Genomic DNA, 57,551 nt, shown 5'->3' with positions numbered 1-57,551 from the left:
CGCTTCATCGTCAGCCACACCGACGAGCAGAACGCGGACACCACGTCCCCGACGCCGTACGCCACGACCTCGACGGAGTCGGTCAAGATCGGCCGGATCTCGTCCGTCGTCGTCAGCCGCGTCGTCGCGAACCCCGAGTCGTACACCCCCGGCACGCTGCCCCGCGAGGTGGTCCTGACCATCGGCTGGGGCGCCGTCTCCCGCATCGACCTGGAACCGGCCGCCTGCGGTGACGCCAACTGCGAGGCCGATCACGGCTACACGGGCAACTCGACGGCCGACGACCTGAGCCTGCGCGTCAGCGAAGCCGGGGACGGCCCGGAGACCGTCCGTCAGGCCCTCGCCTTCGCACAGTCCCTCTCCGAGGCGACCGCGGACACCACCCGCTGATGGCCCTGCCCACCTGGGACCACCCGGAACCGCTCGCCATCGGCTCCGCGCCCGTCCCCGAGTACGGCGCCGGCTCGCTGGCCGATCTGCTGCCCACGCTCGCCGCCGGCATGTCCGTGCCCGGCGCGAGGGCCGCCATACCGGAGCTGACGGCAGCCGACCGGAACTGCGTGTTCCTGATCGACGGTCTCGGCTGGGAGCAGCTCAGGGCCCACCCGGACGAGGCGCCCTTCATGACGTCGCTCCTGGCGTCCTCGCGGGGCGGCACAGGCCGTCCCATCACCGCGGGCTACCCGGCCACCACCGCGACCTCCCTCGCCTCCGTCGGCACCGGCCTGCCCCCGGGCGCGCACGGCCTGCCCGGCTACACCGCGCGCAACCCCGCCACCGGCGAGCTGATGAACCAGCTCCGCTGGAACCCGTGGACCGATCCGCGTGCCTGGCAGCCCTACCCCACGATCTTCCAGCTGGCCGACGCGGCGGGTGTGCACACCGCCCAGGTCTCCTCGCCCACCTTCCAGAACACACCGCTGACCAAGATCGCGCTGAGCGGCGGGACGTTCCACGGCCGGCTGACCGGCGAGGAGCGCATGGACTTCGCGGCCGAGCAACTGGCCGCCGGGGACCGCTCCTTGGTCTACACGTACTACGCGGAGGTGGACGGCAAGGGCCACCGCTTCGGCGTCGACTCGGACCCCTGGCGCGGCCAGCTGATGTACGTCGACCGGCTGGTCCAGCGCCTCGCGGAGCAGCTGCCGCCGCGCTCGTCGCTGTACGTCACAGCCGACCACGGCATGATCGACATCCCGTTCGACGAGCAGCACCGCATCGACTTCGACGAGGACTGGGAGCTGCGCGCCGGGGTCGCCCTGCTGGGCGGCGAAGGCCGTGCCCGCCATGTGTACGCGGTCCCGGGAGCCGAGGCGGACGTGCTCGCCTGCTGGCGCGAGGTCCTCGGCGAGCAGTTCTGGATCGCCTCCCGGGACGAGGCGATCGCGGCGGGCTGGTTCGGCCCGCAGGTCGACGAGCGGGTGTACGCCCGACTGGGTGACGTCGTCGCGGCCGCCCAGGACGACGTCCTGATCATCGCGTCCGAGCGGGAGCCGAAGGAGTCGGCGATGGTCGGCAACCACGGTTCGATGACCCCCGTCGAGCAGCTGGTGCCGCTCCTCCAAGTACGCTCCTGACGCCCTCCTTCCTTTCCCCTGCCTCCGTTGCCGAAAGGTACTCAACTCCCCATGCCCGAGCTGGTGTTCTTCTCCGGAACGATGGACTGCGGGAAGTCCACGCTGGCTCTCCAGATCGAGCACAACCGCTCGGCGCGGGGTCTGCAGGGCATGATCTTCACGCGCGACGACCGCGCGGGCGAGGGCAAGCTCTCCTCGCGCCTCGGCCTGGTCACCGACGCGGTCGAGGTGGCCGACGACCAGGACCTGTACGCCTATCTGGTCGACCACCTCTCCCAGGGCGGCCGGGCGGACTACGTGATCGCGGACGAGGCCCAGTTCCTGGCCCCCCGGCAGATCGACCAGCTGGCCCGCGTGGTCGACGACCTGGGCGTCGACGTCTTCGCCTTCGGGATCACCACCGACTTCCGCTCCAAGCTCTTCCCGGGCTCCCAGCGTCTCGTCGAACTGGCCGACCGGGTCGAGGTCCTCCAGGTGGAGGCCCTGTGCTGGTGCGGCGCCCGCGCCACGCACAACGCCCGCACCGTGGGCGGCGAGATGGTCGTCGAGGGCGCCCAGGTCGTCGTCGGCGACGTCAACCAGCCCGACGACATCGGCTACGAGGTCCTCTGCCGCCGGCACCACCGTCGCCGTATGACAGCCGCCACGGCCCACGCGAGCGCCCTGTCACCCGACGTCCTGCCGATCGCCTCGGCCTGAGACCTGTTCCCGGGGCCCTTTCCCGAAGCCTGCTCCCCGGCCCCGACGCCCTGGCGTCCGGCCCGTCGGCCCGTCGGCCCGTCGGGCACGGTGGCTCGCCGCCTCACGTGACGGCATGGATCAGGGAGAACGTGGCGCCCTCCGGATCCGCCACGGTCGCCACACGGCCGTACGGGGAGTCCTGGGCCGATCCGATGAGATGCCCGCCGAGTTCCGTGACGCGGCGGACGGTGTCGTCCACGTCGGCGGCCTCGAAGTACGTCAGCCAGTGCGGACCGCGGTCGCGGGGCAGAGTGTTCCCGACCCCGTGGATGCCCGCCACCGGGTGGCCGTCGATGTGCAGGGTCACGTAGTCGAAGCCGGGCGAGACGGTCGGCTCCAGTTCGTAGCCGAAGACCCCCTGGTAGAACTTGACGACACTCTCGGTGTCGCGCGTCACGAGCTCGTTCCACACCGGGGTGCCCGGCACGCCGGTGATCTCCGTGCCGGGGTGGGCCACCACCTGCCAGATGCCGAAGACGGCGCCCGACGTGTCGGAGGCGATCGCCAGACGGCCGGCCTCGGCGGCGTCGAGCGGTCCCACGCCCACGGTTCCACCGCTGAGCCGTACCGTCTCGGCGGTCTGGTCCACGTCCGCCGACGCGAAGTACGGCGTCCAGGCGATGGGCAGGTGCCGGTCGGGCGGCAACTGGCCGATCCCGGCCACCTCGTGGCCGTCGAGCAGCGCTCGCGCGTAGGGGCCGAGCTGCTGGGGGCCGGGCTGGAACTCCCAGCCGAACAGCGCTCCGTAGAAGTCCTGGGTCGCGGCCATCTCATGCACCATCAGGCTCACCCAGCAAGGTGTGCCGGGCATGTGCCGAGCGTGCGTGGTGTCGTTCGGGCCGGCCGATTCCCGTGCCTCGGTCATCGTCACTCTCTTCTCGGCCCCTCGCGGTGGCCGGTCACCTTCCGCCTGCGAACACGCGTACTCAGTCGCGTGCGTGCACGCCCCGTGCCGATGTTCGCACCACCGGTCGTGCCGCGCGTCCCGGCCGCGCCGCCGTCCGGCGGCCCGCGGCGAGAGGATGCCCGATCTGCCGTTTCTCATCCGTTTCGGAGTGATTGCCGCGTGGTGTCCATCGGTTGTACAGCATGTGCCCGATCCCACACGCCTCGTGATCGGACCTGTCCGGCGGAGCACAGTAGCCGGACATGGACGGCGCGGCCACCCCGTGCGCAAGGATGGTGGCCATGAACGCCACCATCACCGCACCCGAGCTCGCGAGCGACCTGGCGGGTCCGAACCCACCGGTGCTCCTCGACGTCCGCTGGCAGTTGGGCGGCCCCAACCTGCGCTCCGAGTACGAGAACGCGCACATCCCGGGTGCCGTTTTCGTCGATCTGGATTCCGAACTCGCTGGTCCGGCCGGTGCGGCGGGCCGCCATCCGCTTCCCGGCCCCGAGGTCTTCGGCGCGGCGATGCGGGCCGCCGGCGTGGCCGAGAACCGTGACGTGGTCGTGTACGACGGAGGGCAGGGCTGGGCCGCCGCGCGTGCCTGGTGGCTGCTCGGCTATTCGGGTCATCCGTCGGTACGCGTGCTTGACGGCGGGTTCGCCGCCTGGAGCGGGCCGGTGTCCTCCGAGGTCCCCTCGCCGGTGCCCGGAACGTTCGTACCGGCGCCCGGCGCCCGGCCGTTGCTCGACGCGGACGGGGCGGCCGCGCTCGCCCGCACGGGGCTGCTGCTCGATGCCCGCGCGGGTGAGCGGTACCGGGGCGAGGTCGAGCCGATCGATCCGGTCGGGGGGCACATCCCGGGCGCCGTCTCCGCGCCGACCGCCGAGAACGTCACGGAGGACGGACACTTCCTGCCGCCGGCCGAACTCGCCGACCGCTTCAAGTCCCTCGGCGTGACGCCCACGTCCGAGGTCGGCGTCTACTGCGGCTCCGGTGTCTCAGGAGCCCATGAGGTGCTGGCCCTCGCCGTGGCCGGCATTCCCGCGGCTCTGTACGCGGGTTCGTGGTCGGAGTGGTCCCAGGACGGCGACCGCCCCGTCGCGGTGGGCCCCGACCCGCAGTGACGGGGCGGGGCGCAGGGTCCGCCGTACCGGGCGTGACCGTCGGCCCCGCCGCCGGGTGTACGACGACGGGGCCCGCACCGGATCGGCGCGGGCCCCGTCGTCGTACACCTGACTAGTCCTGCTTCTTCCGCCGTGTGCCGAAGACGATCTCGTCCCAGCTCGGGACCGCCGCTCTGCGGCCCGGGCGGACGCCGTCGGCCTCGGCCTGGCGGTCGGTCGCGCCGACGAGCCGGTCGCGATGGCTGCCGACCGAGCGGGGCATGAGCACGTCCGCGTACGCGGAACCGGCACCCGCCGAGGCAGCGGGAGCCGGGGGCTCCTCCGCCTCGGGGTCGTCGACGGGCTCCTCGGCGGGCCGCTCGGTGGTGGCGGGCCGCTCAGGGACGACCATGTCGCCCCGGAAGCTTGGCACCGCCTCCAGGAGGCTGGTCAGCGAGTCCCGGTCCTCGGCCTCCTCGACCGGTTCCGGGGGCGGCGGGGGCAGGCTCGGCCGCTCCATCTGCCGGTCCAGGGCACGGTCCAGCGGACGGTCGCGGGGCAGCCGGGCGATCCGCGGCACGAACGGGAAGCTCGGCTCGGGTGCCGCGAGGTCCTCGGACTCGCCGATCAGTGAACGCGCCTCGTCGTCGACAGCCTGGACGAGCCGCCGGGGCGGGTCGTAGGTCCAGCTCGCGGCGTGCGGTTCACCCGCGACCCGGTAGACGAGCAGAACTTCCCAGGTGCCGTCGTCGCGGCGCCACGAGTCCCACTGGACGGTGTCCTTCTCGGCGCCCCGGATCAGCAGCCGTTCCTGGACGGCCTCGCCGAGCTGGGGTCCGGCGTTCTCTCCGGGGCGGCGGACGGGAGTCTTCCTGGCGCGCTCGGCCATGAAGGCGCGCTCGGCCAGCACGGGTCCCTCGAAGCGACGTACGCGATCGACGGGGATTCCGGCGAGCTGTGCGACTTCCTCCGCGGAAGCTCCGGCGCGTATACGCGCCTGGATGTCTCGGGGGCGGAGATGGCTCTCCACCTCGATCTCGATCTGGCCGAGGCGGGGACGGTCGCCGCGTACGGCGGCGCGCAGACGCTCGTCAATCGGAAGCGTGTACTCCGTACTGTCCGCAGCCTTCAGCACCAGCCGTGTGCCGTCGTTAGAGACGGCCACGACACGCAGTTCGGGCATGGGGACCTCCCGGGTGGTGCCTGCCGACGTCACGTGCGTCGCTGCTTCCGCTAGTCGAGTGTGGCCTGCCCGGGTGCAGCCTGCCACAACCTTGCCGAGTTGCCCGGCGTGTCGGGCACAGGCCCGGGGTCGCCGTTATGGCACGGTTACCTATTCGCAACGCTAAGTGACGAACTCCATCACCCTGTGCAACGAGCCCCCTCCCGGCGGTCCTGCAAGGCCCCGGACACCCTGGCGGGAGTCCGGACCCAGGGCTCGCAACAGTACTCCATTCGGGCCACATGCGTGGATCGGCACGCCGCCCAACTTCGAGCGGGGGGTGGTAGTTGGCCGTCCCTGACGCCTTTCCCGTGATCATGGAACGTGGCGCACTTCACGTAATCGGCAGAAACGGAACTAATCGTTTCGCCTGTGCGTCCCTTTCTCGTGCGATCGGTCGATCAAGTACGGGAAAGGCAGGCAAGGTCCGGGAATGCGTGAGAAGCCTGAAGTCGGCGGCGAGGAGCCGGGTGCCGACGTGGAGCCGAGGAAGAAGCGGGTGGACCTGAGCGTCCCTCAAGTCGCGGGCAGCGCGGTGGCCGCGGTGGTCGCCGCGAAACTCGCCTCGTACTTCGGCGTCTACGGGACGATTTTGGGCGCCGGACTGGTCAGCGCCATCGCCACCTGCGGAGGAACGCTCTTCCAGCACTTCTTCAGGCGTACCGGCGAACAGATACGTGACGTGACGGTGCAGCCGAAACCGAAGCCCCGGCAGATGCCCGGCACCTCCGGCGAGTTCACCGAGGGGACCGTCTACCGCGCGCGGGTCAGGAGCTGGAAGCGGCCGCTGGTCGCGACCGCCCTCGTCTTCGGCGTCACGATGGCCGGAATCACCACGTTCGAAACCGTCTCAGGGCGCAGTTTCAGCGGCGACGGCACGAGCACGACGGTCGGCGACGCCTTCAAGGGGCACAGCGCCGGCTCGGGAAGTCCGGAGCCCGGCACGGCACCCTCGACCGGGTCGTCGCCGTCCACGGCCCCGGCCGCTCCGGAGGAGTCGTCCCCGTCCACCGGCAGTGACGGCTCGGGGGACCTGGGCGGCGGGAGCGGCGGGGGCGCGACGTCAGAGCCGAAGCCCGGCGACGGCGCGTCCTCGGGACCGGATGCCGGGGGCGACGCCCCGACTCCCGCGCCCAGCGCGACCGCTACGACCCCAGAACCCTCCGCAAGTAGTCGTTCGCAAAGCGCCGATCCGGATCGAGCCGATCCCGCAGCGCCGTGAACTCGCCGAAGCGCGGATAGACCTTGGAGAAGTACTCGGCGTCGCGCGTGTGCACCTTGCCCCAGTGCGGCCGCCCCTCGTGCGCGGTGAGGATCCGCTCCGCCGCGGTGAAGTACGCCTGATAGGGGGTCCCCTTGAACATGTGGACGGCGATGTACGCGCTCTCCCGTCCGGATGCCGTGGACAGGGTGATGTCGTCGGCGGGCGCGGTCCGCACCTCCACGGGGAAGCTGACCCGCAGGGACGAACGGTCGACCATCGACTTGAGTTCGCGCAGCGTCTCGACGAGTGCCTCGCGTGGCACGGCGTACTCCATCTCCACGAAACGCACGCGGCGCGGAGAGGTGAAGACCTCGTACGGGATGTCGGTGTAGGTCCGCGCGGACAGAGCGCGGCTGGAGAGCCTCGCGATCGACGGGATGGCGGCGGGCACGGCTCGACCGAGCAGATTGGCCACCTGGAAGACGCCGTTGGAGAGGAACTCGTCCTCGATCCAGCCGCGGATCGGCCCCACCGGCTTCTCGGGGCCCGCGCTGCGGTTGTTGCGCTTGGTGTTGCAGTTGCCCGTGTGCGGGAACCAGTAGAACTCGAAGTGCTCGTTCTCGGTGAAGAGTTCCTCGAAGTCGGCGGTGACCCTGTCGAAGGTCATCGGCTCCTCGCGGGCCGTGAGCAGGAAGACGGGCTCCACGGAGAAGGTGATCGCGGTGACGATCCCGAGGGCGCCTATCCCTATTCGGGCCGCCGCGAAGACCTCCGGGTTCTCGTGTTCGGAACAGGACAGCACCGAGCCGTCCGCCGTCACCAGTTCGAGTCCCTTGATCTGCGCGGCGATCGAGGCCGAGTCGCGTCCGGTGCCGTGCGTTCCGGTGCTGGTCGCCCCCGAAACGGTCTGCTCCATGATGTCGCCCATGTTCGTGAGCGACAGCCCCTCGCGTGCGAGGGCCATGTTGAGTCTCTTGAGCGGGGTGCCCGCCTCGACCGTGACCGTCATGGCCGTACGGTCGATCTTGCGGATGCCGGTCAACAGTTGAGGGCGGATCAATACGCCGTCCGTCGCGGCGGCCGCCGTGAAGGAGTGCCCGGTGCCGACGGCCTTCACCGTCAGGCCGTCCTCGGCCGCCTTCCGCACGGCGGCGGAGAGTTCGTCGACCGAGGCAGGGCTGACCTCCCGTACGGGACGGGCGGTGACGTTCCCCGCCCAGTTACGCCACGTGCCGCTCTTCCCGCTCACTGTGGTGCTCATGAGACCCTCCCCGCTGCGGAACCGGCCTGCTGAGCCGGCGATACCCGAGGAAACCGACCGCGACCGCGACGGCCCCGGACACCGCCGGAACCCCGTACCCGGCCTTGGCGCCGGCGGAGTCGATCACCCAGCCGGCCACGGAGGAGCCGAGCGCGACCCCGACCGCGAGTCCGGTGCTCACCCAGGTCATGCCTTCGGTCAGTTTCGCGCGAGGTACGTGCTGTTCGATGAGGGACATCGTCGTGATCATCGTCGGAGCGATGGAGAGGCCCGCAACGAACAGCGCCACGGCCAGGAACGGCAAGTTTCCGACCAGTAGGAGGGGGATCATACTCACGGCCATCGCGCATATGCCCAGCAGCCACCTGCGTTCGGGCGCCCCCTTGAAGTGCAGCAGTCCGAAGACGGCTCCCGCGAGACAGGAGCCCGCCGCGTAGAGCGCCAGGACGACGCTCGCGGCGCCCTTGTGGCCCTGCTCCTCGGCGAAGGCCACGGTGACCACGTCGACGGCTCCGAAGATCGTCCCGGTCGCCACGAACGTGGCCACCAGGACCTGGAGCCCGGCCGAGCGGAGCGCCGAACCGCCGGCGTGCTGCCCGCGCGGATGCGGCTCGGGCTCGGTGGCGCGCTGGGAGGTCAGCCAGAAGACTCCGGCCGCCAGGAAGCAGGCGGCGAGCAGCGGTCCGGCCTCCGGGAACCACACCGTGGACAGGCCGATGGAGATGATCGGCCCGAAGATGAAGCAGATCTCGTCCACCACGGACTCCAGGGAGTACGCGGTGTGCAGTTGCGGGGTGCCTCCGTAGAGGGCCGCCCAGCGGGCCCGGATCATCGCGCCGACGCTCGGGACGCAGCCGATGCCGGCCGCGCACACGAACAGCACCCAGTCCGGCCACTCGAAGTGCGCGGCGACCAGCAGCCCGGCGGCCGCCGCGAGCGCGAAGAGTGTCACCGGGCGCAGGACCCGCCGCTGTCCGTGCCGGTCCACCATGCGTGAGACCTGAGGACCCATCGCCGCGGCCGCCAGCGCGATGGTCGCCGACAAGGCGCCCGCGAGGCCGTACCGCCCGGTCAGCTGGGAGATCATCGTGACCACGCCGATGCCCATCATGGACAGCGGCATCCTGCCGAGCAGGCCCGCGGCGGAGAAGCCCTTGGAGCCGGGGGCGGCGAACAGGGCGCGGTACGGGCTGGGCACGGGGGTCTCCGTCGGCTCGGCTCGGCCCCTCCCGGTCACCACGGGCGGCCCGAACTTCGGTAAGGCGTGAAGCTGGCCGATACAGCTTACGGGTTAGGTGACCCTAAACGCACGCCTCCGTGCCCCTCTCCGCCCGGCCCGCGCACGCCCTCACGCCGGCCCGGGCGCATGTCCCGACAGCAGCCCGGCCGTGGGCCCCCGCGGTCCCCGCCTCCTTCGCCGCCCGCCGTTTCTCGCATGTCAGTGGTGGGTGGCAGGATCGGACGCATGCCAGAAGCGCTCGATGCCACCCCCTACGACGCCTTGCTCCTGCTCTCGTTCGGCGGTCCCGAAGGCCGGGACGAAGTGGTCCCGTTCCTGGAGAACGTGACGCGGGGCAGGGGTATCCCCAAGGAACGGCTCAAGGAAGTGGGGCAGCACTACTTCCTGTTCGACGGGATCAGCCCCATCAACGACCAGAACCGCGCCCTGCTCGACGCGCTGCGCAAGGACTTCGCGGAGCACGGGCTGGATCTGCCGGTCTACTGGGGCAACCGGAACTGGGCGCCGTACCTGACGGACACGCTGCGCGAGATGGTCGCCGACGGGCGGCGCCGGATCCTGGTGCTGGCCACCAGCGCGTACGCCTCGTACTCGGGCTGCCGGCAGTACCGCGAGGACCTGGCCGGGGCGCTGGCCGTGCTGGAGAGGGAGGGCCTGGAAAGGCCGAGGATCGACAAGCTGCGGCACTACTTCAACCATCCCGGGTTCGTGGAGCCGATGGTCGAGGGCGTCCTGCGGTCGCTGGCCGAGCTGCCCGAGGAGGTCCGGACCGGCGCGCATCTGACGTTCACCACGCACTCGATCCCGGTCGCCGCGGCGGACACCTCCGGCCCGGTCGAGGGGCACGGTGACGGCGGTGCGTACGTCCGGCAGCATCTGGACGTGGCCCGGCTGATCGCGGAGGCGGTGCGGGAGGAGACCGGGACCGCCCACCCGTGGAAGCTCGTCTACCAGTCGCGCTCCGGGGCCCCGCACATCCCGTGGCTGGAGCCGGACATCTGCGACCACCTGGAGGAGCTGCACGGGGCCGGGGTGGCGGCGGCGGTGATGGTGCCGATCGGGTTCGTCTCGGACCACATGGAGGTCCTGTACGACCTGGACACCGAGGCGACCGCGAAGGCGGCGGAGCTGGGGCTGCCGGTGCGCCGTTCGGCCACGGTGGGCTCCGACCCCCGCTTCGCCGCGGCGGTCCGTGACCTGGTGCTGGAGCGCGCCGCGGCCGAGAGCGGCCGACGAGTGACACCGTGTGCCCTGGGCGCGCTGGGCGCGAGTCATGACCTGTGCCCGGTGGGCTGCTGTCCGGCCCGCACGCCCAAGCCCGCCGCCGCGGGCACCGACAGCCCCTACGCATGAGGAGCCCCGTGCCCGAGCCCCTGCACACCGAACTGCTCCAGCTCGCACACGAGGCCGCCCGCCGCGCGGGCGCGCTGCTGCGCGACGGCCGCCCGGTGGACCTCGCGGTCGCCGCCACCAAGTCCAGCCCGATCGACATCGTCACCGAGATGGACATCGCCGCCGAGAAGCTGATCACCACGCTGATCGCCGAGCACCGCCCCCGCGACGGCTTCCTCGGCGAGGAGGGCTCCGCCAGCGAGGGCACCAGTGGCATCCGCTGGGTCGTCGACCCGCTCGACGGCACGGTCAACTACCTGTACGGGCTGCCGACCTGGGCGGTGTCCATCGCGGCCGAGCAGGACGGCGAGACCGTCGTGGGCGTCGTGGCGGCACCGATGCGCGGTGAGACGTACCACGCGGTGCGCGGCCGGGGTGCCCGCGCCACCGGCGCCTGGGTCGGCGAACGCCGGCTGGCCTGCCGCCCGTCGCCGCCGCTCGACCAGGCCCTCGTCTCGACCGGTTTCAACTACGTGACCGAGGTCAAGACCCATCAGGCCGACGTGGCCCAGCGGCTGATCCCGCTGGTGCGCGACATCCGGCGTTCCGGCTCGGCCGCGGTCGACCTGTGCGACGTCGCGGCCGGCCGCCTCGACGGCTACTACGAGCGGGGCCTGCATCCCTGGGACCTCGCGGCGGGGGACCTGATCGCCCGTGAAGCGGGCGCGGTGACCGGTGGACGCCCCGGAGAGCGCCCCACAGGCGAACTCGTGGTGGCAGCCTCCCCGGGCGTCTTCGAGCCCCTCCAGCGGCTCCTGGACGATCTCGGGGCCTGGCACGACTGACGTCGCCGGCCGAAGGACGGCAGCGGCCTGTCGAAGAGGGAAACGGAGCGGGACCCCGGTACTGGATCGATACCGGGGCCCCGCTCTCGTACGTACTGATCAGACGCGCGTCGCGCCGACCTCCACACCGTGCTCGGCGGCGAGGCGGTGCAGGTCGTCCAGCTCGGCCTGCTCGACCTCCGCGAGGAAGTCGTCGCCTGTTTCGCGAGCCCGCGTCAGGTCGGACTCGGTCGCCCTTATGCGCTGCAGAAGTCCTGCGGTGAATGCGTCCATGCTGCGCCCCCTCGTCCTGGGTCGTGGGTCGGGTGGCACGGGGGTGTGCCGATCGGAAGGGGCGATCACGTCTCTGTCGGGTGCCCAGCGCTGCCCAGGCTGGGCGGCGACGGTGCCGGACACCCACGCCCGCTCTGCGGAAGCGGTTGGACGTACCACAAGGTGGCTTGCCACATGCAGAGCGTGATCGCGGGGTGTAAAGCCGTCCTCCCCCCGCTCTCTTCCGTGGAAACCTCAACCCGGCGAGAAAATCTGGCATTCCCGGTCCCCCGGACGGGCTTACCTGGTGCCTCCCCCGCCTTACAGCCGGTTTATGGCCGAAAAGGGCAGGATGGAGCTCTCATCCGTGACAGACCTGCCCGCGTGGTGCCCTGAAGCGCGCCCCGCCGGTGGACAGAGGAAGGACTAGCGACGTGCGCGTACTCGTCGTCGAGGACGAGCAACTGCTCGCCGATGCGGTGGCCACCGGACTGCGCCGGGAGGCCATGGCCGTCGACGTCGTGTACGACGGCGCCGCCGCACTCGAGCGCATCGGGGTCAACGACTACGACGTGGTCGTCCTCGACCGCGACCTCCCGCTCGTGCACGGCGACGACGTCTGCCGCAAGATCGTCGAGCTCGGCCTGCCCACACGCGTGCTGATGCTGACCGCGTCGGGCGACGTCAGCGACCGTGTCGAGGGCCTGGAGATCGGTGCCGACGACTACCTCCCCAAGCCGTTCGCGTTCAGCGAGCTGACCGCACGCGTGCGTGCCCTCGGACGCCGTACGAGCGTGCCGCTGCCGCCGGTCCTGGAGCGTGCCGGGATCAAGCTCGACCCCAACCGCCGCGAGGTCTTCCGCGACGGCAAGGAGGTCCAGCTGGCCCCCAAGGAGTTCGCCGTCCTGGAGGTGCTGCTGCGCAGCGAGGGCGCCGTCGTCTCCGCCGAGCAGCTCCTGGAGAAGGCCTGGGACGAGAACACGGACCCGTTCACCAACGTCGTGCGCGTGACCGTCATGACACTGCGCCGCAAGCTCGGCGAGCCCGCCGTGATCGTCACCGTGCCCGGCTCCGGCTACAGGATCTGATCCCGTCGTGGCCACCACCCCCGCGCCGCCCACGGCGCCTCCGAAGCCCACCTGGGACCCGCAGCCGGAACCCCCGTTCCCGTGGCTGCGCCCGACCATCCGCATACGCCTCACGCTGCTCTACGGCGGCATGTTCCTGATCGCCGGCATCCTGCTGCTGTCGATCATCTACCTGCTCGCGGCGCAGGCGCTGAACGTCGGCAGCGAACTGCCGTTCAAGATCACCGAGGGCAAGGTCACGAGCACCGTGTGCAACCTGCCCGAAAGTGCCTCGCGCGACGTCTTCAACAGCGCCATGAACGACTGCGTCAACGAGCAGCGGCAACACGCTCTGGACGACCTGCTCAGCCGCTCTCTGCTGGCCCTGCTCGGCCTCGCGATCATCGCCTTCGCGTTCGGCTTCGCCATGGCGGGACGCGTCCTTTCGCCGCTCGGCCACATCACCCGCACCGCGCGCGCAGTGGCCGGCTCCGACCTGTCCCGGCGGATCGAACTGGACGGCCCGGACGACGAGCTGAAGGAGCTCGCGGACACCTTCGACGACATGCTGGAGCGACTGCAGCGGGCCTTCACCGCCCAGCAGCGGTTCGTCGGGAACGCCTCGCACGAACTGCGGACGCCGCTCGCGATCAATCGCACGCTCCTGGAGGTGCACCTCTCGGGACCGGGGGTGCCGACGGAGCTGCAGCAGCTGGGCAAGACGCTGCTGGCCACGAACGAGCGCAGTGAGCAGCTCGTCGAGGGACTGCTGCTGCTCGCCCGCAGCGACAACCAGATCGTCGAGCGCAAACCCGTGGACCTCGCCGAGGTGGCCTCGCAGGCCATCGACCAGGTGCACGCCGAGGCGGAGGCCAAGGGCGTGAAGATCCGCGGGCAGCGGGCTCCGGTGGTCGTCCAGGGCAACGGCGTCCTCCTGGAGCGGATCGCCCTGAACCTCGTCCAGAACGCCGTCCGGTACAACGTGCCGAAGGACGGCTGGGTCGAGGTCACGACCGAGGTGCAGCACGGCCGGGCGGTCCTGGCGGTGTCGAACACGGGACCGGTGGTTCCCGCGTACGAGGTCGACAATCTTTTCGAGCCCTTCCGGCGGCTGCGTACTGAGCGCACGGGCAGTGACAAGGGCGTGGGCCTCGGCCTGTCGATCGCCCGGTCGGTGGCCCGCGCGCACGGGGGTCATATCGTCGCTCAGCCCCGAGAAGGGGGTGGGCTCGTGATGCGCGTCACCCTTCCCATCTGAGACCATGTCGCGGACACGCGACGATGTTCGCTTTGCGCGGAATTTTCTGGTCACCCACTCGAGTGACCCGTGTGTGATCGATCACAAGGGCGATTTTCCGTCTATCCACTCTCCGTGATCATGCAAGCTGTCGGAAAGCCGGGAAAATCCGGGTTTTCAGGGGTCTTGATCACGGGAAGTACACGGTGGGACGCCTTTGAAGTGCGGCCTCAGGACCGTGTACGGTCCGCATCGCCATCCAAGCCGATCACTCTTGAGGAGTCCGGTTGGGTGTCGATTGAGTAACAGACCTTGATGTGAGGCAAAATCTCCGCCTCGGGTCGGGCACAAGTCCGGCCTCTCACGCGTTACGTGCGCTGGAGACACCCGCAGACACCCAGAGGGGGAGAGCGACAATGGCAACGGATTACGACACCCCACGCAAGACCGACGACGACGTCGACTCGGACAGCCTTGAAGAACTGAAGGCTCGCCGGAACGACAAGTCGACGTCGTCCGTCGACGTAGATGAGTTCGAGGCCGCAGAAGGCCTGGAGCTGCCCGGTGCGGACCTCTCGAACGAAGAGCTGGCCGTCCGGGTGCTGCCCAAGCAGCAGGACGAGTTCACTTGCATGAGCTGCTTCCTGGTGCACCACCGCAGCCAGCTGGCCCGCGAGAAGAACGGTCAGCCGATCTGCCGCGACTGCGACTGAGGCAGGGTCGGCCGTGACTGGCTCGGCCTTTCCTTGGAAGCGCCGCCTGCCCTCCGGGGAGGCGGACGAAGGGCCCTACGAGGGCCCTGAAGGCGTGCGTGACGACGAGCGGGGCTCTTCCGAACAGGGATCAGCCTCGCTCGACCGAGCGGGCGTCACAGACGGCCTGACGGCCTCCACGGACACTCCCGCGCCCGCCCCGAGGCGTCGCGCGGCGGTTGTCCGGGACGGGGTCAGGAAGGGCGTCCACAGCGGCGGCGTCCGGGCCAGGGCGGGCCTGGCGTACGTCACCGACCGCATCATCGACATTGCCCCGCGGGTTCCCGTCCGGGACCTCGCCACACTCCGCAAGCAGTTCCCGGGCCTCGACCCCGAGCAGCTCGCGGACAAACTCGTCGCGGGCGCCGCAGCCGCGACGTCCACCGTCGGCGCAGGGATCGGCGCCGCCGCGATGCTGCCGGTGCCGCCCGCCATGCCCACGGAGCTGGCGGCCGAGATCACCGCCGTCGCGGCGATCGAGCTCAAGCTGATCGCCGAACTCCACGAGGTCTACGGCCTGCGCCCGCCGGGCAACCTCAAGCAGCGCAGCACCGCCTATCTGCACTCCTGGTCGGGCGAGCGCGGCATCGACGTGGCCAAGCCCGTGACGATCAACGCCGCGCTCGGCGGCCAGATGAAGCGCGAGCTGCGCCAGCAGATCATGAAGCGAACGGTCCGGGACCTGCCCAACCTGATGCCCTTCATGGTCGGCGCGGCGGTCGGGGCGGTGATGAACCGCCGCGACACCAAACGCGTCGCTGGGCACATCCGCAAGGACCTGCGCAAGATGCAGGTGCCGTGGGACGCGCTCCCGGAGCTCCCGGCGCTCGAGAAGCCGACGGATCCGGTGCGGATCGGGGAGATTCCCAGAGACCTGGGGCACTGAGGCCGTTCGCGCGGCCGGCGCCCGCACCCGGCTGTCCGCACCCGGCTGTCCGGACTCGGCTGCCCGAACTTGCCTGTCCGCGCTCGCGGACCGATGTCTTCGTCGCGCCCGGGTCCCGGCACCACAGGGCTCGGCGAGAACGCCGGAAGGCCCGCCGCGGTGCCTCGGAACGCCCGGGTGCAGGGCCCGCCATCCCGTCCGGCAGGCGAGGCGCCGACGCCCCCGGTCACGGCCCGACGTCCCGCCGTGATGTCGCGCTCGGGTGAGCGGCTTTCACCGAGAGCCCCACGGCCGACCGGGGACGGCCCCTCGGGCCTCGCGTGTGCGCTTTCAGCGTGCCGGCCGGCTGTCCGGGTCAGCTGTCCGAGGGCTGGGCCGAAGCCCGTGCCGCCTCCAGGGCGGCCACCAGGCGCTCCGGCTCCCGCGTCGACAGATACAGGTAGGGCGTCGGGTCCGCCGGGTCCGTCACCTGGACGCGCAGCGCCGTGGGAACGTACGAGCGCAGGAGCATGAAGGCACGGGTGTCGGCCTTGTGCGTGCGCCAGGCGCGCGCCTCCTCCTGGTCCAGGATCTCCGTGTCTCCGAGGGCCGTGACCGGGATCCGGGCGTCGCCCGCGATCAGCGAGTCACCGACCACGCGGATGCGGATCGAGCCGTACGCGCTCGCCGCGACCGCCGCGACCGCGGTGCCGCCGACCAGTGCCCCCAGCGTCGGCAGCGTGCCGAACGGGAGGAAGACCAGAGCCATCGCGAGCCCGACCAGGAAGCTGATCAGCCACCACGACCGGGGTGCGGTGAGGCGTTCTTCGTACGGGGAGGCGGAGAGCTGCATGAAGCCAAGCTTGGCACGGTGCGAAGACTTGGTGGACTCGCGGGTAAGGTCTGCGCCTGTGAGTGGTACTTCCGCAGCTCTGACGCCTCCCGCCGTCGCCGTCGCGCCGGTGCGGCACCCTGACGCGCCCGCCCCCGGAGAGCTCCTCGGAGCGCACTACGAACAGTGTTTCGGGTGCGGTGGGGGGCAGCCCCACGGACTCCATCTGGAGGCCCGCGCGGGTGAGGGCGTCCGGGTCACGGCGGAGTTCACCGTGCGGCCCGTCCATCAGGGTGCCCCCGGTCTCGCGCACGGCGGTGTCCTCGCCACCGCGCTCGACGAGACCCTCGGCTCGCTGAACTGGCTGCTGCGGACGATCGCCGTGACGGGGCGCCTGGAGACCGACTTCCGCCGCCCTGTGCCCGTCGACACCGTGCTGTATCTGGAGGCCGAGGTCACCGCGGTGGCCGGCCGGAAGATCTACTGCACCGCCACCGGGCGGATCGGCGGCCCCGACGGGCCCGTCGCCGTCCACGCCGACGCCCTCTTCGTCGAGGTGAAGGTCGACCACTTCATCGACAACGGCCGCCCGGAAGAGATCCGGGCAGCCATGAGCGACCCGGACCAGATCCGGCGAGCCCGTGCCTTCGAGGTGAACCCGTGACCCGCAATCCCGGGGCCCGTGAGCCCCGTCAAGACGTCGACGTGCTGATCAGGCGCGTCGATCCGGACGTCCCGCTTCCCGAGTACGCGCACCCCGGTGACGCGGGAGCCGATCTGCGCACCACCGAGAGCCGCGAGCTGAAGCCCGGTGAACGGGCCGTGCTGCCGACGGGAGTGTCCATCGCACTGCCCGAGGGGTACGCGGCCTTCGTGCACCCGCGTTCCGGCCTCGCCGCCCGCTGCGGCGTCGCTCTGGTGAATGCCCCGGGGACGGTTGATGCCGGGTACCGTGGGGAGATCAAGGTGATCGTGGTGAATCTCGACCCGCACGAGTCGGTGCGGTTCGAGCGCTTCGACCGGATTGCTCAACTGGTCGTCCAGCAAGTCGAGAAGGTTCGCTTCCACGAGGTCGCGGAGCTTCCCGATTCGGCGCGGGCCGCAGGGGGCTTCGGGTCCACCGGCGGTCATGCCGCCGTGGACAGCACAACGGGTGGGAATCGATACGCTTCGGTCGTATCCGACCGGGAAGGACAGTGACGTGTTCGGACGTCGCAAGAAGGGCAGTGCCGCCGAGGACGCGGCGGGCGAGGCCGAGCAGGTCGTCGACGGCGTCGACACTGAGGCGGACGAGGAGCGCGAGCGCGTGAGGCTCGAACCCGAGCCGCGCCCCGATGGGCCCTGGGACGGCGCCGAGGTCCGTGACCCCGCCGAGGGCCGCGTGGACCTGGGCGGTCTTTTCGTGCCCGGAGTCGACGGCATGGAGCTGCGGGTCGAGGTCGCGGGCGACGCGATCGTCGCGGCGACCGTCGTCCTCAACGACAGCGCCGTGCAGCTCCAGGCCTTCGCCGCTCCCAAGCGCGAGGGCATCTGGGGCGAGGTGCGCGAGGAGATCGCCTCCGGGATCACCCAGCAGGGCGGTGTCATCGACGAGGTCGAGGGCCCGCTGGGCTGGGAACTGCGGGCGCAGGTACCGGTACAGCTGCCGGACGGCACGGGCGGTTTCCAGGTCGTGCGGTTCGTCGGCGTGGACGGTCCCCGCTGGTTCCTGCGCGGAGTGATCTCCGGGCAGGGCGCGGTGCAGCCGCAGGCCGCGGGTCTGCTGGAGCAGATCTTCAGGGACACGGTCGTCGTCCGTGGTGAGGGCCCGATGGCCCCGCGCGACCCGATCGTCCTGAAGCTGCCGAACGACGCGCAGATGGTCCCCGAAAGTGTTCAGCAGGAAGAGCAGGGTGGCTCCCGCTTCTCCGGCGGCATGGGACAGCTGCAGCGCGGACCGGAGATCACCGAGGTCCGCTAGTCAGGCATCGGCCGGTCGGACATCAGGTGGGCCGCACCCCCAGGGGTGCGGCCCTTTCCTGTGTCTGCCCGCGTCTCCTCCAGCGTGCGGTCCGCGTTCTCCGGCGGGCAGGTCCGTGCGGGCGGCACATCCCGGCCAGGTTCTTGTACGTGAACAGCAGCTGAGCAGCGGGTCTTTCTTCAGACCTTGACGGAAGTCTGGTCCATACCTATGGTCACCGGCCAGCGCACGTGTTCAGCATCCCACGCGTAGTTCACATACAAGAACGGATGGCTCTGCATGTCCGACACCCCCACTCGGCATCGCCGCAGACGGCGCCCGGCCCTCCTCGTCACCGTCGCCGCCGCGACCGCAGCGCTCGTGGGCACACTCCTGTCCTGGCCCGGCGCGCACCCGGCCGACGCGGCGCCCGCCACCTTCGTCCACCCCGGAGTCACGGTCTCCAAGGGCCAGTTGGACTTCGCCCGCACCAAGGTCCTGGCCGGCGCCCAGCCCTGGAAGGGCGCCTACGACCAGATGACGGCGAGCAAGTACGCCTCGCTCACGCGCACCCCCACACCCCGCGCGACCGTCGAGTGCGGCTCGTACTCCAACCCCAACTACGGCTGCACGGACGAGCGCGAGGACGCGATGGCCGCGTACACCGACGCACTCGCCTGGTACATCACGCGCGACGAGCGGTACGCGAAGAAGTCGATCGAGCTGATGGACGCCTGGTCGGCGGTGATCAAGGACCACACCAACAGCAACGCGCCCCTGCAGACCGGCTGGGCGGGCTCCTCCTGGCCCAAGGCCGCCGAGATCATCAAGTACACGTACACCGGCACGTGGGCGAACTCCGGCCGCTTCGCGACCATGTTGCGCGACGTGTACCTCCCCGAGATCATCAACGGCTCCAATTCCAACGGGAACTGGGAGCTGTCGATGATGGAGGCCGCGGTCGGCATCTCCGTCTTCCTGGAGGACAGGACGTCGTACGACAAGGCCATGGCGAAGTTCCGGACGCGTACGGCGGCGTACGTCTACCTCTCCACCGACGGCTCCGTGCCGAAGACGGTACCGAGCCAGAACCTCGACACCACCGCGAAGATCGTCAGCTACTGGCAGGGGCAGTCCACCTTCGTCACCGGGCTCACCCAGGAGACCTGCCGCGACTTCACCCACACCGGATACGGCATCTCGGCCATCTCGCACATCGCCGAGACCAGTCGCATCCAGGGGCAGGACCTGTACGGCACCGATGTCGGCGAGCGGCTGCGCCAGGCGCTCGGCTTCCAGTCGAAGTACCAGCTGGGCACGGCGGCGCCGAGCTGGCTGTGCGGCGGCTCGCTGAACCTCGGGCTCGGGCCGGTCACCGAGGTCGGCCACAACGCCCTGCACAATCGCCTGGGCATCGCGATGACCAACGCCCAGACGCTCACCCTGCAGAACCGCCCGGCGGGCAGCAACAACCTGTTCGTGGCGTGGGAGACGCTGACGCACGGCGACAATCCCGCGTGAACCGAAACAGGGGTCCCGTCCGATGAACCATTGAGAGACCGGGCGTCCGGTCGCGATACCGACGCCCGGTCCACGGGGGATCACGGGGGGAACAGAACATGAGCCAGGTCGTCACCGGCACCGGCACCATGGTGCGCGTCGAGAAGTCCATCGTCCGTACGGCACCGGAGCCTCCGCCGTGCACGCGCCGCGCGGGGCCGGGTGAGGGGGCGCGGGGCCGTGCGACGTCGCAGGCGGCATCAGGGTTGCGTCAAAGACGTCCCCCGAGCGGCTCCTCGTCCCTTTCGCCGGGATTCCTGGCCGTAAGGTCGACGCTGCGTACACAGCGGTGACAGGAAGACAATAGGGCTCATGGGACGCGGCAAGCTTCGGATCTACCTCGGTGCGGCACCGGGCGTCGGCAAGACGTACGCGATGCTCTCCGAGGCGCACCGGCGCGTCGAACGCGGGACGGACTGCGTGGTGGCGTTCGTCGAGCACCATCACCGGCCGCGCACCGAGGTGATGCTGCACGGTCTGGAGCAGGTGCCCCGCAGGGAGCTGGAGTACCGGGGCGGCCTCTTCACCGAGATGGACGTCGAGGCCGTGCTGGAGCGCGCCCCGGCCGTAGCCCTGGTGGACGAACTGGCGCACACCAATGTGCCCGGCTCCCGCAACGACAAGCGCTGGCAGGACGTGGAGGAGCTGCTCGCCGCCGGGATCGACGTCGTCTCCACCGTCAATATCCAGCACCTGGAATCACTCGGTCATGTCGTCGAGTCGATAACGGGCGTACGGCAGCGCGAGACCGTGCCGGACGAGGTGGTGCGGCGGGCGGACCAGATCGAGCTGGTCGACATGTCGCCGCCCGCGCTGCGCCGCCGGATGGCGCACGGCAACATCTACAAGTCCGACAAGGTCGACGCGGCCCTGTCCAACTACTTCCGGCCGGGCAATCTCACGGCCCTGCGCGAGCTCGCCCTGCTGTGGGTCGCCGACCGGGTCGACGAATACCTGACCGAGTACCGCAGCGAGCACCGGGTCTCCAAGATCTGGGGCTCCAGGGAGCGGATCGTCGTCGGACTGACGGGAGGCCCGGAGGGGCGGACGCTGATCCGGCGGGCCGCGCGGCTCGCCGAGAAGGGCGCGGGCGGCGAGGTCATGGCCGTCTACATCGCCCGCAGTGACGGGCTCACCTCCGCCTCACCGAAGGAACTGGCCGTCCAGCGCACCCTGGCCGAGGACCTCGGCGGGACCTTCCACCATGTGGTCGGGGACGACATACCCGCCTCCCTCCTGGACTTCGCACGCGGCGTCAACGCCACCCAGATCGTGCTCGGCTCCTCGCGCCGCAAGACCTGGCAGTACATCTTCGGGCCGGGTGTCGGCGCCACGGTCACCCGGGAATCCGGCCCCGACCTGGACGTCCACATCGTCACCCACGAAGAGGTCGCCAAGGGCCGTGGCCTGCCGGTGGCGCGCGGGGCACGGCTCGGGCGTTCCCGGATCATCTGGGGCTGGCTCGTCGGAGTGGGCGGCCCGGTCGTGCTGGCGCTGCTGCTGAACACCATCGATCTCGGCCTCGCCAACGACATGCTGCTGTTCCTGGCGGTGACGGTCGCGGCGGCCCTGCTCGGCGGACTCCTGCCGGCCCTCGCCTCGGCGGCCTTCGGCTCCCTGCTGCTGAACTACTTCTACACACCACCCCTGCACCGGCTGACGATCGCCGATCCGAAGAACATCGTCGCCATCGTGATCTTCGTGGGCGTCGCCGTCTCCGTGGCGTCGGTGGTGGACCTCGCGGCCCGCCGTACCCACCAGGCGGCGCGGCTGCGGGCCGAATCGGAGATCCTCTCCTTCCTGGCGGGCAGCGTGCTGCGCGGCGAGACCAGCCTGGAGGCCCTGCTGGAGCGGGTCCGCGAGACCTTCGCGATGGAGTCCGTCGCGCTGCTGGAGCGGGTGAACGACGTCGAGCCGTGGACCTGCGCGGGCAGCGTCGGACCGGCCCCCTCGGCCCGCCCCGAGGACGCCGACGTCGACATGCCCGTCGGAGACCACATGGCGCTCGCCCTGTCCGGGCGCGTGCTGCCCGCCTCCGACCGCAGGGTGCTGGCCGCCTTCGCCGCGCAGGCCGCGGTGGTCGTGGACCGCCGGCGCCTCCAGCACGAGGCGGACCAGGCCAAGGAACTGGCCGAGGGCAACCGCATACGCACCGCCCTGCTGGCCGCCGTCAGTCACGACCTGCGTACCCCGCTCGCCGGGATCAAGGCGTCCGTGTCGTCCCTGCGCTCCGACGACGTGGCCTGGTCCGAGGAAGACCAGGCCGAGCTCCTGGAAGGCATCGAGGCCGGCGCCGACCGCCTCGACCACCTGGTGGGCAACCTGCTGGACATGTCCCGGCTCCAGACCGGCACCGTCGCCCCGCTGATCCGCGAGATCGACCTTGACGAGGTCGTCCCGATGGCCCTCGGCGGCGTCCCCGAGGACAGCGTGGACCTGGAGATCCCGGAGAGCCTGCCGATGGTCGCCGTCGACGCCGGGCTCCTGGAGCGCGCCGTCGCCAACCTCGTCGAGAACGCCGTCAAGTACAGCCCCCTCGACGAACGGGTCCTGGTCGCCGCGAGCGCCATCGCCGAACGCGTGGAGGTACGTGTCGTGGACCGCGGCCCCGGCGTCCCGGACGTCGCCAAGGACCGTATATTCGCGCCCTTCCAGCGCTACGGGGACGCCCCGCGCGGCACCGGCGTGGGCCTCGGCCTCGCGGTCGCCCGCGGCTTCGCCGAGGCGATGGGCGGCACCCTCAACGCCGAGGACACCCCCGGCGGCGGACTCACCATGGTGCTCACGGTGCGGGCGGTGGACCGCCGGTCCGACCCGGCCGCCCGACCAGCAGTGGCAGAAAGGCAGGCCTCATGACCCGGGTCCTCGTGGTCGACGACGAGCCGCAGATCACCCGAGCCCTCGTGATCAACCTGAAGGCGCGCAAGTACGAGGTGGACGCGGCCCCCGACGGGGCCACCGCGCTCCAGCTCGCCGCGGCCCGCCACCCCGACGTCGTCGTGCTCGACCTCGGCCTGCCCGACATGGACGGCGTCGAGGTGATCAAGGGGCTGCGCGGCTGGACCCGGGTGCCGATCCTGGTGCTGTCCGCCCGGCACTCCTCCGACGAGAAGGTCGAGGCGCTCGACGCGGGCGCCGACGACTACGTCACCAAGCCCTTCGGCATGGACGAACTGCTCGCACGGCTGCGCGCCGCGGTCCGCCGCGCGGAGCCCACCGGGGGCGGCGAGGACGACGTGATCGTGGAAACCGCGGGGTTCACCGTCGATCTGGCGGCGAAGAAGGTGCACCGGGACGGGCGGGACGTCCGCCTCACCCCCACGGAGTGGCATCTGCTGGAGGTCCTGGTCCGCAACACGGGCCGTCTGGTCAGCCAGAAGCAGCTGCTCCAGGAGGTGTGGGGGCCGTCGTACGGGACGGAGACGAACTACCTGCGGGTCTACATGGCTCAGCTGCGCCGCAAGCTGGAGGCGGACCCCTCGCACCCGAAGCACTTCATCACCGAGCCGGGGATGGGCTACCGGTTCGAACGGTGACGCGCGTCATCCGTCCGGGCCGCGGCGCCCGCGCGGTACGGGCGGTCCGGGCGACGCGTGGGGGAGTGGTCCGGGTGACGCGTGCAGAGGGGGCCGAGTGATGCGTGCGGAGGGGGCCGAGTGATGCGTGCGGAGGGAGCAGAGTGACGGCGCGTACACGGGGTTCGAGGGGTGGTGCGACCGCCGGATCGCGGGGGAGCCGTCCCCGGTTCGGGTTGCGGTGCCGCGGGTACGTAGGTGTCAGAGCACCCCGGTACGCTTTCGGTATGAGTGCTGTTCCTCGTTCCGAAAAGCCGGCGGGCCGGTTCCGGCGCATGATGGACCGGCTCTCCTCGTCCCAGGAGGACCTGGAGTCCGAGGAGCTGCGGGAGGACGCCGACACCGCGGGCTGTACCCGTATCGGTGACTGCCACGACCGACAGATCGTCACGGTTACTGGTACCTTGCGCACGGTCACTCTGCGGCCGCGGGCCGGTGTCCCGGCCCTGGAGGCCGAGCTGTTCGACGGCTCGGCCGCCCTGGATGTGGTCTGGCTCGGCCGCCGCTCCATCGTCGGCATCGAGCCCGGGCGCAAGCTGATCGCATCGGGCCGCATCTCGATGAGCCGGGGCCGTAGGGTGTTGTTCAATCCGAAATACGAACTGAGACCGCTCGGACGGGAGTAGCCGGTGACGTCGCTCGACAAGCCGACCGAAGACGCCCAGCAGGATTCGAGGGCGGTGACCGAGGCCGCACTCTTTGAGGCCTTCGGCGGCGTGCGCGGCATGGTCGAGACCGTGATGCCCGGCCTGCTCTTCGTCACCATCTTCACGATCAACAAGGACCTGCACTGGGCGGCGATCGCCGCCCTCGCCGTCTCCCTGCTGCTCGTCGTGGTCCGCCTGGTGCGGCGCGACACCGTGAAGCACGCCTTCAGCGGTGTCTTCGGCGTCGCCTTCGGCGTGGTCTTCGCGATGATGACGGGCAACGCGAAGGACTTCTACCTGCCGGGCATGCTCTACACGCTCGGCCTCGCCGTCGCCTACATCGTCACGACTCTCGCGGGCGTCCCGCTGATCGGCCTGATCCTCGGTCCGGTCTTCAAGGAGAACCTCTCCTGGCGCACCCGCAACCCCGGGCGGAAGAAGGCGTACGCCAAGGCCAGTTGGGCCTGGGGCCTGATCCTTCTCGCCAAGTGCGCGGTGCTCTTCCCGCTGTACTGGTGGGCCGACACCACCCAGTTCGGCTGGGTCCTGATCGCTCTCAAGATCCCGCCGTTCCTGCTCGCCGTCTGGCTCACCTGGGTCTTCCTGGCCAAGGCGCCGCCGCCCATCGACGTGTTCGCCGAGATGGAGGCCGAGGAGCAGGCGGAGAAGGAGCGCAAGGCCGCCCTCGCGAACGAGCGCGGCGAGACCCCGGCCCCGGCCAGGCACCGCCGCGAGGCGTAAGGGCTTCGGCCGGACGGCACGAAGGGGCGCGGGCTCCGCTCCGCGCCCGACGTGATCCGCCCCGCGGACGAGGCCGCTTTCCGCGGACGGCGGCGCGGCCCGCGCAGGGCGCCGTGACCGGCGTACGACGCCGTGACCCGCCTACGACGAAGGGGGCGCCCGGAGAATTCTCCGGGCGCCCCCTTCGCCGTACCGCCGATGGGACCGGCTAGCTCGTCGTGTCCTCGCGGCGCACCGACAGCAGGTCCTCCAGCTGCTCCTCACGGGCCTGGGCGGCCACGAAGAGGAGCTCGTCGCCCGCCTCCAGGGAATCCTCCCGGGAGGGCGTGAGGACGCGGGTGCCGCGGATGATCGTCACCAGCGAGGTGTCCTCCGGCCACTCGACGTCGCCGACGGTCGTGCCGGCCAGGGCGGACTCCGGCGGCAGGGTCAGCTCGACGAGGTTGGCGTCGCCGTGGCTGAAGCGGAGCAGCCGCACCAGGTCGCCGACGCTGACGGCCTCCTCGACGAGGGCCGACATCAGACGCGGGGTGGAGACGGCGACGTCCACGCCCCAGGACTCGTTGAAGAGCCACTCGTTCTTGGGGTTGTTGACGCGGGCGACGACCCGCGGGACCCCGTACTCGGTCTTCGCGAGCAGGGAGACGACGAGGTTGACCTTGTCGTCTCCCGTGGCCGCGATGACCACGTTGCAGCGCTGCAGCGCGGCCTCGTCCAGGGAGGTGATCTCGCAGGCGTCGGCGAGCAGCCACTCCGCCTGCGGGACGCGCTCGACCGAGATGGCGGTCGGCGCCTTGTCGATCAGCAGGATCTCGTGGCCGTTCTCCAGCAGTTCGCCCGCGATCGAGCGGCCCACGGCACCGGCACCGGCAATGGCGACCCTCATCAGTGACCGGCCTCCTCTTCAGGTCCCTTGGCGAACGACGCCTCGACCTTGTCCACCTCGTCGGTGCGCATCATCACGTGCACCAGGTCGCCCTCCTGCAGCACCGTCTGGGAGGTGGGCAGAACCGCCTCACCCAGCCGGGTGAGGAAGGCCACGCGCACGCCCGTCTCGTCCTGGAGGCGGCTGATCTTGTGGCCCACCCAGGCGGCGGAGGCGTGCACCTCGGCGAGCTGCACACCGCCCGTGGGGTCGCGCCACAGCGGCTCGGCGCCCGAGGGCAACAGCCGGCGGAGCATCTGGTCGGCCGTCCAGCGGACGGTGGCGACGGTCGGAATACCCAGGCGCTGGTAGACCTCGGCGCGGCGCGGGTCGTAGATGCGCGCCGCGACGTTCTCGACGCCGAACATCTCGCGGGCCACCCGGGCGGCGATGATGTTCGAGTTGTCACCGCTGGAGACCGCCGCGAACGCGCCCGCCTCCTCGATGCCCGCCTCGCGCAGGGTGTCCTGGTCGAAGCCGACTCCGGTGACACGACGGCCGCCGAACCCGGAGCCCAGCCGACGGAAGGCGGTGGGGTCCCGGTCGATCACAGCGACCGTGTGCCCCTGTTGCTCCAAGTTCTGGGCTAGAGCGGAACCCACTCTTCCGCAGCCCATGATGACGATGTGCACGACCGTCCTTCCGCATATGAATGGTTATGGCTCAGGCTAAACAGGGTCTCAGACCGCCGCCCAAGCTACACACGCGCGGTCACCCAGGGGCACCCCTGTGCACGTTCGCCTGCGGTTTTTCGTGGAACGTCCGGGGAGCGGCGATGAACGGAGGGTTCAACGCCGTGTGATGCTGCGGACACTCGCAAGCGTCAGGATTCCGAGGCCGACAAGTCCGACGGTGGCGCCGATGAGCTCCGCGGACAGGTGCATGGGTCCTCCAGGGCGGTCGGGGGCGGGGGTTTTGTCATATAGACACGTGGACCTCCGGGACCACGGAATCCGCAGCCGGAGCCCGTCCCGTTTTCACCCGGAGAGCAGATGACGGCCCTAAGCGGGACGGCGGGTGGGCGATTGCCAGTTCGAACCCCTACGATTCCCTGTTGTGTCCAAACTGACCGACGTGCCCAAGCGGATTCTGATCGGGCGCGCACTGCGCAGTGACCGGTTGGGCGAAACGCTCCTGCCGAAGCGCATCGCCCTCCCCGTCTTCGCATCCGACCCGCTCTCCTCCGTGGCGTACGCGCCCGGAGAAGTTCTGCTGGTCCTTTCCATCGCGGGTGTGTCGGCCTACCACTTCAGCCCCTGGATCGCGCTCGCGGTCGTCGTGCTGATGTTCACGGTGGTCGCTTCCTACCGCCAGAACGTGCACGCGTACCCGAGTGGTGGCGGCGACTACGAGGTGGCCAACACCAATCTCGGTCCGCGGGCCGGCCTCACCGTCGCCAGCGCGCTGCTCGTCGACTACGTCCTCACCGTCGCCGTCTCCATCGCCTCCGGCATCGAGAACCTCGGCTCGGCGGTTCCCTTCGTGGTGGAGCACAAGGTGGCCTGCGCCGTCGCCGTCATCGTGCTGCTCACGCTGATGAACCTGCGCGGGGTCAAGGAGTCCGGAAAGCTCTTCGCGATCCCGACCTACGTCTTCGTCACGGGCGTCTTCATCATGATCGCCTGGGGTGCCTTCCGCGGACTCGTGCTCGGCGACACCATGCTGGCGCCCACCGCCGGCTACCACATCAAGGCCGAGCACCAGGGGCTCGCGGGCTTCGCCCTCGTCTTCCTGCTGCTGCGCGCCTTCTCGTCCGGCTGTGCGGCGCTCACCGGCGTCGAGGCGATCTCCAACGGAGTCCCCGCCTTCCGCAAGCCGAAGTCGAAGAACGCCGCGACCACGCTCGCGGCGATGGGCCTGCTCGCCGTCACCATGTTCTGCGGCATCATCGCCCTGGCCATGACCACCAAGGTGCGCATGGCGGAGAACCCCGCCACGGACCTGATCCACAACGGCATGGCGGTCGGTTCCGACTACGTCCAGAACCCCGTGATCTCCCAGGTCGCCGAGGCCGTGTTCGGCAAGGACAGCTTCCTGTTCATCGTGCTGGCCGCCGCCACCGCGCTCGTCCTGTTCCTGGCCGCGAACACCGCGTACAACGGCTTCCCGCTGCTCGGTTCGATCCTCGCCCAGGACCGCTACCTGCCGCGCCAGCTGCACACCCGCGGCGACCGCCTGGCCTTCTCGAACGGCATCGTGCTCCTGGCCGGCGCGGCGAGCATGCTCGTCATCATCTACGGGGCCGACTCGACACGCCTGATCCAGCTCTACATCGTCGGCGTCTTCGTCTCCTTCACGCTCAGCCAGATCGGCATGGTCCGCCACTGGAACCGCCACCTGGCCACCGAGACCGACCAGGCCAAGCGGCGCCACATGGTCCGCTCCCGGGCGATCAACGCCTTCGGCGCCTTCTTCACCGGACTGGTCCTGGTCGTCGTCCTCGTCACCAAGTTCACGCACGGCGCCTGGGTCGCCCTGCTCGGCATGGTGATCTTCTACGCGACCATGACCGCGATCCGTAAGCACTACGACCGGGTCTCCGAGGAACTGGCCGCCCCCGAGGGACCGTCCGACGACAGTGTCCGCCCCTCCCGCGTCCACTCCGTCGTGCTGGTCTCCAAGATCCACCGCCCGGCGCTGCGAGCCCTCGCCTACGCCAAGCTGCTGCGCTCCGACACCCTCGAGGCGCTCAGCGTCAACGTCGACCCCGCCGAGACCAAGACCCTGCGCGACGAATGGGAGCGGCGCGGCATCGACGTACCGCTGAAGGTCCTCGACTCGCCCTACCGCGAGATCACCCGTCCGGTCATCGAGTACGTGAAGGGCCTGCGCAAGGAGTCGCCGCGCGACGCGGTGTCCGTGATCATCCCCGAGTATGTGGTCGGTCACTGGTACGAGCACCTGTTGCACAACCAGAGCGCCCTGCGACTCAAGGGCCGGCTGCTCTTCACGCCCGGCGTCATGGTGACCTCCGTGCCCTACCAGCTGGAGTCCTCCGAGGCCGCGAAGCTGCGTGCCCGCAAGCGGCAGGACTGGAACGCGCCGGGTGCGGTGCGCCGCGGACCGGCCCACGAGCGGCCGAAGGACCCCGGCTCCAAGAATTGACGGGAGAGGGAAGCCCACCGGAAGCACGTAGACTGGTGGGCTGTTGTCCGGCCGTTTCCCCCTTCTCATCTGGAGTCACCCCACCATGCAGGCAGAACCGAAGAAGTCGCTGGTGGGGGACGAGTACGAGGTCGAGATCGGCCCCGTGGCGCACGGCGGGCACTGCATCGCCCGGACGGACGAGGGCCAGGTCCTCTTCGTCCGGCACGCGCTGCCCGGTGAGCGCGTCGTCGCCCGGGTGACCGAGGGCGAGGAAGGGGCGCGGTTCCTGCGCGCCGACGCCGTGCGGATCATCGACGCGTCCAAGGACCGTGTCGAGGCGCCCTGTCCGTACGCGGGCCCCGGCCGCTGCGGCGGCTGCGACTGGCAGCACGCCAAGCCCGGCGCGCAGCGCCGCCTCAAGGGCGAGGTCATCGCCGAGCAGCTGCAGCGCCTCGCGGGCCTCACACCCGAGGAGGCGGGCTGGGACGGCACGGTGATGCCCGCCGAGGGCGACAAGCTGCCCGCGGGCGAGGTCCCGGCCTGGCGCACGCGCGTGCAGTACGCGGTCGACCCGGACGGCAACGCCGGACTGCGCCGCCACCGCTCGCACGAGGTCGAGCCCGTCGAGCGCTGCATGATCGCCGCCGAGGGCATCACCGAACTCGGCATCGAGGAGCGCGACTGGTCCGGCATGGCGGCCGTCGAGGCGATCGCCGCGACGGGCTCCCAGGACCGCATGGTGATCCTCGAACCCCACCCCGGCGCCCGCCTCCCCCTCGTCGAACTCGACAAGCCGGTCTCCGTGATGCGCGTCGAGGAGAAGGACGGCGGCATCCACCGCGTCCACGGCCGCGCGTTCGTGCGCGAGCGCGCCGACGGCCGCACCTACCGGGTCGGCAGCGGCGGCTTCTGGCAGGTCCACCCGAAGGCCGCCGACACCCTCGTCAAGGCGGTCATGCAGGGCCTGCTGCCGCGCAAGGGCGACATGGCCCTCGACCTGTACTGCGGTGTCGGCCTCTTCGCGGGAGCCCTCGCGGACCGGCTCGGCGACCAGGGCGCGGTCCTCGGCATCGAGTCCGGCAAGCGCGCGGTGGAGGACGCCCGGCACAACCTCGCCGCGTTCGACCGCGTCCGCATCGAACAGGGCAAGGTCGAGACGGACCTGCCGCGCACCGGCATCACCGAGGTCGACCTCATCGTCCTGGACCCGCCCCGCGCGGGCGCAGGCAAGAAGACGGTCGAACACCTCGCGTCGCTGGGCGCCCGAAAGATCGCGTACGTGGCCTGCGACCCGGCGGCGCTGGCCCGGGACATCGCGTACTTCCGCGACGGCGGCTACAAGGTGCGGACGCTCCGCGCGTTCGATCTTTTCCCGATGACGCACCACGTGGAGTGCGTGGCGATTCTGGAGCCGGTGAAGAAGGAAGGCTGACCTGCGGCCTCCCGGGAAGGGGCCTGGGATGTGCGCCGGGCCCGAGTCGAGGACCGCAGGAGGGTGTCATCCACGACGCGTCACGATCGCGGGTTCGGTGACGCTCCGTGGTTCCGGCACGGAACCGTCATCCGCGGACTTTCCGACAGCGGCCTGCCGCAACGCATTGTTGGCTAGGGTGACGAGCGGAGACTGATTCCGCCGCCCTTGACCAGGGTGACGGACAGGCCGGCGAGTTCGGGGCCGCACAGGCCGATGGCTTCCGCGCGGGCCGAGTCGGACACGACGGGGGGCTCGTTGGTGGGGAGTTGGGGCGGGCAGAAGCCGAAGGCCACGTCGACCAGCGTTCCGGAACAGCATCCACCGATCACGGCGGAGCACAGCGGGACGACCGGACGCGGTGGGCGTGTGACCGGCCGGCGGGCGCCCGCGGTGCTGCCTGCGTCGCTGCGCGTGTGGCTCGGGCCGGTTGCGGTCCTCGCCGGGCTGGTGGTCGTCGTGCTCGGGGTCCTGTACGCCGGCCAGAGCGAGCCCGGCACGGTGGACAGGTGGATCGTCCAGCCGACGGCGGACAGCGTGCGGCCGCCGTGGCGGCACATCGCTCTGGCCGTCGACTTCCTGGGGGAGCCCGGGGGAGCGGCGACACTGGTCGTGGTCGCCGTGACGAGCTGCCTGCTGCTCCGGCGCCCTCGCGCGGCGGCGCTCGTCGTCGCCGGTGTCGGCACGGCCGTGGGGACGGCGACGCTGCTCAAGCACCTGGTGGGACGCACCATCCACGGTGACGGCAACCTTTCCTACCCGAGCGGGCACACCGCCTTCGCCACCGCGCTCGCCCTCGTGGTGGCCCTGCCCGCGACCGGCCGGCTCGGCCTCGGCAGGACGGCCGGCACGCTGCTCGTGCTCGCCGCGGCGCTGGTCGCCGGCACCGCCATGGGGTGGGCGCAGGTCGCCCTGGGCGCGCACTACCCGACCGACGTCCTCGGCGGCTGGTGCACCGCGCTGGCCGTGACACCCGCGACCGCGTGGCTGGTCAACCGGACGGCTGACCGCCTGGTCGACCGGACCGCCGACGCCGGTCGGTGGGAGCGTCGCTGACGTCCCGTCACGCCAAGCGGCGGAAGACGGGCTTCACAGGCCGTCCGGCCAGCCAGGGGGTGGGGTCGGCGGCGTCCAGTGCCTTCCGGTACACGGCGCACGCCTGGGCCACCACGTCGACGGTGTGATCGATGTCGGCGTCGTCGAGCGCGCTGCTCACCACGAAGGACGGGGCCAGCACCCCGCCCGCGAGGAGCCGGCGCAGGAACAGGGTGCGGTACTGCTGCGACGGCTGCAGGTTCTCGTCGAGGGTGGCGAAGACCAGGTTGCTGGCCCGGCCCCGGACGACGACGTGGTCGCCGACGCCCATGGCGGCCGCGGCGTCGCGGACACCGGCGGCCAGCCGCTCGCCGAGGGTGTGCAGCCGCGCGGTGACGCCCTCTTCGACGTAGGTGGTCTGCACGGCCATCGCGGCTGCCAGGGAGTGGGTTTCCGCACCGTGCGTGGTGGACAGCAGGAACACCCGGTCGCCGGAGTGACGCAGCCCGCCCAGCTCCATCAGATCGCGGCGCCCGGCCAGCGCGGAGACGGCGAATCCGTTGCCCAGCGCCTTGCCGAACGTGGAGAGGTCGGGGACGACGCCGTACAGGCCCTGGGCGCCCGCCTCGGACCAGCGGAAGCCGGTGATCATCTCATCGAAGATCAGTACGCAGCCGTGCCGGTCGGCCAGCTCGCGCAGGCCGGCGAGGTACCCGGGCGGAGGCTCGGTGTGGGCGGCGGGTTCGAGGATCAGGCAGGCGACCTCGTCCTGGTACCGGGTGAGCAGCTCCTCCGTGGCGGTCAGGTCCCCGTAAGGGAACGTCACGGTGAGCTCGTTGGTCGCCGCCGGGACGCCGGCGGACATCGGCGTGGTGCCGATGAACCAGTCATCGACGGAGAAGAACGGATGGTCGGCGCAGATGGCCACCCGCGGGCGCCCGGTGGCGGCGCGGGCGAGGCGCACCGCGGCGGTGGTGGCGTCGGAGCCGTTCTTCGCGAACTTCACCATCTCGGCGGTCGGCACCGTGGCCAGGAAGCGTTCCGCTGCTTCGACCTCCACGATGGACGGCCGGACGAAGTTGCTGCCGCGGTCGAGTTCCCGCCGCACCGCCTCGATCACGCGCGGGTGGGCGTGGCCGAGGCTGACCGACCGCAGTCCGGACCCGTACTCGATGTAGCGGTTGCCGTCGATGTCCCACACGTGGGCACCGCTGCCGTGGCTGATGACCGGGGCCAGGTTCTCGGGGTACTGGTCGTCGCCCTTGGCGTAGGTGTGCGTGCCTCCGGGGATCATGGCGTGCAGCCGCTCGTTCGCCGTCCGCGACCGGGGCAGGAGGAACTCTTCGGTGGCTTCGGTGTCCACGCCGACCTCAACTCTCTTCTTGCTTCAGATCTCTTCTTGCTTCAGGACTTCGGCGAGGCTCGGCGCCTCCCGGTCCCGCTGGGACATCGATGTGACCGGCAGCGGCCAGGGAATGGCGAGCTCCGGGTCGTCGAAGGCGATCGTCACGTCCTCGGCCGGATCGTGCGGGCGGTCGATCCGGTACGAGGTGTCGGTGGTCTCGGTCAGCGCCTGGAAGCCGTGGGCGCACCCCGCCGGGATGTACAGGGTCACCTGCGTCTCGCCGGACAGCTCGAAGAAGGCCCGGTTGCGGTAGGTCGGCGAGTCGGGCCGCAGATCCACGACGACGTCGAAGATCCTTCCGTACGAGCACCGCACCAGCTTGGCCTCGCCCGCGCCGGAGCGCAGGTGCAGGCCGCGCAGCACGCCCCGGACCGAGCGGGACAGGCTGTCCTGGATGAAGGCGTCCGGATCGAGGCCCACCGAGCGGACCACGTCGGCGTCGAAGGTCCGGCAGAAGAAGCCGCGTTCGTCGGCGTACGGCGTCGGCTCGAAGAGGTACGCGCCGGTGATCTCCGGGACTTCGGTCGCCTTCATGGAGCCTTCCGCGAGGTGTGGGCGTGGTCGGCCGCCGGGAACAGGGCCGCGGTCAAGGAGTTGAACTGGTGCTCGAGCCGCCGGGCGGCGGCCAGGTTCCGCTCGGCGAGGGTCTGCCGCAGCTCGGCCGAACGCTTCTCCAGCGCGCGGAACTGCTCGAGCAGCCGGTCGGCGTCGACCTCGCGCGCCGGGTGGCAGTACGCGCCGAGGCCCATCTCCGCCATGAGCGCGTCGCTCTTCGCCGCGTAGCAGAGAGCGAGCACCGGCGTACCGGTCTTCAGCGCGCAGATCAGGTTGTGGTACCGGATCGCCACCACGGTGTCGGCAGCCGTCATCTCCTTCATCAGATCGGCGAGTGACGACGGCTCGGCAGCGGTGACCAGCGGCGAGTCCACCGCGTCGAGGATCGCGGCGACCACCGACGCGTCGCACTCGTCTCCGGTGAGCAGCCGGACAGCCCTGCCCTCCTCGGTCAACGTGCGGACGAACCGGACCGTCCCGTCGAGGTAGCGCCCGTAGATCTCATCGGCCCGGGCGCGATCGTCGTTGCCGCCGTGGAAGTCCATGACGCCGACGCAGACCGGGCCCTGCGGCGCCGACGGGTCCGGGGGCGCGCTGGGGGTACCTCCCTGCTCTGGGGGCCCCTCCCGGCCGAAGGCCGGGGGAGAAGCCGAGAGCTCGGGGGACCGCGGCGTCGGCAGGGCGAACGCGAGGTCCGGGTAGACCTCGTCGCGCGCGGTGTCCACGCCCATCGCCCGCATCGCGTCGCGAGACTGCGCGTCCCGGTACGACCGATAGGAGGCCAGCCGCGCCGACCAGCGCACCAGGGCGCGGGTCGGCCGGTTGCCGATCGTCGCGGCGCCGACGCTGACCAGCGCCACCCGGGTGCGCAGCAGCCGGCCACTCGCGCAGAGCAGGAACAGCGAGTACGGGAAGCCCCACGGCCGCAGCGGCAGTGTCGCCTCAAGGACGCCCATGCCCGGCACGATCACCACGTCGTGCCGGCGCACCCAGGCAGCGGTGCGGAAGACGTCGACGAGTTTGCCCAGACCCTTCCCCGCGATCGCGCCCGCACGCGACGCCGTCCGGTACTCCCCGCCGTACCAGTGCAGCCGCGTCGCGGGGATCCCGAACCGGGTCGTCACGGCCTCGGGTCCGCCGCACAGCGCGTCCACGACCGCCTCCGGGTGTTCGGCGCCGAGGTACCCGAGCACGGCTTCGAGCGATCCGTCGTTGCCGAGGTTGCCGGAGCCGAGCAGGCCGAACACCCCGACGCGCACCGGAGTCCCGTTCGCGGGTGTCATGCCTGCCTCCCCTCACGGCCGGCGACGAGGGCGTCGACGGAGACGGTGAGCCGGCCCGGGTCGACCGGGGCGCGGTCCTCGACCCGCTCGCCGACGCCCGGCCTGACCCGGCTGGTCATCCACGCGGCCAGGTGGCGGTAGCACGCGCGCCGGTCGGCCCGGGACAACGGCGCCCGCCGGATCGCCGAGACGAAGCCCCAGACGTACTCGGCGAGCAGCCGGGGCGTCGGGTGCAGCGGGCCGGCCCGGCGCGGGTCCAGGTTGACGCACCGGGCGCGCTTGGACGGGTTCGCCCGCTCGGCGCGGGTGGGGTGGTCGCGGCGGAAGTACAGCAGCTCCGGCACCTGGTGGAAGGACCCGTGCAGGGTGATCTCGGCGACGTACGTGCGGTCCGCGTGGTGATAGCTGTCCATCGGTTTCACCCGGCGCAGCACGTCGGTCCGCATCACCCCGTAGAAGTCGTCGCCACCCGGCTCGAACAACAGACTGCGGAAGCGATCCGGCGCGTACGGGGACTCGGTGGCGAGCGTGTAGTCGTAGGGGACCTTCACCCGGCCTTCGCCGTCGATGACCGCCTGGCCGGTGTGCGCGAGGATCACGTCCGGCCGCTCGTCCAGTGCCTCCACGCAGCGCCGCAGCAGGTCCCGGCCGTACAGGTCGTCGTGCGAGGCCCACTTGAACAGCTCGCCGCGGGCCTCGGCCAGCACATGGTTGTGGTTCGGCGTGGCGCCGATGTTCCGGGGCAGCCGGAGGTAGCGGATGCGCGAGTCCCGCGCGGCGTACTTGCGGCAGATCTCCTGGGTCCCGTCGGTCGAGGCGTTGTCGGAGATGACCAGCTCGAAGTCCTCGTAGGTCTGGCCGAGCAGGGCGTCGAGCGACTCGGCCAGGTACTCCTCGCCGTTGTACACGGGCAGGCCGATGCTCAGCCTGGGTCGGTCGGTCATGAGGTCCTCACTTCGGGGATGGGATCGCGGTGGCGCTCGCGCAGGGCGGACCGCAGTTGCAGCCACCACACGGCCGAGCCGCTGACGGTCGCGGCGGCGACGCCCCAGGCCGAGCCGACCGTGCCGGCGGTGACCGCCCCGCCGAGGCCGCCGCCGACATAGCAGGCGGAGGCGAACAGCTGGCAGCGCAGGCTGCGCCGGGCCGCGCCGAGCGCGCGCAGCCCGGCCGCCGCGCCGGTGCCGAGGCCCGCGCCCGCGACGCCGAGGGTGATCGGCACGATGAGCTCCGAGGCGGAATGCCAGACGCCGCCGAGCACCAGCTCGCCGAACCGGCCGGGCATCAGCAGCAGCGCCGCGCCCCAGAGCAGCGCTCCGGCGGCCTGCCCCCCGCCAAGGAGGAGGCAGAACCTGCCCAGTTGATGCGGGGCCTGCCGCAGCACCCGTGCCGCCTCCGGGACGGTGACCAGCGAAAGCCCCATGAGCACCGCCAGGAACGGGCCGAGCAGGAGCTCGGCGCCCCGCACCGCACCCACCGCGCCGACCCCGACGATCGCGCCGAGCCCGTACGCCCGCAGCTGGCTCGCGCCACTGAGGCTGACGTTCTCGGCCAGGTAGCGGTAGCCCAGATCGCGCTGCTCGCGCAGCCACCCGCGTGCCTCGGTCATCCGGGGCCGGATGCCGGACTGGATGTAGCCGTAGCCCGCCGCCACCGTGGCGGACGCGCCCCAGGCGAGCACGAAGGCGGCCACGCTGCCCGCACGGGCCGCCACCACCAGGGCCGGGACGAGTGCGACACCCCACACGACGTCGTTGACGAACGCCTTCCTCCCGGTACCGGCGGCGAAGAACGAGAACCGCCAGGCGTCCTGGAGCAGCAGTCCCGGCAACATGACACCAAGGGCGGCGAACGCGGGCCCCACGCGGCCGCCGAGGCCGAGCCCGGCCACCAGACAGGCCGCGCCGATGGCCGTGCCGACGCCGAGCGCGGTACCCGTCGACCGGGCCACCGCCCCGCGCCAGGACGTGTCCGGCACGCCGCTGAAGCGCACCACGAGCGGATCGGTGGCCAGCCCGCGGGAGACGTTGAGCACCACGCCGTACGTCACCCAGGCGAGGCTGAACACGCCGAACGCGGTCACCCCCAGCGAGCGGGCCACGTAGATACCCACCGCGAAGTTGCTCACGCTGGAGGCCGCCTGGTCGGCCAGTCCCCAGGACAGCCGACCGACGAGGGCTCGCTTGGCGGTCTGCCGGGCATGTCCGGCCGGTTCCGCCGATGCCGTCGTCTTCTCCCCCTCGGTGGCCATCGGCGTCATGCCTTGATCAGTTCGGCGCCGCACAGGGCGTCGGCCGCGGCGGCGACGGTGTCGAACGGCAGCCCGGACCGCTCGGCGACGTCCAGCAGACTGTGCTCGCCGTCGGAGAGGCTGAGCACCCAGAGCATGGCCATCTGGGCCTGCTTGGCGTCGCTGCGGCCACCGAGCGAGTCGTACAACCCGCGCCGGCCCAGCTGTGGTTCGCCGTACGGGCTGAGGTTGACGTACCGCCGGTCGCGGTCAAGGACGGCGAATGCCTCGCGGCAGAGGGCGAGCGTGTCCGCCATCGCCTCGGGGGTGACGAAGTCCGGGTTGTCCGCCGAGGTGTGGTACTCGGGGTAGCCGGCGTACGGGGTCCGGCTGAGCGAGCCCACGCCGAGATCGAACCCGGGCGAGCAGAACTGCCGCTCGTCGTAGCCGTACGGAGTGAACTCGGCGACGTGGTGCGGGCGTTCGGAGGCGTCCAGCACATGCCGCATCACCCGGTCGATCTCCGCGTCGCCGCGCCTGCTCTGTTTGTACGTCAGCCGGCCCGGGTCGCCGGCGCAGGCCAGCACGAGCCCGTGCTTGACCCGTTCGATCCGCTCCGCGTTGCGGGCCAGCCAGGTGATCGCCCCGATGGTGCCGGGCGCGTAGATGAACCGGTAGGTGTAGTACGGCGTCTCCTGCGCCAGCGCGCGGGCCAGGAACGTCGCCACCGCGATGCCGGCCAGGTTGTCGTTGGCCAGCGACGGGTGACAGGTGTGGCAGGAGACGATCACCTCGTCGGCGACCTGCCCGGGGACCACGTGCTCGGCGTAGGTGAGGTGGCCATCGGCGAGTGTGGAGTCGATGCGTACCTCGTACTCACCGTCCGGCAGCGCGTCCAGGGTCTCCTGGGCCAGGCAGAATCCCCATTCCGGTTTGTAGTAACTGGTGCGGTACGGCACCCAGGACGGGTGGTCCGGCAGGGTGTGCAGGTGTTCGCGGAGCTCGGTCAGCGGCATGGTCGCCGACACCGGCACGCTGTAGCCGAGCACGTGCAGGCTGGACGCGGCGAAGTCGACGACCCGGTTCCCGGCGGTGTCGGCGACGTACGCGTCCCGGATGTTCCACTCCTGCGGCACCGTCCAGTCGAGCACCTGGGTCCCGGTCGGCACCTCGTGCACCTGCAGCGGGATGTACTCGCCGACGATCTCCAGGGTGGCGCGCACACCATCTCCGGTGATGCTCCGGCACAGCGGGTACAACCGCTCCACCAGCGCGTGCATCTCCTCGCCGGCCGTGGTCATCGGCGCCACCGCAGGGTGTCGTCGACGGCGCCGGCGTCGGACGCCGCGCGCAGCACGGCAAGGCGGGTGAAGCGCTGCTCGAAGCTCTCCCGGGTCAGCCCGTGCTTCCGGTAGGCGTCGGCGAGTTCGAGCGCGCCCCGCTTCACCGTCCACTCGCAGTCGAAGCCGGGCACCGCGGCGCGGAACCGGGAGAAGTCCACCCGGTACGACCGCGGATCGGCACCGTTCTCCCCGGTGATCACCACCTTCGAGCCGGACACCGCCTCGGCGACCTGCTCGGCGATCTCGGCGACCGTGACGTTGTTGATCTCGCTGCCGATGTTGAAGGCCCGGTCGTGCACCGATTCCTGCGGCGCGACCAGCGCCGCCGCGAAGGCCCCCGCGATGTCGGCGGCGTGCACCAGCGGACGCCAGGGGGTGCCGTCGGAGAGCACAAGGACTTCGCCGGACAAAAGGGCGTGCCCCACCAGGTTGTTCAGCACGATGTCGGCGCGCAGCCGGGGTGAGTAGCCGAAGGCGGTGGCGTTGCGCATGTACACCGGGCTGAAGTCGCCGTCGGCGAGCGCGTGCAGATCGTCCTCCACCCGCACCTTGGACTCCGCGTACGGCGTCACCGGGCGCAGCGGCGCGTCCTCGGCCACCAGGTCGTCGCCGCCGGCGGCGCCGTAGACGGAGCAGGTCGACGCGTACAGGAAGCGCCGCACTCCGGCCTCGCGGGCCAGCCGGGCCAGCCGCACGGAGGCGTGGTGGTTGATGTCGTAGGTGAGCTCCGGCGCCAGCGATCCCAGCGGGTCGTTGGACAGCGCGGCCAGGTGGATCACGGCGTCCACGCCGGCCACGTGCTCGGCGGTGACGTCGCGCAGGTCCACCCGCTGCCCCGGCGGGTCGGCGGGCGTCGGGCCCAGCACGCAGTCGGCGAACAGGCCGGCGTCAAGACCGACGACCTCGTGCCCGGCGGCCGCGAGGACCGGGGCCATCACGGTGCCCAGATAGCCCTGGTGTCCGGTCAGCAGTACGCGCAAGGTTCATTCCCCCAGGTCGAGAGTGAGTTTGGTGACGGCGAACGCCTCGGCGTAGCGCGCGTTGCTTTCGATGCCGCGGATCCGGGCCAGCCCGAGGAAGGCTTCCCGGTCGTACCAGGGCCGGTGCTGCTGCGAGGGGTAGTGCTCCTGCAGCAGCCGCACCTTCTGTTCGGCGATCTCCGGCGACAGCGGCTGGTACGCCGTCGGACGGCCGAGATCGCCGTCCCACTTGACGATCTCGTAGCCGAGCACGAGGTGGTCGCGGAACGCGGTGGTCATCAGCTTCGCCAGACCGCGGTGATCCTGGTGCGCGTCAGCGGTACGCGGGGCAAGGACGAGATCCGGCTCCGTCGCCGCGCGCAGTTCCTCGACGGCGGCCTTGGCCTCGTCCCAGTGCGCGGGCAGCCGGCCGTCCGGCAGCTTGTGCACGGTCAGCCGCAGGTCGGCGCCGGGGCAGAAGGCGGCGAGCGCGGCCTGCTCCTCCTGCTCCCGCTCGCTGCCGCCGCCGGAGAGCACCAGCGCGTCGACGCGGATGCCCGGTCGTGCCTGGCACAGCGTCAGCAGCGTTCCGCCGGCGCCGATGGCGATGTCGTCGCAGTGCGCGCCCACCGCGACGATCCGGTCCAGGGGTCCGGCCCCGAGCCTGATCACGCGGTCCCCGCCCCGGCGCCGGCCCGGCTTCCGGGCACGAGCGCCCCCGCGCCGCCGTGTTCCCACACGGCCCACGGGCGGTCGCCCTGGGTGTAGGCGTCGTCGAGCGCGGCCCGCTCCTTCACGGTGTCGGTCGGCTTCCAGAAGCCGCGGTGCTGGTGCGCCACCAGCCGCCCGCGCTTGGCCAGTTGGGCGCAGCCGTCGGCGACCAGGTCCCCGTTCTCCGGTATGTGGTCGAAGACCTCCTGACGGAGCACGAAGTAGCCGCCGTTCTCCCACAGCGGCATGTCGCTCACCGCGGTGATGCCCCCCACCAGGCCGTCCTCGCCCAGTTCCACGCAGTGGAACGAGGACTGCGGCGGCACGACCATCATCGACGCACCGGCGTCGCGCCGGGCGAACCGGTCGATCATCTCCGGCAGCGGGGCGTCGGTGAGCACGTCGGCGTAGTTGGCGAGGAACATCTCGTCGCCGTCCAGGTGGTGCCGCACCCGGCGCAGCCGCTCCCCGATCGGTGACTCGATGCCGGTCTGCGCGAAGGTGATCGTCCAGTCGGCGATGTCGGTGGACAGCAACTCGGCCCGCCCGCCCCGCAGTACGAAGTCGTTGGACGTCGTCTCCTCGTAGTTGAGGAAGAAGTTCTTGATGTGGTGCGCTCCGTACCCGAGGCACAGGATGAACTCCTTGTGCCCGAAGTGCGCGTAGTAGCGCATGACATGCCAGATCAGCGGTCGCGGGCCGACCATCGCCATCGGCTTGGGCACGTCGTCGGAGGTTCCGTTGCGCATACGCATCCCGTAACCGCCGCAGAACAGAACGACCTTCATGCCTTGACCTCGACAATGCTCAGTTCCGGGATGGGAAAGACCAGCCGGCCGCCCCACTCGTGCACGAAGGCCAGCTGCTCGACCAGCTCGGCCCGCAGGTTCCACGGGAGGACGAGGACGTAGTCCGGCTTGTCGGCGGCGATCTGCTCGGGCGGCAGGATCGGGATGCGGGTGCCCGGGGTGAACCTGCCGTGCTTGTAGGGGTTGCGGTCGACCGTGTACGGGAGCAGGTCGGGCCGGATGCCGCAGTGGTTGAGCAGGGTGTTGCCCTTGCCCGGGGCGCCGTAGCCGACGACCGTCTCGCCGCGCTCGGCCGCGTCGATGAGGAACCGCAGCAGGTCCCGGCGCACCTTGGCCACCCGGGCGGAGAACTCGGTGTACCCGGACAGCTCCCGCAGCCCGGCGGCCTTCTCCCGGTCGAGCACCTCGGCCACGCGGGCGGAGGGCTCCCCGGCCACCTCCGTCGGCCGGGCCCACAGCCGGATGGAGCCGCCGTGCGTGGGCAGCAACTCGACGTCCACGAGCGTGAGTCCGCCGCTCGCCAGCGCCCGGGTCGCGGACGCGACCGTGTAGTACTGGAAGTGCTCGTGGTAGATCGTGTCGTACTGGTTCTCCTCGATCAGGGTCAGCAGGTGCTGCACCTCGATGGAGACCCAGCCGTCGTCGGCGACCAGGGCGCGCAGCCCCTGCGTGAACCCGACCACGTCGGGGATGTGCGCGTACACGTTGTTGGCCACGACCAGGTCCGCCGGGCCGTGCTCGGTGCGGACGGCCGAGCCGGTGTCCGGGGACAGGAACTCCGTGAGCGTGGGCACACCCGCGTCCCGCGCCGCGGCGCCGACGTTCACCGAGGGCTCGATGCCGAGGCAGCGGATCCCCCGGTCCACCACGTGCCTCAGCAGGTACCCGTCGTTGCTCGCGACCTCCACCACGAAGGCGTCGGGGCCCAGCCCCACCCGCTGTACGGCGTCGGCGACGAACGTGCGCGCGTGCTCCACCCAGGAGGTCGAGAAGGAGGAGAAGTACGCGTACTCGCTGAACGTCTCCTCCGGCGTGATCAGCGGAGGGATCTGTGCGAGCCAGCACTCGGTGCAGACCCGCAGGTGCAGCGGGTACGCCGGCTCCGGCTGGTCCAGTCGGTCCGCGGCGAGAAAACTCTCGCACGGCGGGGTCGCCCCCAGATCGACGACGCTCACCAGCGCCGCCGAACCGCAGAGTCGGCATCGTGTCATCTACTGCCCCCATCCCGCTCGCGCGGGCGCCCCCGCCGCGAGCCAGTGCTGTTGTCCCCTACCGGCGACGGGCTGTCCCCGCCGCCGGACCGCCCCGCGATCGCGGTGCGGTACCCCTCCACCAGGCGCTCAAGGCCGACGGCCGGGCTGAACCCCTGCTCGTAACGGCCCCGGGCCGCCTGGCCCATCTCCCGGTTGCGGTCCTGTTCGGCCGCGATCCGGCGTATGCAGGACGCGAGCGACGCGGACTCGCCCGGCCGGTGCAGCAGCCCGGTCACCCCGTCCTCGACGAGTTCGACGAAGGCGCCGTGACCGGCGGCGACGACCGGGACCCCGGCCGCCATCGCCTCCACGACCACCAGGCCGAACGCCTCCAGCCACGTCGAGGGAGCCACCACGGCGACCGACCGCGCGATGGCCTTCTGGCACTCCGCCGTGTCATAGAGGCCGACGTACCGGACGTCGTCCCGGCCCGCCGCCCAGGCGGTCACCTCCGGCTCCAGCGGCCCCGTACCGGCGATCACGAGCGGGACGCCCACCCCGCCGTCGGCGGCGAGTGCGTCCCACGCGGCCATGAGCAGCCGCACGCCCTTGGCCTCCGCGAGCCGGCCGAGATAGAGCACATGCTCACCGGCGTCCGTCCGGCGCGTGCCCGGGTCGGGCACGAAGTTGTGCTTCACCGCCAGCCGCTCGGGCGGCATCCCCGACCGCACCAGCACGTCGCGCTGTGCCTCGGAGATGCAGAAGAACCGCTCCACGCCGGACCACCACCGCCGCCGGTTGACCGACATGCTGACCGCGAGCGGCACCGTCGCCAGCCGGGAGTTCCGGTAGCAGCCGTGCCGGACGGCGGGCAGCGGCGTGGACCTGACACATTCGGTGCACGGCCGGCCGTCCCGCTGCAGCGTGCCGGGCGGGCAGACCTGGGTGTAGTTGTGCAGCGTGGCGACGGCGGGCACGCCGGCGTCGGCGCAGGCGGCCAGCACCGCCGGCGACAGCAGCGGGAAGACGTTGTGGACGTGCACCACGTCCGGCCGCTCGGTGCGAAGCCGGGTGGCGAGCTCCGTGCGGACCGCCGGGTTCCACGGCACGAGCAGCGGTACCGCGACCTTGCCCAGCAGGGACCGGGCGGCGATGTCGTCGCTGCGCCGCTCGAACATCTCGACCCGGTGGCCGGCCTCGCGCAGCAGTGCCACCTCCTGGTCGACGACCTTGTTCTCCCCGCTCGGCTGCGCCGAGGCGTAGCGGTTGTGCACCACGAGGACGTGCATGCTCAGGTCACCTCCGATCTCTGGGCCCATCGCGGAATGTGTCGTCGGGGGAGTTCGTCCGCCGAGAGGGGAGTGGCCGCGGCGGGTGCCGCCAGCAGCGAGGCGGCCACGGCCAGATGCAGCAGATACGGCGAGGCGTCGCCCAGCCCGGCCTCGGTGTACGACGCGATCGCGCAGTAGCTGATCAGGAAGATCGCGCAGGCCCTCGACAGCGACGGTGGCTGCAGCAACGCGACGCCGCCCAGCACGATGATGATCGCCGCCACCAAGGCGACGCCGGTCATCCCCTGCTCGTTGTAGACGGCCAGCCAGCTGTTGTCGATCGGCAGTCCGCCGAACGACTTGTCGCCCAGGCCCGCGCCGAACAAGTACTCCGAGGTCGTCCGGGGTGCTGCCAGCAGGGCGTTCCAGACCTTGGCCCGGCCGGTGAGGCTGGTGAAGTTCTCCTGGCTCTGTCCGCGCAGGAACCACGCCTGCAGCGCGGAGGCGAACCCCACCGCGGCCACGGCGGCGCACAGCACCGCCCAGGCGAAGAACCGGCGGGCGGCGGCGCTGGTCAGGATGAGCGAGCTGATCGCCAACGCCAGCCCGATGAGCAGGCCGAGCGTGGCCGTCCGGGTATGGGTCAGCGCGAGCAGGACGAGTGACGGCACGATGACCACCGCCGCGCTGGTCCTGTCGGTCCGGCGGCCCAGAACGAGCAGCACGGTGAGCCCGATGATCACCGCGGCGTACTGTCCGATCTGCGGCGGGGTGAGCGGCCACAACGCGCCGACCAGCCGCCCGCCGTAGAGCCCGGGCAGGGCCGCGCCCGGTGAGATGACCAGGCCGGCGGCCACCGACCCGAGAACCACGAAATACAACCGGATGTGGTGGCGGACGAACGTCAGGCCGCCGTCCCACCAGCGGCTGAGCAGCCACAGCGTGCCGACGAAGAGAGCCAGCCGGGCGCAGCGGAACAGCGCGCCGAACCCGGACTCCAGGTTCACGCTGGAGATCATGCTCGGCACCAGCAGCAGGGTGAGCAGGAACACGAAGGCACTGGGTCGGATGCGCAGCCGGAGATTGACGGTGAGCGCCAGCGCGAACGCGGCGACCAGCGCGCCCATGGTGACCATCTGGATGAGGGAGCGGGGCAGCGGGATGATGGTCTTCGCCCCGGCGGAGCCGAGCGTGTTGAGCACCAGCAGCGCCCAGACCGTCCCGACGATCTTCGACGTGTGGTTCGCGCCCATCTCAACCACCCGCCCGTGCGCGGAAGGTGCTGCCCGCGTCCTGCTGGTACGGCGCGCCCTGCCACTGCCCGGAGTCGAGGACCCGGCTCGGGTCGTGGGTGACGAATTTCCATGGTCCGAGGTAGACGTTGTCGTGCCAGCGGTTGTGCTGCTTGCGGGTGATCGCCTCGGCCACCCGCTCGCCCTGGTACGGCGACCAGTCCGGATAGGTGCCGTAGTTGGCCAGCACCGCCATGCGGTCGCACTTCACCGTGCAGTCGACGACGGACTTGTCCAGCACGAAGCGGTTGCCGTGGATGTCCACGCGCTGCGTCTTCCACCGGCAGTCGGCGTAGAGCGGTGCGGTGGCGATCGCCGGCTGTGCGCATCGGCCGGTCTTCTTCACCAGCAAGGTGCAGTCACCGGACGAGGTGTTGGCCGGGCTGTTGCAGAACCGGTCGGCGTTTTCCCACAGGGTGATCCCGGACCAGTTGTTCTCCAGCACGTTCCGATAGACCTCGATCTTGTCCGTGCGGGCCCGGATCCGTGGTTCGCCGCCGGACTCGGACAGGTAGATGGTCGCGAACGGGAAATTGTCCCCGCGGTCGGCGTACTTGCGGCCCTCGACCCAGTTGTTCCGCCGGATCGTGTTCTTCCGGATGACCGCGTTGTAGCTGGTCTCGTAGATCAGCGCGGCACCGTCGTTGGCCTCGAGCACGTTGTCCTCGATGCGGAAGTCGTTGTTGTTGGTGTCCGCCCACAACCCGGTTCCGCGGTTGTCGTGCACCCAATTGCCGCGTACGTCTGCGCCGTTGACGGCCCAGAACTTGACGCCTCCGGTGCAGCCGCAGCCCGGCCGCCGCCGCTCCCAGTCGTCCCTGTTGTTGCCCACGATCTCGTTGCCCTCGACCACCAGGCCGCTGATACGGCCGTTGCCCTTGTACGCGTTCATGCCGTACTGACCGTTGCCGCGCAGGCAGTTGGCGATAACCCGCTGGCGGGCACCGGCCATCAGCCCGGCGCCGGAGTTGTTCTGGATCGTCGCGTGCTCGATCACCCACCCGTCGGCCGAGTCATGGTTGACCACACCCTCGTCGCGCGGCGCGACGAAACCCTGCACAGTCAGGTAGCGGACGGTGACTTCGCGGGCGGTGCCGCCGAACGCGTACTGGTTGGTCTTCCGGCCGTCGAGCACGGCGCCCGGCGCGCCGAGGTAGACGTTCCCCTTCTTGGGGACGACCTGGGCATAGCGGTCCCGCTCGAGCCTGTGCTTGCCCGGTCGAAGCCAGAACGTGGTGTTCGGGGGGTTGCTCTTGGTCTTCGCGGCCAGGTCGCCGGTCACCGCAGGGTTGACCGTCACCGCGCCCGCCGGCGCCTTCGCCGGCCCGGCCGCGGGCTTGGCGCACACCCGGGCCACGGACGCGGATGGCGCGGCGGTCGGCTTCGGCCGCGCGCCCGGCGTGCTCTCACAGCCGGTCGCCGCGGGCAGGGCCAGCGCCAGCAGTGCAGCCGGCAACGCCCAATGCCGCCACTTGATCCCCAAGCGTCCTCCCTAGCCACGGAACCTGAGTACGGTGGTGAACCCCTCCGTGCCGTCGGCGAAGCCGGTGCCGACGAGCGTTGTGGTGGGTTCCTTGCGCCCGAAACCGGGGGAGTACCAGCCCAGCGGCGGGTCGCTCTCGCCGCGATGCGCCCGCCAGGACAGCTCCCCGGGCAGGTCGAGGGTCGCGGAACGGTCCTCGCCGTCCCGGGTCCAGGTGAGCAGCGCCCGGTTCTCCACCAGGTCCGCGGTGATCGCCGGGCCGAGGTGGAACGCCAGGCGTACGGCCCCGCGCGGGCCGCGCACCTCGTCGACCACCCTCAGCTCCTGGCTCGCGGCCGTCAGCTCCACCCGGCGGCGGTGCACGGAGCGCCGGTAACCGTCGTGCTCGGCACACCAGCGGGCCGTCCCTCCGGCGGAGGCGTCGGAGGCGTCCGCGACCAGGACGCTGCTGCGGGCGTGCCGGGTCCACAGGAACGGGCCGCCGGAGACGGACTGGTCGCCGCCGTCCAGCTGCAGGGTGTTGTGGCCGAGGGTCGAGCGGAAGTACTGCCGCCACTCGGGCTGCCCGTGGTAGCAGAACGTCCCCGGGTCGGCGAGCACGTCGACCCCGTCGTGCCGGACCTCCACGGACAGCGCGTCCGCGTGAGCATGCGCGGCGATGGACAGGAATCCGTGCGGACCACCGTCGCAGCGGCACCAGATCTCCGCCGGACCACGCAGGATGGTCATGCCCGCGTCGGCGAAATGCGCCGGTCGGCTTGCCGGGCGGGTCACGGCCGGTTCCGTTCCGTCTTTCGCGTACGGCCGGACGAGCGCGGCCAGCAGCGGGGTGCGCACATCGGTGCCGGTCACCGCCGGCCACCAGGCGAGCCGGCCGAACACGGCGTCCCCGGTGGCCAGCAGCGAGGCCCAGCGATCGGTGCCCGCGCCGTCCACGACGAGGCCGTGCCCGTCGTCCGCGTCCCCCTGGCGCGGCGGCCGTAACCGGTTGTCCACGATGGCCGCGAGCGCGTCGGTCATCCGCAGCAGTACCAGCCGGACCGACGCGGGAACCGGCACGTCGGCGGCATCCGCCTCGGCCACCGCGGCCAGGCCGAGCTCCAGCACCAGTCCGTGATACTCGGTGGCCAGCTCGCGGTTGAGGCCGGAGCCGAAGGTGTTGCCGCGCAGCTGCCGCTCCAGCGACCGCAGCGCGTCGGCCCGCCAGCGCGCCGAGGAGGGGAACCACCCGAACGCGCAGGCCGCGGCGAACTGCCCGGCGGCCTCGGCGATGATGTGGTTGTTCGCCGACGACCCCCGGCTGGGGAAGGCGGCCAGCCAGCGCTGGTGATGCCAGATCTGGTTCAGCGCCACCGGGTTGCCCTCGAACAGACCGGCCGCGCCCGGCCAGCCGTCGAGCAGCCGGCGGATCCACACCCAGGACAGCAGCCGGATCCCCAGCTCGATGCCGCTGGTCCAGTGCACCCCGCGCAGCGGCGTGTTGGCCGCCCACCACGACCGCAGGTGCTCGGCCACTCGCTCGGCGTACCGCTCGTCCCCGGTGATCGCGTAGGCGGCGGCGAGCACGGTGAGGTACTGATGCCGGGACAGCTCCCAGATCTGCTTGATGTCCCCGACCGCGTCCTCGTTCCGGTACGGCACGTCGAAGGCGTAGCCCCACGGAGCCCGGCGTCCGGTCTTCGGGTCGTAGCACCAGTCCGGGTCGGCCAGGTCGTCGCGGGCCACCCCGAAGTACTCGGAGTGCCCGGCCAGCAGCCGGTCCGCCTCGGCGACGAGACGTTTCGCGGCGTCAGGTGCCACCGCGTCGATCGTCCCCGCCGGCAGTACCGCGGTGAACTGCGCGCCGGTCACGCTCGGGCAGTCCGGCCGCGCCGACCGCCACCGCCGCCTGCGCACCGCGTCGCCCGCCCGGCCGCCGACCTCCCGCGGTCCCATCCGGGACAGCCGCCGGAGGTACCAGCCCGCGCTCATGGTCATCGAGCCCTCGCCAGCGTCACCGGCACGCCGCCGACCAGGCCGGCCTGCACGGCGAGGGTGGCCGCCGTGGTGGCGACCAGCGACTCCAGCGGCACCGGCATCGGCCCGCCGGTCCGCACGGCCTTGATGAACGCGGCCAGTTCGGCGGACTGGCCCTTGTCCCGGGCCTTGGGCAGCCGCGAACTGACCCACCGCTTGCGGCCGTACACCGAGGCACGGACGAAGTCGTCGAGCCGCAGCACCTTGCCGTCCGCGACGAGGTCCAGCGTCTCCTTGGGGAAGCTGGGCGCGCCGGTGCTGACGTAGCTGATGGTGGCGGTGGACCCGTCCGGGTAGTGCAGCACGACCTGCAGGTCCTCGTTGCCGGACGGGGCGACCGCGTACACCGACACCGGGTCGGCATCGAGCAGCCAGCTCGCCGTGTCGATGAAGTGTCCGCCCTCGCCGGCGAACCGCGAGCCCTCGGTGCCCTGTTGGAGGTACCAGCTGCCGTGCTGCAGCCGGCCCGCGTTGACCAGGTAGCGGAGGCTCGCCGGACCGGTCCGGGCGCCGAACCGCTTCCTGGCCTCCTGCAACAGCGGCGCGAACCGGCGGTTGAAGCCCACCTGCAGCCGGTCGTTGCCGGATTCCTCGACCGCCGCGAGCACACCGGCCAGCTCGTCCTCGGTGAGTGCCAACGGCTTCTCCACGAAGACCGTCTTGCCGGCCAGCAGCGCCTTTCGGGTCAGTTCGGCGTGCGAGCTGTGCCGGGTGACGACGAACACCGCGTCGATGGACTCGTCGCCGAGCACGGCGTCGAGGTTGGTGGTCGCCTCGGCGAAGCCGAACTTCCGCTTGGCGTTGGCCGCGGACAGCGCCGTCGTGGTGACCACCGTCGACAACTCGACGCCTTCGCGCTGCGTCAGGTGCGGCAGCAGCATCGACGTCGCGTAGTTTCCCGCGCCGACGAACGCCAGCCGCACCGGCGCCTTGGCGGACCGGGCCGGGGCGGACGCTGCGCCGCCGCGTCGGACCGCGGGCACGGCCACCGCCGGGGCCTCCGCCTCCCCCGGCTCCTCCTTCTGTTCGGGGTACCGGAACAGCACGGCCACGGCCTTCAGTTCGCCGTCCTTCAGACGCCGGTACGTCTCGACGGCGTCATCGAAGTCGGCGATGTGGGAGACCAGGGGCTCCACGTCGACGCGGCCGCGGGCGAGGAGATCGAGGAAGCACGCCAGGTTGCGGCGCTCGGTCCAGCGCACGTAGCCGATCGGGTAGTCCCGCCCCTCGAGCTCGTACTCCGGGTCGTAGCGCCCGGGGCCGTACGAGCGCGAGAACCGGACGTCGAGCTCCTTCTCGTAGTACGCGTTCCACGGCAGGTCCAGGCGGCACTTGCCGATGTCGACGACCCGGCCACGGTCCCGGCAGAGCCGCGCGGCCAGCTCGACGGGCTGGTTGCTGCCGCCGCCGGCGGCCAGGTACACCTGGTCCACGCCATGACCGCCGGTGAGTTCGGCGACGGCGGCTTCCACGGCCGCGGACGCGGGATCGCCGCACGCCGCGGCACCCAGGCGCTCGGCGAGCTCGCAGCGCTCCGGGTCGGGGTCGGCCCCGACGACGCGGACCCCCGCGGCGGTGAGGAGCTGCACCACGAGCTGCCCGATCAGCCCGAGGCCGATGACCAGCGCCACCTCGCCGAGCTGCGGCTCGCCCTGGCGCACGCCCTGCATCGCGATCGACCCGACGGTGCCGAAGGCCGCGTGCCGCGGCGCGAGGCCGTCCGGCACCGGGGTGTAGAGGTTCTTCGGCACCCAGTTCAGCTCGGCGTGCAGCGCGTGCTCGTTGCCGGCGCAGGCCACGAGGTCGCCGACCTTCACGTCGTCGATCCCGGCCCCGACCTGCTCGACCACCCCGCACAGCGAGTAGCCCAGCGGCGTGTACGAGTCCAGCTTGCCCATCACCTTGCGGTAGGTGGCGGGCACCCCGTTGGTGGCCACGCTCTGCATGACCTTGGCCACCTGGTCCGGCCGGGAGCGGGCCTTGCCCAGCATCGACATGCCGGCCTCGGACACCTTCATGAGCTCGGTCCCGGTGGAAATCAGCGAGTAGGCGCTGCGGACCAGCACACCGCCCGGCTTGCACCCCGGCACCGGCACGTCGAGCACCGCCAGCTCGCCGCTCTTGTAGTTCTGCACAACCTGCTTCACCCGAAGTCCCCTTGTTTCTACGCCGTCTTCTACGCCGCCGAGCGAGCGTTCCGGCCGGACCCTGAGGTCGCGTCGCGGTACCAGTACTCGAGGGTCAGCACATGCCACAGATGCTTGGAGAAGTCCCGCTGCCCGGAGGCGTCCTCGGCGACCATGCGCGCCAGCGCGTCGCGGCGCAGGAACCCGGAATTGACGAGCACGCCGTCGTTGACCACCTCGCGCACCAGCGGTGCCAGATCCCGGCTCATCCAGGCGCGCAGCGGGGCGCTGAACAGGCCCTTCGGCCGGTACACGATCTCCCGGGGGAGGACCGAGCGGGCCGCCTCCTTGAGGACGGCCTTGCCCTGCCGTCCGACGATCTTGCGATCGCCGGGCACGGCGAACGCCGCCTTGACCACCTCGACGTCCACGTACGGCACCCGCACCTCGGTCGACGCGGCCATGCTCGACCGGTCGGTGTACGTGAGGTTCAGGCCCGGCAGGAACATCCGGGCGTCGCCCAGACACATGCGGTTGACGAAGTCGTCGAGGTCGTTGTCCTGGTAGATGTCCGCGTGCTCGGTCAGCACGTCGTCGACCGTCCCGGCCAAGTCGGGATTGACCAGGGCGAGCAGCTCTTCCTGGTCGTACATGGTGTAGCTGCGCCGGAACGCGGTCTCCTCCGGCAGATCGGCGAAGGAGAGGAACCGCTTCGCGAAGCGCACCGACCGGTACCCCCGGCGGGCCGTGGCGACCGGCAGCCGGTCCACGGCCCTGGACAAGCCGCGCCGCAGGGGCCGCGGGACGCGCTGGTAGCGCAGTGCGAGCAGGTTGGCCAGGTGCTTGCGGTAACCGGCGAACAGCTCGTCGGCACCCATCCCGGAGAGCATCACCTTGACCCCGGCCTCCCGGGCGGCCGAGCAGATCAGGAACGTGTTGATGGCGGCGGGGTCGCCGATCGGCTCGTCCAGGTCGTACGTCATCTGCGGCAGCAGGTCGAGCACGTTCGGAGCGATCTCGATCTCGTGCAGGTCGACACCGAACTGCTCGGCCACCCGCCGGGCATAGCGCAGGTCGTCCGGCATCGCCTCGAACTTGGCGTCCTCGGCGCGGAACCCGATCGTGTAGGCGGAGATCCCGGGTTGGTGGCGGGCCGCGAGCGCGGTCAGGTAGCTGGAGTCGAGACCGCCGGAGAGGAAGGTCGCCACGGGTACGTCGGAGAGCATGTGCCGCCGGGTCGAATCCTCGACGATGGCGGCCAGGTCCGGCTGTTCGCCGCTGCGGATCCGCTCCCGGCCCTCGGCGGCGACGTCCTTCAGGTGCCAGTACCGGCCGCGCTCCACCCGGCCGTCGGGCCGGCATCTGAGCCAGCTCCCCGGCGGCAGCTTCTCGGCTTCACGGAACGCGCACCGTGAGTCCGGCACCCAGTAGTACAGCAGCGAGGCCACCAGCGCCGCGTGGTCCACTTCCAGCGACCCACCGGTCACGGCGGCGAGCGCCTTGAGCTCGGAGGCGAACACCAGCCCCTCGCCGCGCCGGAGCAGGAACAGCGGCTTGATGCCGAGCTGGTCGCGGGCGAGCACCAGTTCACCGGTTCGCTCGTCGAAGATGCCGAACGCGAACATGCCGCGCAGCCGGGGAAGGCAGTCCGTGCCCCAGCGCCGCCAGGCTTCCAGCAGCACCTCGGTGTCGGAGGTACCGCGGAAGCGCACCCCGGCGGCCGCCAGCTCGGCACGCAGTTCGGGCGCGTTGTACAGCTCGCCGTTGTACGTCAGGACGAGGCCGTCCGAGACCATCGGCTGGGCGCCCGTCTCGGACAGGTCGATGATGGCCAGCCGACGGTGCCCGAGGTGCACTTCGCCGTCACCGACGGCATGGCTGTACCGGCCCGCCCCGTCCGGGCCGCGGTGGGCGAGGGTATCGGTGAGCCGGTCGGCCACGACCTTTCCGTCCGGCCATCGGTAAGTGCCTGCGACACCACACATGTCTAGCGCGCCTCCTGGTCGCTGTCCGGGACGCGTGCCGCCGATATCGGCAGCCGCTCAGTCCGCCGTCGGCCTGTCCCGTTCTGCCGGGCCAGCCGCTCGTTCTGGCCGCGCAGCGCGGTGTGCAGCCCGTCCCAGAGCGTGCCGTCGGTCCGGTCACGCGGATCGGGGTCGATCAGCACCACACCGATCACCGGAATGCGCTGGTCCGTGAGCTGCCGCGCCACGGTGTGCAGCCATGCGGCGCTGCCGTGCCCGGCACGCACGACGAGCACGGTCTGCGTGCCGAGGTACTGGAGATCGGTCCACGCCGTGCCGGGCGCCACCGAGCCGACGCCGAGCCGGCGCTCCTGCTGCGACACGGACGCGGCATGCTCGCCGCTGACCACGGTCGGGTCTCCTGGCTTCGGGCGGCGCCTGGCGAGTTGCGGGCCCGGCAGACCATCGACGATGACCACCGGCCCCTCCGCCGCCAGTGCCCTGGCGAGGTCCAGGGCGATCACGCTCGTGCTGCGCGCACAGCCCAGTTCCAGCAGCGACACCGGTTCCGCGGAGCCGCGCACGGTGCGGGCCAGTGATGTGGTGAGCCGTTCGCGTGCCGCCCGGATCCGTCGGCGCCGCCACAGTCTGGGCGACCGGCGGGGCAGCTCGGAGATGACCGAGGCGCCGAGGTTCGCCGCGATCTCCCGGCGCAGCACGGGACGGTCCGCCACCACCGTGCCGACCGCGGCCGCCGCGAGCCCGAGGACGAGCCCGAGGACGAGCCCGATCGCGGCGTTGGTAGCAGCGGTCCTGGGCAGGGAGTACCGCACCGCGCGCGGGGCGTCCACGATCTGTGTGCCGGCGATGAGCTGGGGCGTGCCGATGCGTGCCTCCGCGGCGCGCTGGCCGAAATCGGTGATCCGCGAGGTGAGTTCGGCCCGGCGGGCGAAGAGCGACTCCAGGTCCGCCGACGCCGTCGGCCCGGTCTCCGGCGTGCTTCCGATCGTCTTGTTGACCTTGGCGAGATCGGCCCGCATGCGGTCACGCTGGTCGAGCAGGGCCTTGGACTCGGCGTCCGCGGCTTCCCGTATCCGCCGCACATGGTCCGCGACGAACGCGTCGGCCAACGCCTTGGCGCGGGCCACCGCTTCCGCGTCGCTGTCACCGGTCACAGTGATCTGCAGCAGGTTGTTGGTCAGGCCGACACCGCTGTAGTCCCGCATGAAGTCCTCTGGTTTTTCAGGGGAGTCGAGGGACTTCAGGGCCTTGTCGGCGATCCGCGTGGTTTGCAGCAGCGCGACGTCGGTGCGGATCAGCGTTCCGGGGTCGTTCGGCTGGTCCTCCTGATGCGCGACCAGCACCTTGGTCACCGCGGTCGGCGGCGACGGCAGCAGGACCGCCACCGCCACGCCGACGAGCAGCCCCAGCAGCCCCACGGAGCACCAGAGACGGCGTCGCCTCCGCACCGACACCACCAGCGCCTGCAGGTCCAGCAGCGGAGCGGCGGCCGACGACTCCGAAGATGTACTCGTCGTCACCTTGAACCTCCCGTTGCGTTGTCGCTGACCGCGAGCGCCGGCGTGGCCACATCCCGGGGACGCCCGGCGGACCGTGCCGAACGGGCCCGGACCGCGCCGGCGAGAACGATGCCGACGACCTCGTGCTTGGCGTCCGCACACGCCTCGGCGATGCCGGCGAGCTCCCCTGCGGTCCAGCTGCCCGCGCTGAGCACGAGCAGGGCACCGGACTCGTTGTCGCGGTCCGGCACCATCGGCTGGGACACCGAAACCTCCACCACCCGCAGCATCGGGTACCCCCTGCTCGAAGAGCTCGAGGAAGGATCGCTCTCGGCCTCGGCGACGAGCTGCCCGGCGGCCCGGCGGGCGATCACGTCGCCGTCCGGGACGACCACCAGCAGGCGCCGGGGGGCCGGCAGTTGTTCGCGGAGGCGGGCGCACACCCGCCGGTAGCGGATCTGCCTGCTGGCCTCGTCGCCGGACGTCTGCGGGGTCGGTATGTCCCACCGGACGTCGACGCCCAGCAGCCGGCGGATCCGGGTCCGCCGGCCACGGCCTTCCGGCCGGTGCGCGGGCCGTTCATCCGGTACGTCGACGGTACCCAGCAGCGCCGAGCCCAGCGCCGCGGCGATCTCAGGTTGGGTGCGCAGTCGGCGGCTCATCCGGGCGGCGGTGAGATGGCCGATGACCGCGAGCAGGAAGAACAGCAGCGCCCCGCCGACGATGAGTTGCGTTCTCGTCGGCGGTGCCTCGCCGGTCGGCCGGGCCGCCGACCCCATGACGACCATGTTGGCCTTTTTGGCGGCCGGGTCGGCCTGGTCCAGCTTGTTCATGGCTTCCTGGAGCGAGGTGCGCAGCTTCTCGAGCTCGGTGCGGGTCTGCACGCTCTCCACGGTCTGTCCCGGATCGGCCGCATCGGCCAGCTGGGTGATGCGGCGGTTGGTCTGCACCACCATCTGCTGCAGTTCCTCGAGCTGCGCCGCCGCTTCGGGGTCGGTGTTGTCGTCCACGATCCGCGCGGCGAAGGTGACGAACTGCTGGGCCACCTGGTCGGAGAGCTGCTGTGCGCGCTCCGGGGTGTCGGCCGTGCCCGAGATCTTGATGATGTTCCCGTCGGCGGCCTTGGCGCTCACCTGGTCCCGCAGCTTGCGGCCGCCGACCCCGGTCCAGTCGAGCGTGGCGGCCGCGCGGTCGATCACCACCGAACTGGTCGCGACCTGAGTCTGGGTCAGCAGCTCGCGCTCCTCCCACGCCCCCGGCAGCAGTACCGACGCCGACGTCGTGTACCGCGGCGGAAACAGCAAAGAGGTGCCGTAGCCGACAAGCGCGCCCACCACGGCGAGGATGGTGAGAAGCCGCCAGCGCCGACGGATGATCCGCCCGATCGTGACCAGGCGTATCGTGTCATCGTTCAACGGTGCGGCCTCCGCCCTGTGCACGGTCCGGGTCGCCCGTCGGCGCCGGAGTGTTGTCGCGGCAGGCGGCGGCGTAGGCGGCGAGCAGTGACCGCTGGGAATTCCGCCAGGAGAGCGGCCCGCCGATCCGCTCCTGGCCGATCTTGCCCATCAGGGCCCGCTTCTCCGGATCGTCCAGCAGCAGTGCGATGAGCCTCGCGAACTCCGCCTCGTCGTTGGCGGGCGCGTAGACGGCGGCGTCACCGGCCGAGACGCGCGCCTCCCGGAGGTCGAACGAGACGACCGGCCGGCCCATCACCATGTACTCCAGGACCTTGTTCATGGTCGAAACGTCGTTGAGCGGATTGTGCGGGTCGGGGGAGAGGCACACGTCCGCGGTGGACAGATAGCGCACCAGATCGGCGTCCGGAATCCGCCCGGTGAACTGCACCTGTTCCGAGAGCCCGAGCTCCCTGGACAGCTCCACCATCGCGTCGAAGGTGTCGCCGGCGCCGACGAACACCGCGTGCCAGTCGGTCCGCCCGACCTCGTCGCGCAGCTTCGCGAGAGCCCGCAAGGCGTAGTCGACGCCGTCCTGAGGGCCCATGACACCGAGGTAGCACAGCAGATGAGGCTTGCCGCGCTTCAGCTCCGGCTCGGGCGGTACGGGGTGGAACCGGTCGATGTCGGGCGCGCTGCGCACCACGAAGACGTCCTCCGGCCGCTGACCGCCACGGCGCACCGCGACGTCCCGGTAGCTCTCGTTCGTGGCGAGCACGACGTCCGCGGCCCGGTAGGTCCGCCGTTCCAGCGCGCACACGGCGCGGTAGAGCAGATCCTTGCCGCGGTCGAACCGGGAGAGGTACAGCTCGGGTACCAGGTCGTGCTGGTCGAAGACGAACCGTGCTCCGCGCCGCTTCAGCCACAGTGCCGGCAGGAACAGCAGGTCGGGCGGGTTGCAGGCGTGGACCACGTCGACCGGGCCGACCTTCCGGGCCAGCCGGACCGTGTGCCACAACGCCGATCCGTACTCCCGCAGGTAGCCGGCCGGCCCTCCGGTGGCCGCGCGCAACGGGTAGCGGTGGATCCGCACCCCGTCGATCTCCGCCTCCGGCTCCGTGTCCCGCTTGCTGCCCTGGGGACAGATGACGTGCACCTTCCAGCCCGCGTCGCGCAGTGTCGTGCACTCCTGCCACACCCGCCGGTCGAACGGCACCGACAGGTTCTCCACCAGGATCAGCGCACGCCGGTCCGGCCGGTCGTCGCTGGTCGTGTTACCAAGCAAGGCCCATGTACCCCGGTTCGGTCCGGCGCGTCTCGGCGTCGGGAAGATGGATGAGGTCGATGATCACCGGGCCGTCGCCGCCATGGGGCAGCGCCGACAGCACGGCCGGATCCTTGGTCCCGACCAGGCACGCCTCGGCGTGGTCGAGCACCTCGTCGACGGAATCCGCGAGCAGCTGCGCGAGGTGCGGCAGCCGGGTCTCGATGTACTCGCGGTTCGCGCCGAGCAGCCGGGAGAGGCTCACGTTGGCGTCGTAGATCCGCAGGTCGTAACCCTTGCCGAAGAGCCTCTCCGCCAGTTCGACGAGCGGGCTCTCGCGGAGGTCGTCGGTGCCGGGTTTGAAGGACAGCCCGAACAGGCCCACCCGGCGCTTGCCGGTGCGCTCCACCAGCTCCACCGCGCGTTGCAGATGGTCGGAGTTGGAGGGCAGCACGTGCGAGAGGATGGGAACCGAGACATCGGCCCGCTGCGCCGCGTGGACCAGGCTGCGCAGGTCCTTGGGCAGGCAGGAGCCGCCGAAGGCGAAGCCGGGCCGCAGGTAGGCGGGGCTGATGTTCAGCTTGCGGTCGGCCAGGAACACGTCCATCACCTGGTGCGAGTCCACGCCGAGCGCCTGGCACACCGCGCCCAGCTCGTTCGCGAAGCCGATCTTGAGGCCGTGGAACGCGTTGTCCGCGTACTTGATCGCCTCGGCCGTCGGGACCGGCACCCGGAACACCTCGCCGGGCAAGCCGTCGTACAGCGCCGTCACCGCATCGCCGCTTGCCGCGTCGAGCTCGCCGATGACGGTCTTGGGCGGGTCGAAGAAGTCCTGCACGCTCGTGCCCTCGCGCAGGAACTCCGGGTTGACCGCGATTCCGATGTCCACCCCGGCCGTGCCGCCGACGTACTTCTCCAGGATCGGTACCAGCAGGTTCAGGCAGGTGCCCGGGAGCATGGTGCTGCGGAACACGACGGTGTGCCGCCCGCCCCGCTCGGCCAGCGCGGCACCGATCTCCTCGGTGACCCGCTCCAAGTACGTGGTGCACAGGCTGCCGTTGGGTTCCGACGGCGTGCCCACGCAGACCAGCGACACCTCGCTGTCCATGATCGCCTCGCGGACGTCACCGGTGGCCCTTAACGCTCCGGTCCGTACGACCTCGGCGATGAGCTCGCCGATACGCTCCTCGACCACCGGGGCCTTGCCGTCGTTGACCAGGTCGACCTTCACCTGGTTGACGTCCACCCCGATGACCTCGTGACCCATGCTGGCCAGGCACGCGGCCGACACACAGCCCACGTAGCCGAGCCCGAAAACGCTGACCTTCACA

General features: G+C 71.0%; 50 protein-coding genes and 1 pseudogene (1 of these 51 cut by a window edge). 22 read left to right on the top strand and 29 right to left on the bottom strand.

The annotated features are described in order from the left end of the window. The 3 genes in view from ACWD68_RS00725 to ACWD68_RS00715 are tightly spaced (at most 51 nt apart) and all read left to right on the top strand, a layout consistent with a single transcriptional unit that may run on beyond the window. A protein-coding gene (locus ACWD68_RS00725; protein ID WP_451804180.1) for a DUF5998 family protein crosses the window boundary here: on the top strand, window positions 1–390 show its 3' portion. Its footprint begins 198 nt before the window's first position; only the last 390 of its 588 coding nucleotides appear in the window; the start codon falls outside the window, past its left edge; its stop codon occupies window positions 388–390. Continuing rightward, complete coding sequence (locus ACWD68_RS00720; RefSeq protein WP_451804178.1) at window positions 390–1,577, top strand: alkaline phosphatase family protein; 1,188 nt, start codon at window positions 390–392, stop codon at window positions 1,575–1,577. Before ACWD68_RS00725 ends, ACWD68_RS00720 begins: the two co-directional genes overlap by 1 nt. A gap of 51 nt (window positions 1,578–1,628) precedes the next feature. Beyond that, a complete protein-coding gene (locus tag ACWD68_RS00715) occupies window positions 1,629–2,276 on the top strand; it encodes a thymidine kinase (RefSeq protein ID WP_451804176.1) in 648 nt (215 codons plus the stop codon). 103 nt (window positions 2,277–2,379) lie between these two features. Here ACWD68_RS00715 and ACWD68_RS00710 read toward each other — a convergent pair whose 3' ends face one another. Continuing rightward, entirely contained in the window at window positions 2,380–3,183 is an 804-nt protein-coding gene (locus tag ACWD68_RS00710; protein WP_451804174.1) for a VOC family protein, read from the bottom strand. Window positions 3,184–3,506: 323 nt separating this feature from the next. Between ACWD68_RS00710 and ACWD68_RS00705 the strand changes: the two genes are divergently transcribed. Then, window positions 3,507–4,334 (top strand): sulfurtransferase, encoded by an 828-nt coding sequence (locus tag ACWD68_RS00705; RefSeq protein ID WP_451804172.1) that lies wholly within the window; start codon window positions 3,507–3,509, stop codon window positions 4,332–4,334. 112 nt (window positions 4,335–4,446) lie between these two features. On the opposite strand, the gene sepH is transcribed toward ACWD68_RS00705, so the two are convergent. Continuing rightward, window positions 4,447–5,529 carry a septation protein SepH gene (gene sepH, locus ACWD68_RS00700; RefSeq protein WP_451804170.1) on the bottom strand — a complete coding sequence of 361 codons (1,083 nt, stop codon included), beginning with the start codon at window positions 5,527–5,529 and terminating at the stop codon, window positions 4,447–4,449. 439 nt (window positions 5,530–5,968) lie between these two features. Between sepH and ACWD68_RS00695 the strand changes: the two genes are divergently transcribed. Continuing rightward, window positions 5,969–6,757 carry a hypothetical protein gene (locus tag ACWD68_RS00695; protein ID WP_451804168.1) on the top strand — a complete coding sequence of 263 codons (789 nt, stop codon included), beginning with the start codon at window positions 5,969–5,971 and terminating at the stop codon, window positions 6,755–6,757. Here ACWD68_RS00695 and ACWD68_RS00690 read toward each other — a convergent pair. Together ACWD68_RS00690 and ACWD68_RS00685 are read right to left on the bottom strand one after the other, a co-directional pair. After that, entirely contained in the window at window positions 6,681–8,000 is a 1,320-nt protein-coding gene (locus tag ACWD68_RS00690; protein WP_451804166.1) for a D-arabinono-1,4-lactone oxidase, read from the bottom strand. The two genes, ACWD68_RS00695 and ACWD68_RS00690, sit on opposite strands and share 77 nt — an antisense overlap. Beyond that, the gene (locus ACWD68_RS00685; RefSeq protein WP_451804164.1) at window positions 7,960–9,198 is read right to left on the bottom strand and encodes an MFS transporter; all 1,239 of its coding nucleotides are present in this window, start codon (window positions 9,196–9,198) and stop codon (window positions 7,960–7,962) included. The genes ACWD68_RS00690 and ACWD68_RS00685 overlap by 41 nt, the downstream gene beginning before the upstream one ends. Window positions 9,199–9,465: 267 nt before the next feature. On the opposite strand from ACWD68_RS00685, the gene ACWD68_RS00680 reads away from it, so the two are divergent. Both ACWD68_RS00680 and ACWD68_RS00675 read left to right on the top strand, forming a co-directional pair. Next, window positions 9,466–10,593 (top strand): ferrochelatase, encoded by a 1,128-nt coding sequence (locus ACWD68_RS00680; RefSeq protein WP_451804162.1) that lies wholly within the window; start codon window positions 9,466–9,468, stop codon window positions 10,591–10,593. A gap of 8 nt (window positions 10,594–10,601) precedes the next feature. Next, entirely contained in the window at window positions 10,602–11,417 is an 816-nt protein-coding gene (locus ACWD68_RS00675) for an inositol monophosphatase family protein (protein WP_451804160.1), read from the top strand. 99 nt (window positions 11,418–11,516) lie between these two features. On the opposite strand, the gene ACWD68_RS00670 is transcribed toward ACWD68_RS00675, so the two are convergent. Then, complete coding sequence (locus ACWD68_RS00670; protein WP_167459062.1) at window positions 11,517–11,690, bottom strand: hypothetical protein; 174 nt, start codon at window positions 11,688–11,690, stop codon at window positions 11,517–11,519. A gap of 413 nt (window positions 11,691–12,103) precedes the next feature. Between ACWD68_RS00670 and ACWD68_RS00665 the strand changes: the two genes are divergently transcribed. The 4 genes from ACWD68_RS00665 (at window position 12,104) to ACWD68_RS00650 (ending at window position 15,611) form a co-directional block, all read left to right on the top strand. After that, entirely contained in the window at window positions 12,104–12,757 is a 654-nt protein-coding gene (locus ACWD68_RS00665) for a response regulator transcription factor (protein WP_266763459.1), read from the top strand. 7 nt (window positions 12,758–12,764) lie between these two features. Next, window positions 12,765–13,994 (top strand): sensor histidine kinase, encoded by a 1,230-nt coding sequence (locus ACWD68_RS00660; protein ID WP_451804157.1) that lies wholly within the window; start codon window positions 12,765–12,767, stop codon window positions 13,992–13,994. A 395-nt stretch (window positions 13,995–14,389) separates the two neighbouring features. Then, on the top strand, window positions 14,390–14,686 hold the full coding sequence (locus ACWD68_RS00655) for a DUF4193 domain-containing protein (protein ID WP_003997302.1): 297 nt from the start codon (window positions 14,390–14,392) through the stop codon (window positions 14,684–14,686). 13 nt (window positions 14,687–14,699) lie between these two features. Further along, window positions 14,700–15,611, top strand: a complete 912-nt coding sequence (locus ACWD68_RS00650) for a hypothetical protein (RefSeq protein WP_451804155.1) — start codon at window positions 14,700–14,702, stop codon at window positions 15,609–15,611. 355 nt (window positions 15,612–15,966) lie between these two features. Here the strand turns inward: ACWD68_RS00650 and ACWD68_RS00645 are convergent, their stop codons facing one another. Then, window positions 15,967–16,443 (bottom strand): DUF3093 domain-containing protein, encoded by a 477-nt coding sequence (locus tag ACWD68_RS00645; RefSeq protein ID WP_451804153.1) that lies wholly within the window; start codon window positions 16,441–16,443, stop codon window positions 15,967–15,969. A 58-nt stretch (window positions 16,444–16,501) separates the two neighbouring features. Between ACWD68_RS00645 and ACWD68_RS00640 the strand changes: the two genes are divergently transcribed. From ACWD68_RS00640 to ACWD68_RS00605, 8 genes are all read left to right on the top strand, one after another. Beyond that, a complete protein-coding gene (locus tag ACWD68_RS00640) occupies window positions 16,502–17,086 on the top strand; it encodes a PaaI family thioesterase (RefSeq protein WP_451804151.1) in 585 nt (194 codons plus the stop codon). Next, entirely contained in the window at window positions 17,083–17,622 is a 540-nt protein-coding gene (gene dut / locus ACWD68_RS00635) for a dUTP diphosphatase (protein WP_266763464.1), read from the top strand. Before ACWD68_RS00640 ends, dut begins: the two co-directional genes overlap by 4 nt. A gap of 1 nt (window position 17,623) precedes the next feature. After that, on the top strand, window positions 17,624–18,382 hold the full coding sequence (locus ACWD68_RS00630) for a DUF3710 domain-containing protein (protein ID WP_451804149.1): 759 nt from the start codon (window positions 17,624–17,626) through the stop codon (window positions 18,380–18,382). 279 nt (window positions 18,383–18,661) lie between these two features. Continuing rightward, window positions 18,662–19,882, top strand: coding sequence for an alginate lyase family protein (locus ACWD68_RS00625; protein ID WP_451804147.1), 1,221 nt, complete (start codon window positions 18,662–18,664; stop codon window positions 19,880–19,882). A gap of 351 nt (window positions 19,883–20,233) precedes the next feature. Further along, on the top strand, window positions 20,234–22,777 hold the full coding sequence (locus ACWD68_RS00620; protein WP_451804145.1) for a DUF4118 domain-containing protein: 2,544 nt from the start codon (window positions 20,234–20,236) through the stop codon (window positions 22,775–22,777). Further along, the gene (locus ACWD68_RS00615) at window positions 22,774–23,457 is read left to right on the top strand and encodes a response regulator (RefSeq protein WP_266763469.1); all 684 of its coding nucleotides are present in this window, start codon (window positions 22,774–22,776) and stop codon (window positions 23,455–23,457) included. Before ACWD68_RS00620 ends, ACWD68_RS00615 begins: the two co-directional genes overlap by 4 nt. Window positions 23,458–23,723: 266 nt before the next feature. After that, window positions 23,724–24,122, top strand: a complete 399-nt coding sequence (locus tag ACWD68_RS00610) for an OB-fold nucleic acid binding domain-containing protein (RefSeq protein ID WP_451804143.1) — start codon at window positions 23,724–23,726, stop codon at window positions 24,120–24,122. Window positions 24,123–24,125: 3 nt separating this feature from the next. Further along, complete coding sequence (locus ACWD68_RS00605; protein WP_451804141.1) at window positions 24,126–24,884, top strand: DUF3159 domain-containing protein; 759 nt, start codon at window positions 24,126–24,128, stop codon at window positions 24,882–24,884. A gap of 208 nt (window positions 24,885–25,092) precedes the next feature. Here ACWD68_RS00605 and ACWD68_RS00600 read toward each other — a convergent pair whose 3' ends face one another. Together ACWD68_RS00600 and ACWD68_RS00595 are read right to left on the bottom strand one after the other, a co-directional pair. Beyond that, the gene (locus ACWD68_RS00600) at window positions 25,093–25,770 is read right to left on the bottom strand and encodes a potassium channel family protein (RefSeq protein ID WP_451804139.1); all 678 of its coding nucleotides are present in this window, start codon (window positions 25,768–25,770) and stop codon (window positions 25,093–25,095) included. Further along, complete coding sequence (locus tag ACWD68_RS00595) at window positions 25,770–26,441, bottom strand: potassium channel family protein (RefSeq protein WP_451804137.1); 672 nt, start codon at window positions 26,439–26,441, stop codon at window positions 25,770–25,772. The genes ACWD68_RS00600 and ACWD68_RS00595 overlap by 1 nt, the downstream gene beginning before the upstream one ends. Before the next feature lie 424 nt (window positions 26,442–26,865). On the opposite strand from ACWD68_RS00595, the gene ACWD68_RS00590 reads away from it, so the two are divergent. Together ACWD68_RS00590 and ACWD68_RS00585 are read left to right on the top strand one after the other, a co-directional pair. Continuing rightward, window positions 26,866–28,914, top strand: coding sequence for an APC family permease (locus ACWD68_RS00590; protein ID WP_451804135.1), 2,049 nt, complete (start codon window positions 26,866–26,868; stop codon window positions 28,912–28,914). 85 nt (window positions 28,915–28,999) lie between these two features. Next, on the top strand, window positions 29,000–30,328 hold the full coding sequence (locus ACWD68_RS00585) for a class I SAM-dependent RNA methyltransferase (protein WP_451804133.1): 1,329 nt from the start codon (window positions 29,000–29,002) through the stop codon (window positions 30,326–30,328). 173 nt (window positions 30,329–30,501) lie between these two features. Here ACWD68_RS00585 and ACWD68_RS00580 read toward each other — a convergent pair whose 3' ends face one another. Further along, window positions 30,502–30,663 carry a hypothetical protein gene (locus tag ACWD68_RS00580; protein WP_451804131.1) on the bottom strand — a complete coding sequence of 54 codons (162 nt, stop codon included), beginning with the start codon at window positions 30,661–30,663 and terminating at the stop codon, window positions 30,502–30,504. 73 nt (window positions 30,664–30,736) lie between these two features. On the opposite strand from ACWD68_RS00580, the gene ACWD68_RS00575 reads away from it, so the two are divergent. Continuing rightward, entirely contained in the window at window positions 30,737–31,423 is a 687-nt protein-coding gene (locus tag ACWD68_RS00575) for a phosphatase PAP2 family protein (protein WP_451804129.1), read from the top strand. Window positions 31,424–31,430: 7 nt separating this feature from the next. Here the strand turns inward: ACWD68_RS00575 and ACWD68_RS00570 are convergent, their stop codons facing one another. The 20 genes and pseudogenes from ACWD68_RS00570 to ACWD68_RS00475 form a co-directional block, all read right to left on the bottom strand. Beyond that, the gene (locus ACWD68_RS00570; protein WP_451804127.1) at window positions 31,431–32,765 is read right to left on the bottom strand and encodes a glutamate-1-semialdehyde 2,1-aminomutase; all 1,335 of its coding nucleotides are present in this window, start codon (window positions 32,763–32,765) and stop codon (window positions 31,431–31,433) included. Window positions 32,766–32,789: 24 nt separating this feature from the next. Then, on the bottom strand, window positions 32,790–33,341 hold the full coding sequence (locus tag ACWD68_RS00565) for a dTDP-4-dehydrorhamnose 3,5-epimerase family protein (RefSeq protein WP_451804125.1): 552 nt from the start codon (window positions 33,339–33,341) through the stop codon (window positions 32,790–32,792). Beyond that, on the bottom strand, window positions 33,338–34,645 hold the full coding sequence (locus ACWD68_RS00560) for a polysaccharide pyruvyl transferase family protein (RefSeq protein ID WP_451804123.1): 1,308 nt from the start codon (window positions 34,643–34,645) through the stop codon (window positions 33,338–33,340). Before ACWD68_RS00560 ends, ACWD68_RS00565 begins: the two co-directional genes overlap by 4 nt. Further along, window positions 34,642–35,589 carry a glycosyltransferase family 2 protein gene (locus ACWD68_RS00555; protein ID WP_451804121.1) on the bottom strand — a complete coding sequence of 316 codons (948 nt, stop codon included), beginning with the start codon at window positions 35,587–35,589 and terminating at the stop codon, window positions 34,642–34,644. The genes ACWD68_RS00560 and ACWD68_RS00555 overlap by 4 nt, the downstream gene beginning before the upstream one ends. Then, window positions 35,586–36,896, bottom strand: coding sequence for a hypothetical protein (locus ACWD68_RS00550; RefSeq protein ID WP_451804403.1), 1,311 nt, complete (start codon window positions 36,894–36,896; stop codon window positions 35,586–35,588). Before ACWD68_RS00550 ends, ACWD68_RS00555 begins: the two co-directional genes overlap by 4 nt. A gap of 5 nt (window positions 36,897–36,901) precedes the next feature. Further along, a complete protein-coding gene (locus tag ACWD68_RS00545; RefSeq protein ID WP_451804119.1) occupies window positions 36,902–38,176 on the bottom strand; it encodes a DUF4910 domain-containing protein in 1,275 nt (424 codons plus the stop codon). After that, the gene (locus ACWD68_RS00540) at window positions 38,173–39,198 is read right to left on the bottom strand and encodes an NAD-dependent epimerase/dehydratase family protein (RefSeq protein WP_451804117.1); all 1,026 of its coding nucleotides are present in this window, start codon (window positions 39,196–39,198) and stop codon (window positions 38,173–38,175) included. Before ACWD68_RS00540 ends, ACWD68_RS00545 begins: the two co-directional genes overlap by 4 nt. A gap of 3 nt (window positions 39,199–39,201) precedes the next feature. Beyond that, a complete protein-coding gene (locus ACWD68_RS00535) occupies window positions 39,202–39,849 on the bottom strand; it encodes a PIG-L deacetylase family protein (protein WP_451804115.1) in 648 nt (215 codons plus the stop codon). Next, complete coding sequence (locus tag ACWD68_RS00530) at window positions 39,846–40,676, bottom strand: glucose-1-phosphate cytidylyltransferase (protein WP_451804113.1); 831 nt, start codon at window positions 40,674–40,676, stop codon at window positions 39,846–39,848. Before ACWD68_RS00530 ends, ACWD68_RS00535 begins: the two co-directional genes overlap by 4 nt. Next, window positions 40,673–41,908: a class I SAM-dependent methyltransferase gene (locus ACWD68_RS00525; RefSeq protein WP_451804111.1), complete on the bottom strand. Its 1,236-nt coding sequence runs from the start codon at window positions 41,906–41,908 to the stop codon at window positions 40,673–40,675. Before ACWD68_RS00525 ends, ACWD68_RS00530 begins: the two co-directional genes overlap by 4 nt. Next, window positions 41,905–43,179: a glycosyltransferase gene (locus tag ACWD68_RS00520; RefSeq protein WP_451804109.1), complete on the bottom strand. Its 1,275-nt coding sequence runs from the start codon at window positions 43,177–43,179 to the stop codon at window positions 41,905–41,907. The genes ACWD68_RS00525 and ACWD68_RS00520 overlap by 4 nt, the downstream gene beginning before the upstream one ends. Before the next feature lie 2 nt (window positions 43,180–43,181). Further along, window positions 43,182–44,414 carry an O-antigen ligase domain-containing protein gene (locus ACWD68_RS00515; protein WP_451804107.1) on the bottom strand — a complete coding sequence of 411 codons (1,233 nt, stop codon included), beginning with the start codon at window positions 44,412–44,414 and terminating at the stop codon, window positions 43,182–43,184. A gap of 1 nt (window position 44,415) precedes the next feature. Continuing rightward, window positions 44,416–45,936 (bottom strand): right-handed parallel beta-helix repeat-containing protein, encoded by a 1,521-nt coding sequence (locus ACWD68_RS00510; RefSeq protein WP_451804105.1) that lies wholly within the window; start codon window positions 45,934–45,936, stop codon window positions 44,416–44,418. A 9-nt stretch (window positions 45,937–45,945) separates the two neighbouring features. Further along, window positions 45,946–47,913 (bottom strand): alginate lyase family protein, encoded by a 1,968-nt coding sequence (locus ACWD68_RS00505; protein ID WP_451804103.1) that lies wholly within the window; start codon window positions 47,911–47,913, stop codon window positions 45,946–45,948. After that, entirely contained in the window at window positions 47,910–50,099 is a 2,190-nt protein-coding gene (locus ACWD68_RS00500) for a bi-domain-containing oxidoreductase (protein WP_451804101.1), read from the bottom strand. Before ACWD68_RS00500 ends, ACWD68_RS00505 begins: the two co-directional genes overlap by 4 nt. Before the next feature lie 29 nt (window positions 50,100–50,128). After that, window positions 50,129–52,063, bottom strand: coding sequence for an asparagine synthase (glutamine-hydrolyzing) (asnB, locus tag ACWD68_RS00495; RefSeq protein WP_451804099.1), 1,935 nt, complete (start codon window positions 52,061–52,063; stop codon window positions 50,129–50,131). A gap of 2 nt (window positions 52,064–52,065) precedes the next feature. Beyond that, entirely contained in the window at window positions 52,066–53,583 is a 1,518-nt protein-coding gene (locus tag ACWD68_RS00490) for a Wzz/FepE/Etk N-terminal domain-containing protein (protein WP_451804097.1), read from the bottom strand. Next, complete coding sequence (locus tag ACWD68_RS00485; protein ID WP_451804095.1) at window positions 53,580–54,977, bottom strand: Wzz/FepE/Etk N-terminal domain-containing protein; 1,398 nt, start codon at window positions 54,975–54,977, stop codon at window positions 53,580–53,582. Before ACWD68_RS00485 ends, ACWD68_RS00490 begins: the two co-directional genes overlap by 4 nt. Continuing rightward, window positions 54,974–56,241: pseudogene (locus tag ACWD68_RS00480) on the bottom strand (glycosyltransferase family 4 protein). The gene ACWD68_RS00485 and the pseudogene ACWD68_RS00480 overlap by 4 nt, the downstream one beginning before the upstream one ends. Next, window positions 56,231–57,550, bottom strand: a complete 1,320-nt coding sequence (locus tag ACWD68_RS00475) for a nucleotide sugar dehydrogenase (protein WP_451804093.1) — start codon at window positions 57,548–57,550, stop codon at window positions 56,231–56,233. Before ACWD68_RS00475 ends, ACWD68_RS00480 begins: the two are co-directional and overlap by 11 nt. Window position 57,551: the final 1 nt, after the last annotated feature.

The sequence above is a fragment of the Streptomyces sp. NPDC005141 genome, from assembly GCF_053599975.1.
Note: the sequence above shows the minus strand (reverse complement) of the source record. Positions and strands in the feature narration are given on the sequence as shown.

What these genes read in the sequence shown, in the direction of transcription:
- ACWD68_RS00720 (WP_451804178.1), top strand. Translation starts at nt 390, where the DNA reads ATGGCCCTGCCCACCTGGGACCACCCGGAACCGCTCGCCATCGGCTCC.
- ACWD68_RS00715 (WP_451804176.1), top strand. Translation starts at nt 1,629, where the DNA reads ATGCCCGAGCTGGTGTTCTTCTCCGGAACGATGGACTGCGGGAAGTCC.
- ACWD68_RS00710 (WP_451804174.1), bottom strand. Translation starts at nt 3,183, where the DNA reads ATGACCGAGGCACGGGAATCGGCCGGCCCGAACGACACCACGCACGCT.
- ACWD68_RS00705 (WP_451804172.1), top strand. Translation starts at nt 3,507, where the DNA reads ATGAACGCCACCATCACCGCACCCGAGCTCGCGAGCGACCTGGCGGGT.
- ACWD68_RS00695 (WP_451804168.1), top strand. Translation starts at nt 5,969, where the DNA reads ATGCGTGAGAAGCCTGAAGTCGGCGGCGAGGAGCCGGGTGCCGACGTG.
- ACWD68_RS00690 (WP_451804166.1), bottom strand. Translation starts at nt 8,000, where the DNA reads ATGAGCACCACAGTGAGCGGGAAGAGCGGCACGTGGCGTAACTGGGCG.
- ACWD68_RS00680 (WP_451804162.1), top strand. Translation starts at nt 9,466, where the DNA reads ATGCCAGAAGCGCTCGATGCCACCCCCTACGACGCCTTGCTCCTGCTC.
- ACWD68_RS00670 (WP_167459062.1), bottom strand. Translation starts at nt 11,690, where the DNA reads ATGGACGCATTCACCGCAGGACTTCTGCAGCGCATAAGGGCGACCGAG.
- ACWD68_RS00655 (WP_003997302.1), top strand. Translation starts at nt 14,390, where the DNA reads ATGGCAACGGATTACGACACCCCACGCAAGACCGACGACGACGTCGAC.
- ACWD68_RS00645 (WP_451804153.1), bottom strand. Translation starts at nt 16,443, where the DNA reads ATGCAGCTCTCCGCCTCCCCGTACGAAGAACGCCTCACCGCACCCCGG.
- ACWD68_RS00625 (WP_451804147.1), top strand. Translation starts at nt 18,662, where the DNA reads ATGTCCGACACCCCCACTCGGCATCGCCGCAGACGGCGCCCGGCCCTC.
- ACWD68_RS00620 (WP_451804145.1), top strand. Translation starts at nt 20,234, where the DNA reads ATGGGACGCGGCAAGCTTCGGATCTACCTCGGTGCGGCACCGGGCGTC.
- ACWD68_RS00615 (WP_266763469.1), top strand. Translation starts at nt 22,774, where the DNA reads ATGACCCGGGTCCTCGTGGTCGACGACGAGCCGCAGATCACCCGAGCC.
- ACWD68_RS00610 (WP_451804143.1), top strand. Translation starts at nt 23,724, where the DNA reads ATGAGTGCTGTTCCTCGTTCCGAAAAGCCGGCGGGCCGGTTCCGGCGC.
- ACWD68_RS00600 (WP_451804139.1), bottom strand. Translation starts at nt 25,770, where the DNA reads ATGAGGGTCGCCATTGCCGGTGCCGGTGCCGTGGGCCGCTCGATCGCG.
- ACWD68_RS00585 (WP_451804133.1), top strand. Translation starts at nt 29,000, where the DNA reads ATGCAGGCAGAACCGAAGAAGTCGCTGGTGGGGGACGAGTACGAGGTC.
- ACWD68_RS00565 (WP_451804125.1), bottom strand. Translation starts at nt 33,341, where the DNA reads ATGAAGGCGACCGAAGTCCCGGAGATCACCGGCGCGTACCTCTTCGAG.
- ACWD68_RS00560 (WP_451804123.1), bottom strand. Translation starts at nt 34,645, where the DNA reads ATGACACCCGCGAACGGGACTCCGGTGCGCGTCGGGGTGTTCGGCCTG.
- ACWD68_RS00555 (WP_451804121.1), bottom strand. Translation starts at nt 35,589, where the DNA reads ATGACCGACCGACCCAGGCTGAGCATCGGCCTGCCCGTGTACAACGGC.
- ACWD68_RS00550 (WP_451804403.1), bottom strand. Translation starts at nt 36,896, where the DNA reads ATGGCCACCGAGGGGGAGAAGACGACGGCATCGGCGGAACCGGCCGGA.
- ACWD68_RS00545 (WP_451804119.1), bottom strand. Translation starts at nt 38,176, where the DNA reads ATGACCACGGCCGGCGAGGAGATGCACGCGCTGGTGGAGCGGTTGTAC.
- ACWD68_RS00530 (WP_451804113.1), bottom strand. Translation starts at nt 40,676, where the DNA reads ATGAAGGTCGTTCTGTTCTGCGGCGGTTACGGGATGCGTATGCGCAAC.
- ACWD68_RS00525 (WP_451804111.1), bottom strand. Translation starts at nt 41,908, where the DNA reads ATGACACGATGCCGACTCTGCGGTTCGGCGGCGCTGGTGAGCGTCGTC.
- ACWD68_RS00520 (WP_451804109.1), bottom strand. Translation starts at nt 43,179, where the DNA reads ATGCACGTCCTCGTGGTGCACAACCGCTACGCCTCGGCGCAGCCGAGC.
- ACWD68_RS00515 (WP_451804107.1), bottom strand. Translation starts at nt 44,414, where the DNA reads ATGGGCGCGAACCACACGTCGAAGATCGTCGGGACGGTCTGGGCGCTG.
- ACWD68_RS00505 (WP_451804103.1), bottom strand. Translation starts at nt 47,913, where the DNA reads ATGACCATGAGCGCGGGCTGGTACCTCCGGCGGCTGTCCCGGATGGGA.
- asnB (WP_451804099.1), bottom strand. Translation starts at nt 52,063, where the DNA reads ATGTGTGGTGTCGCAGGCACTTACCGATGGCCGGACGGAAAGGTCGTG.